Here is a 56,224-nt window from a genome sequence, read left to right as displayed (position 1 = left end):
GGATCGTGCCGCGCGCGATCACCGGGTGGCGCGTCGCCGCCGCAAGGCCGGTGATGACCCCGAGGCTCGCGTCCCGGTCGGCGATGTCCGCATCGATGTCAGTCACCACGATCCCGGCCAGCGGCGCGCGCTCGAAGGCGGTGATGAAGGTCTCGGGCGTGAAGCTGCTGCGCGAGCGCCAGCCATCGGTCATCACCGCGCCGTCGAACACGTCGAGCGCCAGCACGATCTGGTCCGGATAGAACTTGGCGAGCGCGTGCATCTGGTCGGGGTCGAACACCGCCAGCGTGCTCAGCACGATCCGGCCCGCGCCCTTGTCGATCCACCTCTCGACCTGCTCGCGGGTGCGGAACCCGCCGCCGAACTGCACCGGGATCCCGACGGTGCGGATGATCTCCTCGCAGAGTTCGGCGTTCGAATCATCCCCCTTGAGCCCGTCGATATCCGTGAGGTGCATCCATTGGGCGCCCGCGGCGGCGTAGCGGCGGGCCTGTTCGACCGGGTCGACATGCCAGATGACCGGCTCCTCAAGCCGCCCGCGCGTCAGCGAGACGCATTTACCGTCCATAATTTCCAACGTCGGATAGATGATCATGGCAGCCCCCGGAGTCGATATGCTTACGCAGGTCCGCCCCACTCCCCGCGGGGCATGTCCCCTTCATGCATCCTAGCACCCGGGCGCGATATCACCAAATCGGCATTGCCCGGTCCATTCGCGTCCAATCCGCCATGCAACTGACCCCAGACGTGAAAAAGCCCCCGCCGTCAGGCAGGGGCCGATCATGCACACGCTACGGTCTGATCAAAGCGTCAGGACGCGCCCTTGATGAACTTGACGGCGTCGCCGAAGGTCTGGATCGTCTCGGCCGCGTCGTCGGGGATCTCGATACCGAATTCTTCTTCGAACGCCATGACCAACTCGACCGTGTCGAGGCTGTCCGCGCCGAGATCGTCGATGAACGAGGCGTTTTCCGTCACCTTGTCCTCTTCGACGCCCAGGTGCTCAACAACGATCTTGCGTACGCGGTCTTCGATATCGCTCATGATGTAATCCTCATAATCTCTGGGCGCCTTGGCCCGGTGTTGCCCCCGCCCGGGACGGGTAGCGGCCTTGGGTCGCCCCGCGGGGGCGGTTGTCGCGGCCCGGTCCTCTGCATGGGCCGGGTGCGCCGAATCTGCGCCGCCTATAGCATATGGCAGGGCGATCGCAAATCTTTTACCAGATTGGCCCCACGGAAGAAAATTACAAGGGGCGAATATCGCCGCTTGCCATTCCGCGCCCCGTGGGCCGCGCCGGATATGCGTGCGAAATCATGATCTTGCCGGAATTCTTAGATCCTTGCCTCGCGCCCCTGCGGCCGCCCCATGCGTCGGGGCGGCGGCGCGGCGGCGCGGTCCGGATCACCGCCCGCCATTGATTCTCGCCCGCCCGATGCGGCGCGCCTCAGAGCATCGCCATCCCGCCATTGACGTGCAGCGTGGCCCCAGTCACGTAGCCCGCTTCGGGGCTGGCGAGATAGAGCACGGCGGCCGCGATTTCCTCGGGCGCGCCCATGCGCGCGGCGGGAATCTGGCCGTTGATCTTCTCCTTCTGCTCGTCGCTCAGCTTCTCGGTCATCGCGGTGGCGATGAACCCCGGCGCGACGGCGTTCACGGTGATGCCGCGGCTGGCGACCTCGTAGGCGATGGATTTGCCCATGCCGATCATGCCGGCCTTGGAGGCGGCGTAATTCGCCTGCCCCGGGTTGCCGGTCGCGCCCACGATCGAACTGATATTGATGATCCGCCCCCAGCGCGCCTTCATCATCGGGCGCATCACCGCGCGGCAGAGCCGCATGGTGCTGGTCAGGTTCACGTCGAGCACGCGCTGCCAGTCCTCGTCCGACATGCGCATGAAGATCTGGTCGCGGGTGATCCCGGCGTTGTTCACCAGAATGTCGAGCCCGCCCATCGCCTCGATCGCGCGTTTCGGCAGGCCGTCGACCGCCTCGGCGTCGCCAAGGTCGCAGGGCAGCACATGGGCGCGCGCGCCCAATTCACCCGCCAGCGTCTCGAGCGGCTCGACGCGCGTGCCGCTCAGCCCGACGCTTGCGCCAGCGCCGTGCAGCGCGCGGGCGATCTCGCCGCCGATACCCCCCGACGCGCCGGTGACCAGCGCCGTCTTATCTGTCAGATCGAACATCCCGTTTCCTTTCCTATGCCTGCCCCGCACCAGATCTTTCGCGAAAAATCCATCCCTGCGAGGCTACGCTCTCCCGTATCGTCCCCAAGATTCTTCGCACGAAAAATCTCCGCCGCGTCAACCGTTCAGCGCCGCCGCGGCCGCGCGCGCGTCGTCCGGCGCGCCCACGTTGTTCACCGCGATGTCGCGATCGATGCGCCGCACCATGCCCGAAAGCGCCTTGCCCGCGCCGATCTCCCATGTCTCGCTCACGCCCTGCGCCGCCATCCAGGCCACGCTTTCGCGCCAGCGCACCGCGCCGGTGACCTGCTCGACCAGCAATTCGCGGATGCGCGCCGGGTCGCTCACCGCCTCGGCCAGCACGTTGGCGACGAGCGGAACCTTGGGCGCTTTCAGTTCGATCCCGGTCAGCGCGTCGCGCATCGCTTCGGCGGCGGGCTGCATCAGCGCGCAATGAAACGGCGCGCTCACCGGCAGCAGCATCGCGCGCTTCGCGCCGCGCTCCTTGGCCAGCGCGGCCGCGCGCTCCACCGCCGCCGCGTGGCCCGACACCACGACCTGCCCGGGGTCGTTGTCATTGGCCGCCTGGCAGACCTCGCCCTCCGCCGCCGCCTCGGCCACCTCGCGCACCGCGGCGAGGTCAAGACCCAGGATCGCCGCCATCGCGCCGACGCCCACCGGCACCGCCTCCTGCATCGCCGCGCCCCGCGTGCGCAGCAGCCGCGCCGCATCCCCGACGCCCAGCGCCCCGGCCGCGGCCAGCGCCGAATATTCGCCCAGCGAGTGCCCCGCGACAAAGCTCGCGGCGTCGAGCGTCACACCCTCCGCCTCCATCGCGCGCAGCGCGGCGAGCGACGTGGCCATCAGCGCCGGTTGCGCGTTGCGGGTCAGCGTCAGGTCCTCCTGGTCGCCCTCCCAGACCAGCGCCGACAGCTTCTCGCCCAGCGCCTCGTCGACCTCCTCGAAAACGGCGCGCGCCGCCGGATACGTCTCGGCCAGCGCCCGGCCCATGCCGATGGTCTGCGCGCCCTGCCCCGGAAAGATGAATGCTCGGCTCATGCTGCCCCCTGTCGCTGCGTCTGGTCGCAGATACCGCGCCGCGCCGCGCGAGGCAACGGGCAACCCCGTCCGTGCGGTGACGAAGACGCGCTGTGCGCCCGCGCGGCGTTTGCCCGTCCCGCGCGATGCGATAGGATGATTCCCTCACGCAGCGCCGTTCGGGACACGCATCATGCAGCTCACCAATTCCGCCGCCACCTACGGCGCCGTCACCAAGACCTTCCACTGGCTGATCGCGCTGCTGATCCTGGCGCAGTTCGCGCTCGGCTTCACCGCCGTGCAGGTGGCCGAGGCCGCGCGCGCCGCGCAAGGGGACGGCGCGCAGGGGCTGATCGATCGCGCCACGCTGCTCTTCTCCATGCACAAGACGCTTGGCGTCGCCATCTTCTTCACCGCCGTCGCCCGCATCCTCTGGGCGCTGAGCCAGCCGAAGCCGGGGCTTCTGAACGGCGACGCGTGGCTCGAGTCGCGGCTCGCCGAGACGGTGCATTGGCTGCTCTACGGCTCGCTCGTGATGGTGCCGCTCTCGGGCTGGGTCCATCACGCCGCCGACGCCGGCTATGCGCCGATCTGGTGGCCCTTCGGGCAGGGTCTGCCGTTCGTGCCCAAGTCGGAATGGCTCTCCGGCGTCGCGGGAACCCTGCATTACCTCCTGCAATGGGTGCTCGCCGTCGCCATCGGGCTGCACGTCGCGGGGGCGCTCAAACATCACCTGGTCGACCGTGACGCCACGTTGCGCCGGATGCTGCCGGGGCAGACCCCGGCGGAACCGACCGCGCGCCAGCCGGGCCACGCGCTCCCGACGCTGGCGGCGCTCGCGATCTGGGTGGGCGTCCTCGGCCTCGCCTATGAGCGCGGCTGGTTCGCGCAGGCTCCGGGCGGCGCCGCCACGCTCGACGCGGTGGCGAGCGACTGGCAGGTGCAGGAGGGCGCGCTCTCGATCGCGATCACGCAGATGGGCGCGACCGTCGAGGGCCATTTCAACGAGTGGACCGCCGAGATCACATATGACGAAGCCGCCGCGCCGGGCCTGCGCGGGGCGGTCACGGTCACCGTCTCGATCCCCTCGCTCACTTTGGGGAGCGTCACCGAACAGGCGATGGGGCCGGAATATTTCGCCGCCGCGGACTATCCGACCGCGCGTTTCACCGCCGACATCCTGCGCGGCGAGGACGGCGCACTCATCGCCGAGGGCGATCTGCGGATCCGCGATGCGTCCGTGCCCGTGCGCCTGCCCTTCGAGCTGCAGATCGCCGACGGGACCGCCACCGCGCACGGCGCGATGCGCGTGGATCGAGGCGATTTCGGGATCGGCGCCGGCGTCGACGCCGACACGCTCGGCGCCGGGGTGGACATCAGCTTCGAACTGACCGCGACCCGGACCGAGTAACGCGAAAAGCCGCCCGCGAGATTGTCTCGGGCGGCTCCTCGAACGCGCGCGAAAGGCCCGTCACTCGGCCTTGAGCGCCTCGATCGAAATCTCGACGTCCAGCTCGTCAGCCACGTTCGGCGCGAACTTGCCCAGCCCGAAATCCGAGCGCAGGATCGTGGTCTCCGCGTCGAAACCGGCCCAGGCCTTGCCCGCCATCGGGTGCTGTCCGGCCTTGTTCAGCTCCGCCTCGAGCTTCACCTCCTTGGTCACGCCGTTGATGGTCAGATCGCCAGTGATGATCCCCTCGTCGTCATCCGTCACCTCGATGCCGGTGGATTCGAAGGTGATCATGTCGCCCTCGGAGGCGCCGAAGAAATCGTCGGACATGAGATGATCAAAGCGCTTCTGCCAGCCGGTGAAGAGCGACATTACCGGGATCGACACGCTGACCGAGGAATTCGCCGGATCCTCCTGGTCGAACATGATCTCCCCCTCGAACCCCGAAAAGATGTTGTGCGTGGTCGAGGCGCCGAGGTGATCGTAGCTGAACATCACCTGGCTGTGGCTGGGATCGAGAACATATTTCTCCGGCGCGGCCATCGCGCCCGTCGCGGTCAGGGCAAGGGCGGCGGCGATGCTGGTCGTCAATTTCATTGGATCTCTCCGTTGTTGCATATCGGGCGGAGTCTAACCTCCTTCTCGCCCCAGGCAACTACGCAGGGATAAACAGCCCGTGTGAGCGGATGAACACGCATCGCGGGCGGCGCAAAACGCCGTCGCCGCTCAGCGGGTCTCCTGCCCCAGCAGCTGCGCCAGGGCGGCATGCGTCGCCGCGTCGTTCACCGGCAGCGCGATCAGGCTGTTCCCGGACGCGTCGCGCGCGGTCAGCAGGCTGTCGCGCAGCACGATCTCGGACAGGCTGTCGATCGCGTGCTCGGCCCGCACATTCGAGCGCCCGTCCGCATCCACGTCGATGACCGTCAGCGTCCGGCGGCGCGGGTCGATCTCGATCGCGGGACCGGCGGGCTGGCGTTGGGTGATCATCAGGGCCGCAGCCCCGAGCAGCAGGCTCGCCGACAGGAACAGCTTGAATATCTGCATGATCGGATCGACCTGATGGATCGGAACCATCCACAGGCCCAACGCGGCGATGGTCGCGGCCACCGCCGTGCCGCGATAGACGCCGACGCGCAGCGGCGACATCGCATCGTCCGCGTCCTCGATGTAATGGGACGGGATGGGGGTCTCGCGGCGCAGCGGCCCTTCGGGGGTGACGGTATGGGGCAATGCGGTCATGATGGGCCTCACGTTCTGCGATGGGTCATGTGACTTCCCGTCATTTGTGCCGCGCGAACGGGGCGGAATTCGGGCAAGGGCGCGGTCATACGCGGGCGGCTTCGCGGCGCGGGCGCGGCGCGGCGGCGCGGCCCTTGCGGCGCGGCGCGATCCGGCGTATAGCGCCACTTCCTTTCGCAGACTTACCGGAACCCGCGCAGTCTCTCGTGGATGGGCCGCGGAAGGATCAGCGCCCGTCCTATGAAATGCGCCTTGATAGAAGTGGAACCCGCATGCCCCTCTATGAGCATGTCTTCATCTCGCGCCAGGATCTGTCCTCGGCCCAGGCCGAAGGTCTGATCGAACATTTCGGCGCCGTCGTTTCCGACAACGGCGGCAAGCTCGTCGATCAGGAATACTGGGGCGTCAAGACGATGGCCTACAAGATCAACAAGAACCGCAAGGGTCATTACGCCTTCATGCGCACCGACGCGCCCGCGCCGGCCGTGCAGGAAATGGAACGCCTGATGCGCCTGCACGACGACGTGATGCGCGTGCTGACCATCAAGGTCGACGAACACGTCGAGGGCCCGTCGATCCAGATGCAGAAGCGCGACGAACGCGACGACCGTCGCGGCCGCCGCTGATCCAACCTGAGATGAGGAACTAACACATGGCCGCAAAACCGTTTTTCCGCCGCCGCAAGGTCTGCCCCTTCTCGGGCGACAACGCGCCCAAGATCGACTACAAGGACACCCGTCTGCTGCAACGCTACATCAGCGAGCGCGGCAAGATCGTGCCCAGCCGCATCACCGCCGTCTCGGCCAAGAAGCAACGCGAACTCGCCCGCGCGATCAAGCGCGCGCGCTTTCTCGCGCTGCTGCCCTACGCCGTGAAGTAAGGAGTAGAGACATGCAAGTGATCCTTCTCGAACGTGTCGCCAAGCTGGGCCAGATGGGCGACGTCGTCGACGTCAAGCCGGGCTTCGCGCGCAACTTCCTGCTGCCCCAGGGCAAGGCGCTCTCGGCGTCCGAGCAGAACATCGCCGACTTCGAGAGCCGCAAGGCGCAGCTCGAGGCCGACAACCTCGAAACCCGCAAGGAAGCCGAGGCAATGGCCGCCAAGCTCAACGGCGAGACCTTCGTGGTGATTCGCCAGGCCGCCGATTCGGGTGCGCTCTACGGGTCGGTCTCGACCCGCGACGCCGCCGACTCTGCGACCGAGGCCGGCTTCACCATCGACCGCAAGCAGGTCGCGCTCGCCAGCCCGATCAAGGAGCTGGGGCTGCATGACGTCCACATCACGCTGCACCCCGAGGTCGACGCCACCATCGTGCTGAACGTCGCCCGCTCGCCCGAAGAGGCCGAGCTCCAGGCTGCCGGAAAGTCGATCCAGGAACTCGCCGCCGAGGAAGAAGCCGCCGCCGATTACGAGATCGCGGAACTCTTCGACGACATCGGGTCGGCCGCCTCCGAGGACGAAGAACTCGCCGAGACCGTCGAGGAAGCGCAGCCCGAGGAAAGCGAAGAGAACGACGACGAACGCTGATCGCGTTCGGGCGAAAAATCGCGAAAGCCGCGCGGGGCGACCCGCGCGGCTTTTTTGTCGGATATGGAAATCCTGAATCCTTCGTGGCCATCGTGACGCCGCTCAGCGGCTGACCCGCGAAGGGCGGGTTTCGCTTATCTCCGGCACGTCCGGGTCAATCCGTCTTGCGCGTCATATTCACCAGTTCGATCCGCTGGCGCGGGGTGGCGTTGCCGATCTTGCGCAGCGCGTCGTCGATGAGGCTGTAAACCTCGTCCCGGCAGTCGATGTCGCGATCGAAGCGCGACAGCCAGTAGCGCACCGCGTAGGCGATGCCGCCCTCCTCGTAGCCCAGCACGCGCACGTCCGGGGCGGGGTCCTGCTGGATCTGTTTCGCCTCTTTCACCGCGGCCAGCATGGTGTCGCGGGCAAGGTCGATCGGCACCGCATGATCGAGCGTGATCGTGACCTGCGCGCGATACTGTTTCTTGGGCGCGGAATAGTTGGTGATGCGCTGGCGCGCGATCTGGCTGTTGGGCAGGATCAGGTAGGTCGCGTCCCGCGTCAGCACCCGCGTCGTGCGCCAGCCGATCTCGATCACCTTGCCGCGCGCGAGCCCGTCGATATCCACCCAGTCGCCGATGCGGAACGGCCCCTCGATGCCCAGCGCGATCCCCGAAAGCGTGTCGGCCACCACGTTGCGGATGGCGAAACCCAGCATCGCGAGGATGAGGCCCGACCCCGCCAGCGCGCCCACCGCCCCCTGCCCCATGAAGAGCGCGACGGTCGCCGCGAAGGCGATAAAGAACAGCACCGCGGCGATCAGATCCTTCAGCAGTCGCGGATAGGGCCGCCGGCGCGCCGCCGCCTGGTCGAGCGCGAGCCCGAGGATGCGGCTCACCAGCCAGGCGGTCGCGAAGTAGACCGCCGAGGTCACGGCGAGCCGCAGCGTCTCGTCCTCGCCCAGCACCTCGTCGGGCACCGAGTGAAGCAGAAACAGCGTCAACCCCACGCTCAGCACCAAGAGCGCGACGGGCCACAGAAGACGTCTTGCATGCTGTTTCGCGGTCATTCGGGCCACCTTTCCGGCAGGCGTCGCGCCGGGTGCAGGCTGCGCCGCTCGATGGATGTGCAGGGACAGTTCCCGGCATGGGCGCGCGGGATCGGGTTGTTGCAGCGCCGGCAGATGATCTCCGCTCCTTCGGTCTCGCGCTCGATCGGCTTGCGGCAGAAGGGGCAGCGGAAGAACGCCGCGCGCGGCAGGGTCTGGTTGCAGTGCGCGCAAACGGCGCGAACGGTGTGCAGCGTCATCGGAATGGCTCCGTCAACGTAGGGTCTGGGCGGCGTCCTTGCCGCGATAGCGCCGCAGGAGACCCGTCGCCGACGTTCACGTCACGGGCGGCGTCTCCTGCGGGCCGGTGGGACGGGCGGAGTTCGGGGTCCTTGCCCCCCGCACGCTCAGTCGCCCTCGTCGCCGGCGGGCAGCGCCGCCTCGACGCGGACCACGGTCAGAAGGCGGTTCTGGTCGTCGCGGGTGTCCCACTGGAACTCGGCCCCCTCGGCCAGCCCCAGAAGGGCCACGCCGATCGGGGTCATCACCGAAACCCGCTGGCGCGAGATGTCGGCCTTCTCCGGGTAGACCAGCGTCACCGTCTTCTCCTGGCCCGTCCGCTCGTCGCGGTAGGTCACGCGGTTGCCGATCGACACGACATTGCCGGGCATCTTGTCGGCCTTGACGATACGCGCGCGGCCCAGCTCCACCAGCAGGCGGTCGGCCAGCGCGGGGTTGCGCTGCATCGCGCCCTCGGCCAGCGCCTCGATATGGTCGAGATCATCCTCGTTGATCACGATCTTCGGCGCCTTGGCGCCGGGCTTCTTCACGGGGTCGGTCATCGGGATCGTCATTTTGGGGCGTCTCCTCGGGTGGGCATAAGAAATGAAATCGAATACTGGCCGGTTGGGGCGGCCGGGGAATGGCGCGGGGCGTTGCGCGGCGTCAGGTGGGCTGATCGACGTCCAGCACGGTCAGGGTGACGATCGCGCCGTCCTCGCACAGCAGCGGCGCGCTCTGGCCCTTGCGCATGCCGATCAGCGCCGCTCCGAGAAGCGAGCAGACGGGGATCACCCCGCTGGCGGCGCCGGGGCGCGCGCGATGGTTCAGCAGGCCGGTCTGCGCCGGGCCGTCATCGATGGCGTAGGTCACGCAGGATGCGCCCGTCACCACGTCGCGGGGCGTTTCATCCTCGTCCGGGGCCGAGCTCTCGACCTTGTGGCGCAGGACATGGCCCAGGAACGTCCGCCCCGAGGCGTCCACCTGCCGCAGGTGCCGCCTGAGCTGACGACGGTCCTCGTCGGGCAGCGCGACCGAACGCATCGGGCGCATCCGCGGCCCGGCGCTGATGTCCTGGGGTATCGAACGGAAGGGATCGCTGCTGTGCATGGCTGCTCCTCGGGCGCCGCGGCGCCGCTTGTTCATGTCTGCAAGGTGATGGTCGGGACTGGCAGGAAACCCCGGGAAGCGTGACGGGCGCGCTCGCGCCTAGACCGCCCGGGGAAACGGGCGGTTCAGCAGAAGGAACCGGAAATGATCTGCATGCGTCATCATGTCATCAAATCTAGGGTCGCCCCTCATGCCTGTCAATCGTCACGCCCCCGAGCGGCGCCGATCGCGCGCCGCAATGGCATAAAAGGCCCATTCCGGGCGCATTGGCGCCCATGGAGCGCCGGGCCGCGCCGCGCGGATTGAAAGGCCGCCGCGCGAACCCCATATCAAGGGCATGACGACGTTCAGCTTTCACAAGAGGTTCCTGCCCGGCGCAGGAAAGCTACTGAACCGCCTGTAATCCCCGGGCGGCGCCGTCCGTTTCGGCTGCGCCCGCGCCGGGGGTATCAGCGATCTCGTTCCCTTCATCACCACGTTGACGCACGCGCGCCGCCCGCAAGGGGCGCGGCGGCGGTGTGCGCTCGGCACTCTCACATTCGATAACGGGGGTTCACATGCAGTCCACCTTGAAACACCGAAACCACTTCGCACAGCCGGCCAGCCAGGACGCCGGGGGCAGCGGCGCGCTCCGCCGCTGGTTGCGCGCCGCGACCCGGCGCTGGCGGCAGCGCAGGATGACCGCGGCGCTCAACGCGCTGGACGACAGGATGCTGCGCGATATCGGGCTGATCCGCGCGGATATCCCCCGCGCGGTCAGGACCTTCGACGAGCGCGAGCTTCGGATGACCCCGCTGGCGCCGCCCAGGGCGGATCGAACGCCCGCTTGCCAGCCGGCTTCCGCCTGAAGCCTGGGCCGCGCCCGCCCGCAGGCGCGGCGCGGCCCATTGCCCCGCGACATCACACCAGGAGGACAAACAAGATGATGATCTGCACCGCCGATTTCCAAGAGCTGTTTCCCGAAACCTTTGCGCCCGGCAGGCGCGACGATGCCCACATCGCGCGCTGGGAGGACGATGGCGGCGCCACGCCCCCCGCCCCGGCCCCGCACGATGACCATGTCGGACGTCCGGCGCCCGCGGCCTACGGCTTCGCCGATCCGGCGCGCGTGGGTCTCGCCATGGCGGCCCTGCCGATGATGTCGGCCGGGACGATGCTCTCGGCGTTCGGGTTCCAGGGCGCGCGCGATTGACGCGCGACCGCCGCGTTCGGGGCTTGACCCCGGCGCCGCGATCCCGAGGATGAAGGCATGACGATCACCAGGATCCTCGCCGCGGTGGACCGTTTCCCCCAGGACGAAACGGTGCTTGCGCGCGCCGCCCGGATCGCCGCCGCGCATGGCGCGGCGCTGCGCGTCGCTCATGTGGTCGACCTTCCCGGCGATGAATCGGACCTCGAGCGCGCGGACACGCTGATCGGGCAGGCCGCCATCGCCGCGCGCGACCGCATCAACGATGCGCTGAGGCGGCTCGGCGCGAGCGCGGAGATCTGCATCGAAACCGGATCGCCCGCGCTGCGCCTGATCGGGATGTGCGAGGAAACCCGCCCCGACCTCGTCGTCATGCGCGCGCATCAGCGCGAGCGGATCACCGACCGCATCCTTGGCTCCACCACGGATCGGGTGGTCGCGGCGGCGGGCGCGCCGGTGCTGATCACCAGGCGCCCGGTGGTGCGCGGCTACGTGCGCGCGCTGCTTGCGACCGACGGAAGCGACGCCGCCGCCGCCGCGCTGTCGTTTACCGCCGCGCTGCTGCCCGACACCGACATTCACATCATCCAGGCGGTGCAGATCACCCCGCAACTGAGCGAGGCGATGCTGCGGATCGGCGCCAGCCAGGCGACGCTGGACGCGCATCGCGACGCGCTCGCCCGCGCGGCCGCGGAGCATCTCGGCGCGCTTGTCGCCGAGGCGCCGCGCACGGTCACGACGCGGGTGCTGCACGGCGACCCGGCCTTGGCGCTGGCGCGCGCGACACGCAGTTCGCGGGCCGATCTCATCGTGCTTGGCCCCGGGCGCGCGGGGCTCATCCGGCGCGCCTTCATCGGCAGCGTGACGCGGCGGCTGCTGCGCGACGCGGCCTGCGACGTGCTGATCTTCCGGCACTGAGCGCCGGGCGCGCCTTCAGAGGCTCAGCACCAGCGTCGCGATCGAGAAGTAGACGATCACCCCCACCGCGTCCGATATCGTCGTGACCAACGGCCCGCTCGCCGTTGCGGGGTCAAGCCGCAGACGGCTCAGCAGGAATGGCAGCGACATGCCCACGAGGCTGCCCACGATCACCACCAGGAACATCGTAAGCCCGACCACCCAGGCCACATCCGCTCCGCCGCGCGCGATCCCGACCGGCAGGACAACGATCGCCATCGTCGCCCCCAATAACGCCGCGACCAGCAGTTCGCGCCCGATGAGGGCGCCCCAGTCCTTCAGCACCACGTCCCCCGTCGCCAGCGCGCGCACCATCAGCGTCGCCGACTGCGACCCGGCGTTGCCGCTGCTGTCGATCAAGAGCGGCAGGAAGAACACCAGCGACACGTAGGCGAGGATCGTTTCCTCGAAATAGGCGATGCCTGCCCCGGAGAAGAGATTGCCAAAGACCAACAGCGCCAGCCAGACGATCCGCCGCGAATAAAGCACGCCGATCCCCGCCTCGCGCATGTTGTGCTTGAAGGGCAGAACGGTCGAGATGCGCTGGAAATCCTCGGTCGTCTCGGCATCCATCGCGTCGGCGGCGTCATCATGGGTGACGATCCCGACCAGCCGCCCGCCGGCGTCCACCACCGGCAGCGCCAGCAGGTCGTAATGCGCGATCATTCGCGCGGTTTCCTCCTGGTCGGTATCGACGCTGACCGAGACCGGGTGGCGGTCCATGATCGCGGCGACCGGCGTCGCCTCGTCCGCGAGGATCAGCTCGTGCAGCCGGATCGACCCGATCAGCCGCGCGGCGTCGTCAAGGATGTATGAGCGATAGATCGTCTCGCTTGCCGGCGCCGCGACCCGCAGGGCGGCGATGGCCTCGCGCACGGTCATCTCCGCGCCAAGCGTGGCGTAACCCGAGGTCATGATCGCGCCGGCCGTGCCCTCGGCATGCGCGGCGAGCCGGCTGATGTCGGCGCGGTCCTCGGCGGGCAGATCCCGCAGCAATTGCGCCTGCTCCTCGGGCGTCAGCCGGTTGTAGAGGTCGACGCGATCGTCGCCCCCCATCCCCGAGACCAACGCGGCAAGATCGGCGGGCGCCATGTCGCGCGCCAGCTCGGCCTGGCTGTCGAGATCCATGTTCGTGAACACCCGCACGCGCCGCTCGGGCCCGAGCCCGGCAAGATGTCGCCATACCTGCGTGCGCGGCAGATCCTTGAGCCAGCGCGCCAGGTCGGCGTGATGCGCGGTCTCGATGAAATCGGCCACGTCCCGCGGCGGGGCGTCGGGCGCCGGACCAGCCCGGTTGGGAAGCGTATCGGTCTCTGTCATGGCGAATTCCTTGCGTCGAACGCCCCGGACCGCCGATGTCGGGCGGGGCCGCCAACGGGCTTTCGTTTCGGTTCAGGGCCTGGCGCGGTCCTTAGGCGGGCGCGTGCTCATGGCATAGCTGGTCCGTCTCGTCGCTGTCCAGCGCAACATCCATGAGCGCGCAGTACCCCCCGGCCCCGCGCCGCCGGAAATGCCGGCAGGTCTGGCAGACGCCGAAGGGTTTTGCGCCGTTCCTGCGGATGGCCGCGCCCAGCAGGCCGCGCATGGCGGCCGCGATGAGCGCGAGATCGGCCTCGGGCAGGTCCGCCAGCGCGTCGGACAACAGCGATCGGGCGCCGACGATTTCCCGACCCGCCTCCGTCACCCGGTAGCTGATCGAGCGGCGATCGGTCGCCAGGCGTTGTTCGTCCACGAACCCCTTGCGCATCAGCGCCTTCAGCGTCTGTGACGTCGTGCCCCGCGTGGCGCCGAGATAATCCGCGACATGGGAGGGCGAGCGGGAAAAACGGTTGGCCCGCGCGAGGTACTCGAGTGCGGCGCGCTGCGCCGGGTTGAGCGCCCCGCCCCAGTTCCCCGCCGCGTCCAGCCGCGCCAGCCGGTTGATGAGAGAGCGTATCTGTTCGGCGTCCTGCATGACGCATCTTATAGCGACTCGAAATCATTGTTGCAATAATATCGACTCGCTACTATAAGCGAGTTCACAACCAAAAGGGAGCCCATTATGTCTAGACATATTCTTTCGATCCTCGCGCTGTCGGGCCTCGCCCCGGCCGCGCTCGCCGATGGCGATCACGCGATCCACCAGGACGGGGCGGTGCTGTCGTCCGAGAGCGGCGCGGTCGCCGCCTCCTTCGACATCCTCGCCGCCCACGCGCACCGCGCGGCCAACCGTGTGACCTTCCACATGACGATGCGCGGCGCAGCCGGGGCGGATACGCCCGAGCCGGCCGGCGCCCTCGGCGGCGCGCCGGTCCATTCCTACGTGTGGCCGACATCGCTCGACCCCGCCGCGGTGGGGTTCGAGGGCGAAAGCGGCATCCTCGCGCTTGCGGCCACCAGCCACCCGGACTTCGACGACACGCCGCTGGTCGACGAGAACCTCGACGGCGATCCGGCCAATGACGGGCTGATCTGGCACAGTCACTAAGTCGTGCTGACCCCGACCGAGGCCTGCGGGGAAGGCGCGCTCGCCGTGCGCGACATCCCCGAGGGCGAGACGCCGAAACTGCCCGCGACCTGGCCGGGTTTCCCGGTGTTCCTCGACAGTCCGGGTTTCACGCCGCTGTTCGACGGGCCGGAAATCAGCGTGACGGTCGGGTTCGCCAGCGACGTGGACCTGGCGGGCGCGGCCTATGACGGGGTGACGGCGGCGCTGCGGGTGAACGCCAACATTCACGCGCCGTTGCTTTGCGTGACGGATGTGTTTGATGTAGCCTCGGGCGACCTTTCGCTGCCGGGGGTCGTGAGATGAACCCGGCGGGCCGCGCCGTCTGGCGCGGCTTCGGCGCGGCAAAAGGAGGACAGCAGGTGACGCAGGCCCCCGAACTCAGCGTCTCGCAATGGTTCAACACCGAACGCGACCTCAAACTTGCGGATCTGCGCGGTAAGGTGGTCGTGATCGAGGCGTTCCAGATGCTCTGCCCGGGCTGCATCCTGCATGGCGTCCCCCTCGCGCAAGCGGTCCAGAAGACGTTTTCGCGCGAACAGGTGGCGGTCGTCGGCCTGCACACGGTGTTCGAGCATCACGATGCGATGACGCCGGTGTCGCTTGCCGCGTTCCTGCACGAATTCCGCATCAGCTTTCCCGTGGGCGTTGACGCGCCGGGGGACAATGGCATGCCGGCGACGATGGCCGCCTACCGGATGCGCGGCACGCCGAGCCTGCTGCTCATCGATCAGGCCGGCAGGCTGCGCGCGCATCACTTCGGACAGGTGTCCGAAATGCAGTTGGGCGCCGAGATCGCCACGCTCTGCGCCGCCGAATAGAGCCGCGCGTTCCTAGCCGAAGACGAAGTCGAGATCGTCCACCATCCCCGCGTGAATGTCGTGGAGCAGGATCAGCCCGCCTTCATACCCGATCATCGTGGCGCTGGCGTAGCTGCCGATATCGAGATCCGCGCGCGTCAGGCCGCCGGTGAAGCGAAGCGAATCCTGCGAGACGTCGAAATCAAAGACATGATCCGCGCCGTCCCCGACGCGGAACTCGAACGTGTCGGCGCCGTAGCCGGCCATCAGCATGTCGCCGCCGCGCCCGCCGATCAGCGTGTCCGCGCCGCCCTCGGCGAAGATCTGGTCGAAACCGTCATTGCCCTCAAGCAGATCGTCACCCGTTCCCCCGACGATGATGTCGTCACCGCCACCGCCCCGGATGGTGTCGTCGCCACTGTCGCCGATCAGGATATCCGCACCCGTCCCGCCGTCGATGACATCGGCGCCCTCGCCGCCATATACCCAGTCCGAACCCGCGCCGCCGTCGATCGTGTCGGCGCCTTCCCGCCCGACGATGGCGTCGTCGCCCGCGTGCCCTTCGATAACGTCGACGCCTTCGCCGCCGGTCAGCCGGTCGGCCGCGTCGGTGCCGATCAGGCGGTCGATCACGTCGGTCACCTCGAGCGTGAGCTCCATTCTGCTCACCGTGCCGTCGGTCGAGCGCGCCGTCGCCTCGAGCGTGATGCTGGCTTCGGTCTCGAAGTCGAGTTTCGCGCCCTCGGCGACGGTCAGGCGCGCGCCGTCCGTCACCTCGAACCGCTCGTCGTCGACGGTATACGTCACGCTGTCCAGCGCGTCCGGGTCCGGGGCGAACAGCGTCACGCCGGTATACGCCCCCGCCTCGGCGTCCTCGGCCAGCACGTTGCGGTCCGCGTCGCTGTCGGTGAGCGCGCCGAGCGCGGTGTTCAAATTCCCCGAGCGCGCCATGTCCGCCACCGTGAGGATATCCTGCCAGATCGGGTTCGCGGCATGGTCAATCAGGCTCGGCCCCCACCAGAAGACCGAATCGACCTCCTGCACCGCGATCAGCATCTCGCGCAGCTCCATCATCGTCGGGGCGCGCGACGCGCCGGCCATGTGCTCGTCGAACCATGCGGCCGCCGCATCCCCGTAGATATCGGCGAGCTCGAACCCCTGCATCACCATCGTATGCCGCTTGTCCGGGAATTCGGCCTGAAGCCAGTCCACGTAATCGCCAAGCGCCTCGGCCGGGGCGAGCAGCCGGTCGGGCGTATAGGGCGTGCGCGCGCCCGATACCGCATCGCCGATGGGGTAGATGTTGAAGCCCACCGAATCCGCGAACGCGGCATGGGCGCGCACGGCGTCGAGATAGGCGGCCGGATCGCCATCGCCGACGCTGGCGTGGAGCTGCATCACCGGGATGTCGGCCGGCAGCGACTTCACGTAGTCATAGACCTGCTGCGACCAGGACGGGTCGATCCCGCGCATCGCGGCCTCGTCGTAATTGGCGATCGAATGGATCACGTCGCCGCCGCCGGCGTCGATGATCGCCTTGAGCGGATTGTCGTCGGGATCGATCCGCTGGCCCAGCGGGAACAGCAGGTCGGCGCTGAACGCGATTTTGATCCCATGTTCGCGGGCGAGGTCATAGATGTCCGAGCTGGCCGACCCATAGGGCGGCGGCACGAAGTCCGCCTCGTATCCCAGCCCCTTTTTCACGGGGAATTCCTGGTAGACGCTGGTGGGAAAGAAGGTGTCGATCCCGGCCGCGGCCAGGGTCGAGAAAATATGGCCGTAGTCCCGTGTCGACGCGAGGTCTATGGGCAGACCGGCAGTTCCGATATCCATCGAGTGTCCCGTTCAGGTGCAAGAGCAGATCGTCACCGAAGCAGGACCACATGATTGCGGCCTTTCCCGCGCCGCATGATGGCGGCGGCGGGGCATCTTCGGGATTTTCGCGCCATACATGCGCTCCATCTCCGGGGTCAACCTTGACGCGAGGGCGCCCGCCCAACAGATGCCGCTAGGGAAAGAGGCGCCTTTCATGATATGGTCGCGTACTGTTTTCTTTATAATGCATTCTTGGGACGCTCATGATGACGATGTACGAGACTGGGGACTACCTGGAAACCAACCCCGACTGGCATGACGAGGACGGGGCGTGGAAGGCCGAGCAGATCGCCGGAATGCTGCAAGACCACGACATTCCGCTGGCGACGGTCGCGGATGTCGGCTGCGGCGCCGGGCGCGTGCTCAAGACGCTGGCGCCGCATCTTCCGCCCGAGGCGCGGATGTTCGGCTTTGACGTGGCGCCCGCCGCCATCGCGCTCGCCAAGAGCCACGAATCGCCGCAACTGCACTTCGAGACGGCGGATTTCCTGGCCGACGCGCATGAGACCTTTGACCTCGTGCTGCTGATGGACGTGTTCGAGCATGTCCCCGACTATCTCGGCTTTCTCGAATCCCTGCGCGGCCACGGACGGCATTTCATGTTCCACATCCCGCTCGACATGAACATGCTGCACGTGATGATGGATCACCAGACCAAGAGCCGCGCGCAGGCGGGACACCTGCACTACTTCTCGAAATCAAGCGCGCTGTTGACGCTGGAACATGCCGGCTACGAGGTGGTCGATTGGCGCTATACGCCGGTCTACAAGACCGCGAAGGCGCGCCGTTCGGTTCTCAAGCGGCTGATCGAGGGGCCGCGCGCCATCGGCGGCGCGCTGTTCCCCGATTTCGCGGTGCGGCTGCTGGGCGGGTGCTCGGTGCTGGCGCTGGCGCGGCCGAGATCCGCCGAGCCCTCACTCGTCGCCTGACATTTCGCGGTTGTAGCGATCGTAGCGGTCGGTCCGGGTCAGCACCAGGGTCACGCTGGCGACGTAGCGTCCGAGCCACGACACAAGGCCATGGCGAACTCCGCCGGCGCCCTCCACCCGGTAGCGCGGCGCGCCGCCCCGCATCAGGCGCAGCTTTTCAACGAAGTAGGCCGCCGTGTATTTGAACGTGCCGTGCAGGCGATGCGCCTTGGCGGCGTCGAGATAGGCGGTCTGAAACCGGAAATTGGTGTAGCGGATCAGGAAATCGGCGTGCGCGGCTGCGAACTCGTCGGGGGTGAGGCGCGGGTTCTTCCGCTTGTGTTCCCGGAACTTGCCCCTGTTCAGCGACGACCAGAGCCGGATCATCCGGCGCATGCCGTGGGCGTCGCGGAAACGGTGCGCGAAGGGTATCCGCAGATGCGGCTCGATCAGCGTATGGCGCGAGGGAAACACATGCACGGCCACGCCGCCGCAGGCCAGCACCCGCGCGTTCTGCGCGAAGAAGAGGTCGTGATCGTGGACATGCTCCAGCACCTGGTTCGACACCGCCGCCGCAAAGAATCCGTCCTCGTAGGGCCAGGCCTCGCGCTCCGAGATCAGCTTGAGCCGCGCCGGCCAGTCGGCGCCGGGCAGCGATTGCTCGAGATGCGCGATGGTGGCGGCGAAATAGCCCTGCGGCTGCACGCCGTGGTCGCTGACGTCGAAGCCGTGGATCTCGACCTCAAGGTTCGGGAAGAGGATGGGAAGCGCATGGCCCAGATAATCGATAAGAAGCCCGTCCCCGCATCCGATATCGAGGATGCGGAACGGCGTCGGCGGCGTCTCCATCAACGCGATCTCGGTCGCGAGAACGGAGAGAATCTGAAGGTGCGTACCGCTCAGGACCGGCGGCATGTCGGGGCCGCCGCGCGGGTCGATGTCAGGTGGATGCATCCGGGCCAAATGTTTGTGACTATGCAAGGCGCAAGAAAATATGAAAAGATAGTGAACGGCTGCGGGTCGTTTTGCAATGCGCCGTTGCCGGAAACTGGCCCGATTAGGCCAGGTTTGACAGAAATTATGGATCAAAGCGGATTTCATGGGAAGAATTCTCGTTACCGGCGGGGCCGGCTATATCGGCAGTCACATGGTCCTGCGCCTGCGCGACGCGGGTGAGGCGGTGGTCGTGCTCGACGACCTGTCCACCGGCGACGCGCGGCTTCTGCCCGGGGATGTTCCGCTCATCCGGGGGGACGTGGGGGACACCGCCTGCGTCGCGGCCTGCCTAAAGGAGCACGACGTGAGCGAGGCGCTGCATTTCGCCGGCTCGATCATCGTGCCTGAATCGGTGGCCGACCCGCTGAAATACTACCGCAACAACACCTGCGCGTCGCGCAACCTGATCGAGGCCTGCATCGCCCACGGAGTCGAACGGTTCATCTTTTCCTCCACCGCCGCCGTCTATGGCGTGGAGGGCGACGCCCCGGTGAGCGAGGACGCCCCGCTCGCGCCGCCATCGCCCTACGGCGCCTCCAAGCTGATGACCGAGCGGATGCTGGCCGACGTCGCGGCCAGCGCCGGCCTCAGGGCGGGCGTGTTGCGTTACTTCAACGTGGCCGGCGCCGACCCCGACCTGCGCACCGGCCATTGCAAGCCCGACGCCACGCACCTGATCAAGGTCGCCTGCCAGGCCGCGCTGGGGCAGCGGGACCGCGTCGAGATATTCGGCGCCGACTACCCCACCCCTGACGGCACCGGGGTGCGCGACTACGTTCATGTGTCGGACCTCGTGGATGCGCATGCGCTGCTGCTCGATCATTTCCGCGCGGGCGGCGAGAGCGTGACGCTCAACTGCGGCTACGGGCGCGGCGCGTCGGTGCGCGAGGTGATCGCTGAAACCAAGCGGCTGAGCGGAATCGATTTCAAGGTGACCCAAGCGCCGCGGCGGCCGGGCGACGCGGCCTCGGTCGTGGCCGACAGCAGGCGGCTGCGCGAACTGCTGGATTGGCAGCCCAGGCATGACGACCTGGCCGTGATGATCGGCAGCGCCTATCGTTGGGAATGCCGGCTGCGCGACGGTTTGCCGGGTCCGGAAGCCGCCCCGGCGGGTTGAAGCCGGACTGCCCGCCGCAGCCTGCCCTGGTGGACGGGATTCGGCCTCAGCGTCTGCGCGCGGCGCGCAGGATATCCGGCCAAGGCGCGGCATTGGTGGATTTCAGCGCGGCCTGCCCCCACCAGATGATGTAGTCCACCCCCGAAGAGACCGCCTGCCCCACCATCATGTCGATCTGCGACCGCGACGGCGCCGGGATCATCGCGCGCATAGCCGCCGGCACGTTGGCCTCGAGAAAGCCGCGTTCGTAGAGATCGGTATAGGCAAAGCCCTGCAACACGAGAAGCGTGTCCTTCTGCGGGAAGTTGGCCTTGAGAAAGCCCGCATAGCCCGCGATCGCCTGCTCGGGCGACACGACCGCGCGCTTGCTGCCGGGCGTTGCGATCTTGGCGATCGGCGACGGGACCGGATAGACGTCAAAGCCCACCGCGTCCGCATGGCGCGAATAGCGCACGACCTTTTGCAGATAGCCCTGCACCTTTGCGTCGCTTGAGAATTGCGGCTTGTCGATGACGATCGGGCCGTGGACCATCAGCACGGGCAAGGACGGGTCGATCTGCTTGACCCGGTTGTAAAGCGCCTGCGCCGCGGATTCCGGAATGCCATGCATGGCCGCCTCGTCGTAGTTGGTGACGGCGCCGATGTTGGCGCGCCCCGCGCAGGCGATCAGCTGCGTCAGCGGATCGGCGGCGACGCTTACGCGGTTGATGCGGCCCGGATCGGGATAGAGCAGCTCCGCGGGCATGACCAGCCGCACGCCGGAGGCGCGCAGCGCGGCGAAGGCGGGGGCGTTGCCGCTGCAGGGCGGGGTGAAATCGCTTTCGAACCCGAAGGAACGCGGCGCGGGCACCTCCTGGTACTGGAAGGTCGGAAAGAACATGTCGATCCCGTTGTCGCGCAGATGCCGGAAGATCGCGCCGTAATCGCGCGACGCCGCGATGTTCTTCGGCACGCCCGCCGCGACGAAGTCCGCGGCGCGGGCCGGTCCGGGCGCTGCGAGCGCCACGGCAAGGCCAAGCAGCAGGGCGGCAAGGCGCGTTCGGATCATGCAGTTCGTCCCTCCTTCGGAATGGGCCGGCCAGCGATGGCCGCTGGCGACCGCCCGCTCATGGCTGTCGCCATCACTCCGCCGCATCCGCCAATGGCGCGGCGTCCTGCCTGCGGCCGGGCTTGACATCGGCGGGTTCGCCGAAGGCCTCCACCATCGGCGCCCAGCGAAACGCCTTCAGTATATCGCAAAACTTGCGCGGCACGCCGGGAATGTTCACGTGGTGGCGAAACCGCGCCGCCACGCCGACAGCCGCGCGCGGCTGATCGGGGTCGAATTCCCACGGGTGCAGATAGAAGATCGCCGGCTTTCCCCTCGCGTTGAGGCGGCGCAGGCTGTGGTGAAAGAACGACCGGGGCAGCAAACGGAAGAACCCTCCGCCGGTCGGCACATGCCGGCCGAAGAACCGCCCCGTGGTGATCGGGTATTCGACCAGCCGCCCCGAGCCGGGCCGGAACGGCCCGGACCCGACGTCCAGCCCCGCCCCGTCACGGTGCCCCGCGCTCAGCGAGGAACTGTAGGAATATCCCGCCTCCTCCAGCGCGTCGAAGGCCCACCAGTTCCGGAACCCGATCGAGAACGACGCCGCCCGGTAGCCATGCACCTCGACCCCGGCGGCGTCCTCGAGCGCGCGCTTGGCGGTCGTCACGTCGGCGAGGAAGGCCGCGGGCGTCTGCTCGGACGCGCGGTAATGCTCGAGCCCGTGACTGGCCAGTTCATGCCCGCGCTGCACGATCTCGCGGACAAGGTCCGGCGCCTCGATCGCGACGGAGCCGAGGGTGAAGAAGGTGGCGCGCGTCTCGTGTTCGTCCAGCAGGTCGAGAATCACGGCCGTATTGCGCCGCACCCGCCGTTCGAGCGCGGGCCAGCCGTCGCGGGTGTAGAAGGATTCGAGCGCGTGCGCGTGGTAGTAATCCTCAACGTCGATCGACATGGCGTTGACGACCTGCGTCGGGGCGCGCTCAGTTGACGCGGTCATGGACCTTGTTCCGGATGACGACCAGCGTGTCGCCCGGCCGGACCTCCGCGGTCATCGTCACGGTCCCATCGACCCGTTCGCCATCGCGGTAAATCTCGAAGGAGTAGCTGTCGTCCTCGGCCGACCGCCCGCCCGTGTCCGACCCGTCGAGAAGGGCGTATTCACCGTCGAGCCGCGCCTCGAGCCGGGTAATCGTCTCGGCCATGTTCTGGACCTGGCTGGCGAGCGCCACCTTCCGATCCTCGACAAGGGCGACCAGCTCCTGTTCGTTCTGACGTTCGTCCACCGCCGCCTGGCGTTGCAGGCTTTTGGTCTGGAGCACCTGGCTGCGGGTGATGATCCGCGTGCGCGCCAGCGTGTTCAGACGGTTGACCGGCACGATGCCGCGCTCATGGAGGTCGCGCACCTCTTCGAGCTCCGCGGTGATCGTCTTGAGCAGTTCGTTCTGCGACTCGATCTGTTTCGCGTAGCTTTCGGTTTCCGTGCGCCGCGCCTCGAGCGTGGCCTGCATCTGCGACAGCTTGCGCGCGAAGGCCTGCTTTGCCGTCTCGAACAGCGCCTCTTCGCCGGCAATGATCCGGTCGATGTCGGGGGGTAGCGGATAGCGGCCCGGCTCGGGCGTGTAGGCGAAACTGTCGGCCTCGGCGGCCTCGGCCCGAAGGCGCGCAAGGCGCACGCGCGCGCCGGCGAGTTCGACGATCCCCTCCTCGATCGCCTGCTCTGCGCGCAGGTTGACGACGTTGCGGGTAAAGGCGTCCCCGGTCATCGGCCGGCCCAGCCCGCGCGCCAGCGCCACGGCCTGCATGACGGTCAGCCCCGGCGCAAAGGCGTATTTGTCCGGTTCGCGCACGTCGCCCAGGACGTAGACGGGGCGGTATTCCAGCATCTGGACCGCGACCGAGGGCGACACCACGACCTCGGCGGCCAGCGCGGTCAGCTTCTCCTCGAACGACCGCGGCGTTTCTCCGGCGGCGCGCAGCGCGCCGATCCCAGGCACCGAGATCATCCCGTCGACGCCCACCTTGTAGGCGCCGTTGGCCTCTTCGCGTTCGAGGATGGTTATCTGCAAAACGTCCTCGGGCGCGAGCGCGTAATCCTGCGCAGCCGTAGCTTGCGCGGCGGTCGGGCCGACGCGCCCAAGAAGGCAGATCCAGACCAGGACAGCCAGCGCGAACGAACGCGCCGGGCGATGCCCCGCACCGGGAGGGAAAGAACGATCGATCAAATTGTTTGTCCTTGATAATCAAGTAACAAATTGCAAAACTGAAGTTAGCACATTAGGATTTCTTGCACAACAAGCAATCCAGCCGTAATTTTCTTTCGAATCCGGACATTATTCGCCCGCAGAGTCTCTGAACGCCGCAGTTTTTCGCCCCCCGGGTTCGATGCATTTTCTTCTTGGGAGACACAGTATGGACTTCAACGAGTTGATCGTTCGCTTTGCGTCGACAATCGCGCGGCGCAAGGCGCTTTTCTTCCTGATCTTCATCGTTGTCTTCCTCGGCGCGGTCGGCGGCGCCTATGTCAAGCCGCAGAAGTTCGAATCAAACGCGAAGCTGTTCATCACGCTCCAGACGCCGCGCATCAACAGCACGCATTCCGAAGAGCGCCAGGTCGCCGCGATCCTGCAACCCGAAGAGGTGCTCTCATCGCAGGTCGAATTCATGCAGACCCGCGAGATCACCGAGGAACTGGTGGACACCCTGCCCGAATGGGTCTTCGTCTCCGAGCCCTCGAACAAGTGGTACGTGCGGCTCATCGTCAAGCCGCTGATGGGCGCGTGGGAATTTGTCAAGGGCATGCTGCGCAAGGCCCGGCTGATCGAACCCGAGAATGAGCGCTTCAACCGCATCTCGATGATCGAGAAGAACCTCGACATTTTCCCGGTCCGCAAGGCGATGGTGATCGAGATCGGCTTTACCTCGAAGAATCCCGAAGTTCCGCCGGTGGTCATCAACGAGCTTGTCGCGCTCTACCAGAAACGGGTCGAGGCGCTGCGCGAGAACATCGAGGGCGCGATGCTCTACAGCGCCCGGGCGGAGGAGCTCAGCGCCGAACTCAGGGCCGCCGAACAGGCGCGCACGGACTTCCTGCGCCAGCATGATATCGCGGATTTCGAAACGGAACGGCAGACCCTTCTGGGGCGCATCTCGGTCCAGCGGCTGCGCGCCGACGAGGAGCGGCTGGAGGAACTGATGGCGCTGGAACCCGAATACAACGCCCTCAGCCGCCAGGTGGCGCTGCTGTCGGAATCCTTCCGCATCTATCGCCAGGTCGCCGCCGACCGGCAGACCTTCTTCGAGCGCGACACCAGCGTGATCGCGCAGCTGATCGACCCGCCCAGCGCGATCTACCACCCGCTCAAGCCGGGTCGGCTCGCGCTGGTGCTGATCGGGTTCTTCTTCTCGCTGTTCCTCGCCACGATCGTGGTGCTTGTGACCGAATGGATCGCGCAGGTGCGAGGCCTCTACGGCCGGAAGGAGGTCAAGCCATACCCGCTGACCGAACGGGTCCGGGCGGCCGAATAGCGGAACCGGAGGCGGATGAGCCGGGAAGCGACAACGCGGAGGAGCGGCGATGACTGACGGCGGCGCCTCCTTGGCCGGGCGCGGCGGCAACCCGATCCTGGGGCCGGGATTCGCCGGCCTCTCAGGCTGGGTGCTCGCCGCTTTGCTGCTCGGGGTTTCGGGGCTCTTGGGGATGGCCCTGACCCTTGTCGATCCGGTCAAGATCGGCATTCTCGTCGTCGCGCTGGTCGGCTGCGTGTTTTTCATGCGCATGAGCCTGCACCATCCCGTCGGCACGCTCTGCGCGATCATCTTCGCGCAGGTGACCGTGCCGGTCTATATCCGGCTGCCGATACCGGGCCTGCCCAGCCTGCCGCCGCCCCTGCTGCTGATCGCGGGGCTGAGCGGCGTCCTGCTGTTCCGGCAATTCCTGCACCCGACCCGGGTTCGCACGGGGCGCTACGAACGGTTTCTCTCCACCGCGCTGCTGCTTTATGGCGCGGCGCTTGTCCTGACGCTGCCCGGCAACGAGCATGTCTACGGCGGCTCGGTCAGCATGCTGGTCAAGACCTGGGTGATTCCGACATTCCTGTTCTTCATCCTGCTCTCGACCATCCGGACGCCCGGCCAGCTCGAGCGCGTCCATACCGCCATCCTGATCGCGGCGGTCCTGTCCGGCATGCTGGGCGTCCACGAATTCATCACGCGTGACAATTTCATCGCCACCGCCCTGGCGCCGCGGGTCACCATCGAGGAGGATTTCTTTCTCTGGCTGCTGGCCAACAGCGACAAGTCGCCCCCCTATATCGGCGGCGCGATCTACCGGGTTTACAGCTTCTTCACCCAGCCGCTGGAATACTCCGCCTTCATGGTGATGGCGATGCCCTACCCGGTGCTGAAATTCGTCACCGCCACCACGCCGGGGCAGAGGTTGATCTACGGCGTCGCGGGGCTGATCATCATGGCGGGCTTCGTCGTCTCCTTCTCGCGCGGTCCGACGCTGGCGCTCGTGCTCGTGCTGCTGTTCCTCGCCATCCACGAGCGGCGGGTGCGGCCGTGGCTGCTGGTCGGGTTGGGACTGGCGGTGCTGGCGCTGATCGTCGCGTGGCCCTTCATCGCCGATCAACTGACCGAGCGCGTCTCGGGCAGCAGGAACGTGACGCTGCGCTTTCGGCTGTGGGAGAACGGCATCATCACCTTCCTCGAGAATCCGATCCGGGGCATCGGTTACGGTTCGTACCCCAATTACCACGCGCAATCCATCCACGACCATCAGATCGGGCCGATGTATGAATATCCCTGGCGACACATCGAGAGCGTGACCACGGTCGAGAACATCTACGTCTCGCTCGCCGCGGAAACCGGGCTTCTGGGTCTCGGCGCGTTCTTCCTGCTGCTCGGGGTCTACGCTTACATTTTCCGCAAGGTCATGCGGCTTGGCGATCCGCGCATCCGGCTTCTGGCGCTGACCTCGGCGGGAGCGACGCTTGCGTTCCTGCTGAGCGGCATGACGGTGGCCAACATCATCGGCTACACCATCTCGATCCTGTTCTTCGGCGTCTATATCGCGTCGATCGGCGTGCTGTCGCGGCGCCTGCCGGATCACCCGCACCCATCGCCGGCGGTCCTTGCGCCCTTTGTCAGCACCCGCAGTCCGCGATACCCGCGACCCCGCCCGGCAGACGGGACCGGCTGAATGCTCTTCAATTCCTACAGCTTCTTCTTCCTGTTCCTGCCGGTCGTCTGGATCGCGTATTGCTGGCTGCGACCGCTGGCTAAGGACGCCGGGCCGCTGGTGCTGGTGACGGCCTCGCTGTTCTTCTACGGCTACTGGGACATCCGCTTTGTGCCGCTTTTGCTGCTGTCGATCGGGGTCAACCACCTCATCGCCGGGCGCATGCACGCGAGCGCCCCGGACGCCGCGCAGCGGGCGTGGCTCTGGGCCGGGGTCGTCTTCAACCTCGGGCTGCTGGGGTTCTTCAAATACATGAACTTCTTTTCGGCAATCGCGGAAAGCGTGAGCGGCACGGCGCTGATCGGGTATCACGTCCTGCTGCCGATCGGCATTTCCTTCTTCACCTTCCAGCAGATCACCTATCTCGTGGACATCCGCACACGGGAGGCGCCGCGCTATTCGCTGCTGCACTACACGCTGTTCGTGTCCTTCTTTCCCCAGCTCATCGCCGGCCCCATCGTCCACCACTCCGAGATGATGCCGCAGTTCGACCGCGCGCGCGGCACGGTCTGGACGAGCGTGGCGGCAGGGCTCAGCCTGTTCATCGCGGGGCTGTTCAAGAAGCTGGTGATCGCCGACAACATCGCGCCCTATGTCAGCGCCGTCTTCGCCGCCGCAGACGCCGGCCAGAGCGTGACCTTCGTCGAGACCTGGGCGGCGCTGACCGGTTTCAGCGTGCAGCTCTACTTCGACTTCTCGGGTTATTGCGACATGGCGATCGGGCTGGGGCTGATGTTCGGCATCCGGCTGCCGATCAATTTCGACAGCCCCTACCGGTCGCGCTCCGTGATCGAGTTCTGGCGGCGCTGGCACATCACGCTGGGCCGCTTCATGCGCGCCTATGTCTACAAGCCGCTCGGCGCGAATTCGGGCGGGCTGACGCGGACGCTGGCGAACCTGATGGCGGTGATGCTGATCAGCGGGCTCTGGCACGGCGCGGGCTGGGGCTTCGTGCTCTGGGGGGGGATGATGGGCGTATTCATGTGCTGGAACTACGTCACCGCGCGGTTGCGCCTGGCGCTCGGGCGGGAGGGGCGCGACTGGCTGCCCGCGCCGGTCGCGATCTTCCTGACGTTTGCGGCGCTCACCTTTTCGTGGACGCTGTTCCGGCCGGTGTCGCTTGAGGGCATGGGCGTGATGATGGCGGGCGCGCTCGGGTTCGACGGGCTGAGCCTGCCAGCCGCCTGGGCCGCGTATATGGGCGGGATGGCCGACTTGCTGCGCGCGGCGGGCGCCGATTTCCACGGGCCGGCGCATGTGCCGATCGGCGACTGGGCGCGCGTCGGCGCGCCGATGACGGTGGCGGGCCTCCTCATCATCTTCACCATGCCGAACACCAACCGGATCTTCCTCGTGGCCGCCTCGCCCATGCCGGGCGATCCGCCCGCCGCGCGCATCCCGTGGCGTCCCGGCGCCGCCGCCTTTGCCGCCAGCGCCGCGACCTTCTGTCTTGCGCTGGTCTTCGCCAGCACGATCAGCGAATTCCTCTACTTCCAGTTCTGATGCAGGAGCCGCCCACCCCATACCGTCCGACCCCGCGACAGGAGCGCAACGCCCGGCGCTACCTGGCCGCGCTGGCGCTGTTCATGGCGGTGGCCGGGGTTGTCGTCGCGGCGACCGGCTGGCGGCTCGGGCCGCCGGTGGGGGATCTCACACGGATCAGTGGCCTGTCCGAGCGCGATCACGGCTGGCGCGGCGAGGCGACGGGCTATGTCGAGAACCAATTCACCCCGCTGGGACAGGACGCGCTCATGTCCAACGGGGGCGGGCCGGGCATCGTGGTTTTCGGCGATTCCTTCTCGGCGCCGCAGCCGGGCAACATCAGCTGGCTCAACATCCTGCATGAGCGGACCGGCCACCCCGTGACGCTGGTCGATATCGTCGGCCTGGCGGAAATCCGCGCGTATTTCCAGTCCGAGCAGTTTGCCCAGAATCCGCCCGTCGCCGTCATCATCGAGATGGGCGAGCGCACGGTGTTTCGCCGCGCCAAGCCGCTGTTCGGCGACCCGGACTGCGCCCCGCTCGCGCCGGCGGAGACGATCCCGATGGCGCCGGTAAAGGCGGCGCACCGGAAATGGCGGCAGCGCGACCGCTTCGACAATTTCGACGAACTGATGTCCTGGGGCGCGCTGGCGATCCGGCTGCGTCTCGTCGCCGGGGCGAAGACGCTCGACCTGCCGCTGACGCGCGACGATCTGTTTTCCAGCCGCCGCGCCGACCGCCTGCTGATCTACCGCAGCGACGCCACCCGCCACACCGCCGACGCCATCGCGCCCTGGACCGGCGAGAGCGCCGCCGAGGCCACGATCTGCGCCCTGCGGGAAACGATTCGCGCGGCGCGGGGGCGCGCGCAGGTCTTCGTCACCGTCGCGCCGGACAAGCGCACGATCTATGCCGACTGGACCGCCGCCACGCTGCCTGCGAAGGCCACGGATTTCCTCGGGGCGCTGCCGGGCACGCTGTCCGGGCGCTACATCGACCTTTACACGCCGCTCCACGCCGCCGTGCAAGAGGGGGTGCGCGACGTCTACCTGCCCAACGACACCCATTGGAGCGCGACGGGCCAGGAGATCGTGGCGGGGACGATTCTCGATCGGCTCGCCGGGCGTTGAAAACAGTCTGTTTCCAATGTCTCGGCTCGAATCATTGAGTGTTTTCAAGCAGCCGCGCCTGAACCGCACGACGTTTTAAGTTGACCGAAGGCTGGTTTTTCTGTTAAAAACGTATCTGTTTTTCACTTGTCGTCTTTGTCTTTTGATCGGTTCGCGTCCCGACAATTTCTCGCTTTGTCAGGTCTGATTTATAAATTCTGTCGAGGAAACTGCTTTGAATATCGCCTCTGTCTACATCCCTCGGGGAGCGAGGATCCTTTTCGTTTCCGATGCAACGCTTGCGCTCTGCTACTCGAGTTTGCTGCTGATCGCCGCAGAGACCGGCCGCCGTGCCGCCGGGCCGTGGGCGCCCACGCTTGTCGGCCATGTCGGGACGATGCTGTTCCACGTCGCGCTGATCATGCTCTGCCTCTTCGCGATGGGGCTATACCAGCGGCGCTACATGCGTGGTCGCGCGCTGATCCAGAACATCACCATCGCGGCGGGCATGTCGCTGGTGTTGTGGCTGGTGCTCGACAACCTGATCATGGGGAACCGCACCAGTTTCGTGCGCATCTCCGCGGCGCATTTCGGGCTGTTCGCCCTGATGGGGCTGACGCGGCCGATCGTGTGTTTCTACTGCCGGAACTTCGCGTCCAAACGCCGGCTGGCGCTGGTGGGATCGCCGGCGCTGGCCCAGCATGTCCAGCAGATTACCGACAGCATCACCCCAAGCGAGTTCGTCGTCGTAGCGCATCACCCGATGGATTGCGCCGCGGGGCGCGACGAGATGCCGAAGATGCTGCAATCGCTCCGCGATTCGGCCGAGTATGACGAGATCTACGTCGAGATGGGTTCGGCCGATCTCGATCTGCTGGTCGAAAAGCTGCCCGGCTGCAAGCTGGGCCGCATCTCCCCGCAGACCGCGCCGAGCATCGCGCTCTTCGAGCGTTATGGCAGGTGGATCGAACAGGAGACGGGCGGCCCGCCCGCCCTGCCCTCGCTCAGCGGGACCAACTATCGATTTTTCTGGGTCAAGCGCGTGCTGGAGACGCTGATCGCGGGGTTCGGCGTGTTGCTGGTGCTGCCGGTGATCGTGCTGACGATGATCGCGATCAAGCTCGACGACGGCGGATCGGTCTTCTACCGCCAGACCCGCGTGGGCAAGAACGGGCGGCATTTCTCGGTGCTGAAGTTCCGCTCGATGATCGAGAACGCAGAGACCGACGGCGCGCGATGGGCCAGCGTCGGCGACTGCCGCGTCACCCGGATCGGAGAGTTCCTGCGCAAGTCGCGGATCGATGAGATCCCGCAACTTTTCAACGTGCTCAAGGGCGACATGGCGCTGGTCGGTCCGCGTCCGGAACGCCCCGAATTCGTCGAGCAACTGGCGCGCGACATCCCCGGCTACGAGGGGCGCCACGTGGTGCGCCCCGGCCTGACCGGCTGGGCGCAGATCAGCTATTCCTACGGCTCCTCGCTGGAGGATGCGCGCTGGAAGACGCGCTTTGACTTCTACTACATCAAGAACTGGACGATCTGGCTCGACCTCGCCATCGTTGCCCAGACCGTCCGGGTCGTGCTGCTGGCCGAAGGCTCGCGCTAGGATCGCCGGATGACCGCACAAGCTCTTCTGGTCTCGCGCGCCCGCATTGCGCTCAAGGTGGGGCTGAAACACCTGCTTGCGCCGGTGGGGCTGGTGTTGCGCCACCCGCCGGGGCTGCGGGTGCTGTTCTACCACCGCGTCAACCGCCATCCGTTCCGCGCGCTCGGCCTCGTTTCGCGCGAGATCAGCGTGCCCACACCCGCGTTCGAACGCCAGATGGCGTGGCTGGCGCGCAAGGGCTGGCGCAGCCTGAAACTGGCCGAGGCCGAGGCCATGCTGCGGGGCGACGCGCCGCTCGATCGGAAGGCCGTGCTGATAACCTTCGATGACGGCTATGCAGACAACCTGACAGAAGCCGCGCCGATCCTCGCGCGGCACGGCTTTACCGCCGTGGTCTTTCCGGTGCTGGACATGATCGGCGCCGACAATCGCCGCTGGCCGATGGCCGACCCCGAGGGGCTCGGCGATTTCATGGACGAGTCGCAGCTGCGCGACTGGCTGGCGCGCGGGCACGAGATCGGCTCGCACAGTTGCACTCACCCGATGCTGACCGACCTCGACGACGGCGCCCTGACGCGCGAGCTGCACGAATCGCGGCAAGGGCTGGAGGCTCGGTTCGGGACGGGCGGGGATGCGATCGCCTATCCGGGCGGCGACGTCGATGGGCGCGTGGCCGCCGCCGCGGCCAGGAGCGGCTACGCCCTCGGCTTCACGACGCGCTCGGGACGCAACCCGCCCGGCGCGCCGCTGAACTCGCTTTGCCGCACCGAGGTGTCGGTCTCTGACACCGACCTGATCTTTCGCCTGAAGCTGGCCGGCATGTTCGACTGGCTGGGCGTGCGCGACACGCCCATCTACCGCCGCCTGATGCGCATCGGGCATGACGCGGCCAGCGCGCTTGCCGGTCAACGCCGGGCGACGCAGCGATGACCCCGGCCGCCCGCCCCCGCATCCGTGTCGCGATGCTTGTCACGCGGATGGATATCGGGGGCGTGCCCGATCACGTGATGTCGCTGATCGACGGCTTTTCCGACGATATCCACGTGACGCTGATCTGCGATCACATCCACCCCGCGCATGACGCCGAGGCCCGCGCGCGGGGCGCCGACGTGATCCTGCTTTCGATGCGCCGGATGCCGGGGCTCTTCTCGGACATCCGCACGTTCCTCGCGCTGCGCCGCCTGCTGCGCGGGAGCGATTTCGACATCCTGCACACGCATATGTCCAAGGCGGCGCTGCTCGGCGCGCTGATCGGCGTGTCGACGCCGGGGTTGCGGGTGGTGAACACCGCGCACAACCTCGGCTTCATCGCCATGCCCGCGCGCTGGAAGAAGCTGGTCTTCTGGGTCTATGATCGCATCATCGCCACCATCGGCATCGACGCCACCGTGACGGTGTCGCAAACCGTGGCCGACATCGCCGCGCGCGCGCGGCTGATCCCGCGGGCGCGCCTGCACGTGATCCGCAACGGCATCCGTCTCGCCCCGTTCGACGAGAGGCTGGCCGCGGCCGCGCCCGAGGCCGCCGACCTGCCCGCCGGCGCACCGCTGATCCTGTCGGTCGCGCGGCTGGTCTGGTTCAAGGGGCTCGATACCGCGATCGACGCGATGGCCCTGCTGCGCGAACGCTGCCCCGAGGCGCGGCTGATGCTCGTCGGCGACGGCGAACTGCGCGGGCCGCTTGCCGCGCAGGCGGCGGCGCGCGGGGTCGCCGACCGGGTGATCTTCGCGGGTGAGCGCACCGACGTGCCGGCCCTGCTGAAGGCGGCTGACATCTTCGTACTGCCCTCGGTGTCCGAGGGGCTGCCGATCTCGCTGCTCGAGGCGATGGCCGCGCGCCTGCCCATCGTGGCCACGCGGGTCGGCGGCATCCCCGAACTCGTGCGCGACGGCGTGACCGGCGCACTCGTCGCGCCGGGGGATTCCGCCGGCTTCGCCGCGGCGATTGCCGCCTATCTCGACGATCCCGAGGCAATGCGCGCCGCGGGAAAGGCCGGCCGCGCGCGGCTGATCGCGCAATTCTCGCAGGCCGCGATGGTGGAGCGAACCGAGGCGCTCTACGCCAGCCTGCTTTCGCCCCGCGCCGCACAGGAGCTGCAACATGGCTGACCGCGTCTTCGTGCCCGGTGAGGACGACGCCGCCGTGCTCGGGCTGCGCGCGCGCGTCTGGGGGGCGGATCACCCGCATACCGACCCCGCCTATTTCAAGTGGCTGTTCCGCGACAGCCCCGCCGGAACCGGGACGGGCGTCATCTATGAAAAGGACGGCGCGACGATCGGTTTCGCCGGCATCTGCGCGCGCGAGGCCGTGATGGACGGGCGCAGGTTCCGCATCGCGCACGGGCTGGATTTCATGGTCGACCCCGATGTGTCGGGCGTGCTTTCAGGGCGGGCCGGCGTCAGGATCCTCCAGCGACACGTCCAGGAAGCAGAGAAACAGGGGTTTGACGCCAATCTGAACTATCCCAACGACAACTCGCACCGGATGCTGGTTTCCAAGCGGGTCCGCTACGAACCGGTCCTCGCGCCCGCGCTCTACATACGGCCGATTTCGCCATGGCGCGGGACGGCGGACGGCGCCCCCTCCCTGGCCCGCCGCGTGGCGCTGACGGCGGCGGCGGGCTATGGCCGCCTGCGCGGCATCGGCATTTCGCGCGAGGCGGGGATCGCGGAGATCGACCGGTGCGACGAGCGGTTCGACGCGCTGTGGTCCCGGCTCTGCGCGGACGGACGGCTGCGGTTCTGCCGCGACGCCCGCACGCTTGACTGGCGCTACCGGCAGAACCCGGTCTACCGCTACCGCATCCTGGCGGCCGAGCGCGACGGGGCGCTTGACGGGTATATCGTGACCAGCAAGCGCGAGATCATGGACACCTCCGCCGAACTGGTCTGCGACCTCGCCGTCGCCCATGACGCGCCGGGGACCGCGGCCCGTCTCCTGCGCGCAGCCGCCGGGCGCGCGCGGCGCGACGGGGTTGCGCTTCTCGCCACGCAGGCGCTCTCCGCGGGCCCGACCGCGGCCGCGCTGCGGCGAACGGGGTTCCTGCGCGTGCCCGAGCGGCTCAACCCCAAGCCGTTCCGCATGATCGCAACCGCCTACACCGACGCCGGCAAAGACGCCCTGATCGGCGGCAACTGGTCCTTCGCCTGGGGGGACATGGATGTCGTCTGACCCCGTGGGCCTCACCAATCTTGATTTCCTGCCGCGCTACCGGGAAATCCTGGAAGCCAACCTTCCCGAAGGTTTCACCGAATTCGCGCAGTTCTTCTCGGGGCCGCAGCGGTTGGCGACGCTGGCGGCGATGCTTGCGGCGCATGCCCAGGGGCCGCGGCGGCGGCGCGTGCTGAACGTGGGCAGCGGCCCCTTCGCCACCGAGATATTCGTCGCCGCCCTGCAGGATCAGGATATCCTCGCGCTGGATTACACCCCGGAATTCGCGCCGTTCCATTCGCTCCTCGCGCAAGAGGGGCGCTTGGCGACGACCAGCTTTCGGCAGGCCGACATCCTCACCGCCGATTTCGACGGGCCGCCCTTCGATCTCGTGATCCTCCACGACATCCTTTACGAACCCGCCCTCGATCTCGAGGCGGTGGTGACGAAACTGGCCCCGGTGATAGCGCCCGGCGGGCTGCTCTATATCGATTTCGTCAATGCGCGGACGCGCTGGCTGTGGCGCGCCCTGGGCAAATCCGACCGGTTCCGCCGCTACGATCCCCGCCGGGTGCGCCGGTTCATGCAGGAAGGCGGCTTTGACATAATCGACTGGCGGCCCACCCACCACGCCGGCAGCAGGGCGGTGCAGACCTTTCATCGCACGCTCTGGGCGCTGTTCCGCGCCTCCAACAACTACGCCTTCCTGGCCCGCGCCAAGGGCGGCGAACGATGAGCGAGCATGTCTCGGTCGTCATCCCGAACTGGAACGGGGAACGCTGGTTGCCGACCTGCCTGAACAGCCTCCGGCGGCAGAGCTACGGGGATTTCCGCGTTTACGTGGTCGACAACGGTTCGACGGACGGATCGGTCGCGCTGATGCGGCGCGACTACCCCGAGGTCGAGATCGTGGAGAGCGCGGAGAATCTCGGCTTCGCCGGCGGCATGAATCTCGGCTTCGAAGCGGCGCGCGGCGATCTGCTGGTGGCGCTCAACAACGATGTCGAGACGGATCCCGAATGGCTCGCGACGCTGGTCGCCGCGATGGAGGCCGCGCCCGGCATCGGGCTTGCCGCGTCGCAACTGATGGACTTCGCGGATCGCGAGGTGATCGACTCGCTGGGGGACTGGTTCAACCCCCTGGGCCTGTCGCGCAAGGTCGGCGCGGGGCAGAGGGCGGGCGAACTCGGCGAGCGTCCGGTTCCGATCCAGACGCCCTGTGGCGCCGCCTCGGTCTATCGCCGCGAGCTGCTGGACGAGATCGGCGCCTTCGATGAGGATTTCTTCGCCTACATGGAGGATGTCGATCTCGGGCTGCGCGCGCTCTTTGCGGGCCATGACTGCGTCTTCGTTCCGGGCGCGCGGGTGTATCACATCGGTAGCGCCACCTCGGGTGGGAGCGCGTCGGCCTTCACGATCCGCCAGACCGTGTGCAACACCTACCAGGTGACGTTGAAAAACCTGCCGCTGCCGCTGCTGCCGGTCTGGATCGTGACGACCCTCGGGGTGCATGTCGGCGCGCTGCTGCTGTCCTTCCTGCCGATTGCGCCCCGCTGGCTGTCGCGGAACCGCGCGGCCGTGCTGCGGGGGCTGGGAGCGGCGCTGCGACAGGCGCCCGAAAGCCTGCGAAAACGGCGCGATATGCGCAATTTGCGCCGCCGCGGCTCTGGCGCGTTTCTGCGCAGCATCCAGCAAAGCATGGCGTTCAATCGCAACATCCGCGGGGACCGAGGGCAAACTGCTCTGGCGAAAAACCGGAACCCGGTGTAGTCTGTCCGCATTAAGATTGCATCAAGCAATCGGTGAAATAACAAGAATACGAAGGCACGAGGTAGAGCGCAGTGGCGAATTTGGAAGTTTCCAGTAAGCGAACCCTGAGTTGCCGAGAAGGCAACCGGCTGAAATCAGGCGAAGTTCCGGCATATGGCAGGGAAACGGCTCGCGACGGGAAATGGAGCCGGCGCAGGAGCCTGGCGTTCATCGTCACCGTCAGCGTCGCCTTTTGGGCCGCTCTCGCCTATTTCATCTGGGGCTGAGCGGCTGATCAGTTGCCGAGGTCTATCCGGGTCGTATGGCCCGGAAGGTATTTTTGCGCGCCGAGATAAGCCGCGCCGAAGATTGCAAGCGCGACGATAAGGCGAACGCTGTCCGGCCACCCCGACGACAGCAGATAGAACAGCGCCGCCAGCAGGGATGCGCCCAGCGGGGCCATCACGCTCCGGCGAAGGCCCCTCATGCCGATATAGACCGCCATGATAAATCCGGTCGACAGCACCGCCGCCAGCGCCATGAAGACCGTGAAGCTCAGCGCCGCCCCGGTCAGCCCATAGCGCGACTGCAAGACGCCGTTGAGCCCCAGTTGCAGCACCGCCAGCGCAACCAGCAGCGCCAGCGGTCCGCGCTGGCGCGACGCGCCGAACAGGAAGAACGTGTTGAAAACGAAGATGCAGGCCACCGGGTAGCCGAAGAACAGCAACCGCAGCACGCGGTCGATGCCGACAAACCCCGGTTCGGGCAGGATCAACGGCACGACCGGAGTCAGCAGGAACGCCACGATCGCCGACCCGATGGCCAGCGCCGCGAGGACCTCGAACGCCGAGAAATAGAGCCTTCCCAGCGTTTCGCGGCCCTGCGCGTGCGCCTTGGCGAAACGCGGCGCCATCACCCCGCCCAGGGCCAAAGGCAGCAGCATCCCGGCCTCGACGATCTTGACCGCCATGCCGAAAAGCCCGAGTTCGACCGGCGTGCCGAAATAGCCGAAGACCAGGAATTCCGTCTTGATCGCCAGCAGGATGATCAGTGCGGAGATGAGGTAGGGCAGCGACGCCGGCAGGCTGCGCAGGATTGCGCGCGGGGCCGGCGCGGGGCGAAAGCGCAGCCCGAGCCGGCGCAGCTCCGCCGCGAGGATCGCGCCGTAAAGCAGGTAGGTAAATGCAAAGATCAGCGAGATCGCAACCGCCCCCCCGCCCGCCAGCAGGATCACCCCGCCAAGCGCGAACTGCGCCACCGCCAGCGCGACATGCGCCGTCGAGATCACCGTGAACCGGTGATACGCCTGCACCACGTTCTCAAGCAGCATCGCGGGCGAGGTGAAGAACAGCCCGAGCGCCGAGAATACCGCGATCAGCGTGTACACCAACGGCTGCTCCAACGTCAGCACCCACAGGCAATAAAGCGCGTAGACCAGCGCCGCCGCCGCCATCTTGTAGGGCAAGAGCCGCGCGAGGAACTCCTGCGCCCTGCCGGGATCGCGTGAAATCTCGCGCATGGCGTGGCGCGACAGTCCGAGGTCGATGACGATATCGAGCGTGACGATGATCGTCAGGACGTAGTTCAGCACCCCGAACTCGTCTGTTGGCAGGCTCCGGGCGAGCACCAGGAAATAGATGAAATTGAGCGCCCGCGCCCCCAGTTGCGCCGAGAAGTACACCGCGCTGTCGCGCAACACGAGCCGGTTGGCGCCGCCGCTCCGCCCCTGCTCAGACATGCCTGGCCGCCGCCCTGTCGCGGGTCTCGCGCAGGATGCGCAGCATCTCGGGCGCGGTGTGTTGCAGCGAATATCGCGCCACGGCGCGGTCGCGCCCGCCCGCCGCGAGGCGCGCGCGCAGAGCGTCGTCCCCGATCAGCCGGTCCAGCGCGCCGAACCAGTCATCGGGGCTGTCGGCGAAAAGCCCCGACTCGCCCTCCTCGATGATCTCCCTATTGGCGCCGACCGGGCTGCCGACCGCCGCGACGCCGCTGCTCATGTACTGGATCAGCTTGAAGCCGCATTTGCCGCGGGTTTCCTCGTCGTCGGTCAGCGGCATGATCCCGATGTCGAACTCCGCGATGTCCTGCGGTTCGCGGTCGAGCGACCAGTCGCGGAACTCGATCGGCAATCCCTCCGCGTCAAACGGCGCGCAGCCAATGAAGACCATGCGCAAACGCGGATGCGCGCCGGCCAGCCTGCGGAAGACCGGCATCAAATCGGCCACGTAATGCGACCCGCGCGGCGTGCCGATCCAGCCCAGCGTCACCGCGCCCCCCTTGCGGGGGCGGGGCGCATAGACCTCGTGGTTCACCACCGTGGGCAGGACCTCGATCACGCCGCTTGCGGTGCGCGCCGCGTAATCGGCGAGGTAGCGGCTCCCTGCGATCACGGTGTCCGCGCGGCCGATCACCTTGCCGGTCTTCGTCCAGTCGCGCAGCCGGTCGATGGGGTTGCTGTATGCCAGCGAGGGCGTGTAGATCGCGTCGTCGAAATCAAAGACCAGCGCCCGCCCCCGGCGCGCCAGCGCGTTCTCGACAAAGGGCGGCCCCAGCGCAAAGGCTTCGCGCAGCACGAAAACCACGTCATGCGCCCCAGCCTGCCACACGTCGCGCAGCCGCCGCCCGAGCCCGCCCAGCGTCAGCGCCATCTTCCGCGCCAGGTTGCCGTCGCGGTAAAGCTCGTTCACCTGCGCCGAACTGACGAAGGGGCGGATCGTGCATTCCACGCCGGCGGCCTCGAGATAGGGAATGTACTGGTAGACGCGGAATCGGCTCGACGGTCCCTCGACGGGATGGGGAATCACGAAAAGAACACGCATCTCTGATCCGTTCTCAAATCCCGGGTCACGATCTACGCGGCTCGGTTCGGGTGCGGCGACAATGCTCCACCCTAGCCTATCCGCCTGACAAACCCCAAATGTTTTCGCGATCCGGGATCCAACGCCTGCGCAAAAAAAGACCCCCGGCCGCTTGCGCAGCCGGGGGCCGTCATATTTCGCCACGGGGCTTGACCCGGGGCCATGCAGGGCGAAGGTCACCCCACCAACCGATCAGAGACCGGTGCTCACGTCGATCGTGTTGCCCTCTTCGAGCGTGACATAGGCCTTCTTCACATCGTTGCGCCGGCCGGGGCGACCGCGGAAACGCTTGACCTTGCCCTTGGTGATGGTGGTGTTGACCGCCTTCACCTTCACGCCGAAGAGCGCCTCGACCGCCTCCTTGATCTGCGGCTTGTTGCTGCCGATCGCGACCTCGAAGACGACCGCGCCGTGCTCGGACGACATGGTGGCTTTTTCGGTGACGACCGGCTTGCGGATCACGTCGTAATGTTCTGCTTTCGCGCTCATTTCAACCGAGCCTCCAGTGCTTCGACACCCGCCTTGGTCAGCACGAGCGTGTCGCGCTTGAGGATGTCGTATACGTTCGCGCCCATGCTGGGCAGGACGTCCAGGCCGTCGATATTGGCCGCGGCGCGGGCGAAATCGGCGTTGACCTCGGTCCCGTCGATCACCAGCGCGCGCTTCCAGCCCAGGTCGCGGACCTGGCGCGCCAGCGCGGCGGTCTTGCCGTCGGATGCAGTGCTGTCGATCACCACCAATTCGCCGGCCTTGGCCTTGGCGCTCAGCGCCAGCTTCAGGCCCAGCTTGCGCACCTTCTTGGGCAGGTCATGCGCATGGCTGCGCGGGACCGGCCCCTTGTAGATGCCGCCCTTGCGGAAGATCGGGGCCGAGCGCGCGCCGTGGCGTGCGCCGCCGGTGCCCTTCTGGCGGTAGATCTTCTTGGTCGAGTAGCTGACCTCCGAGCGGGTCTTGACCTTGTGCGTGCCGGCCTGCGCCTTGTTGCGCTGCCAGCGGACGACGCGGTGCAGGATGTCCGCGCGCGGTTCCAGGTCGAAGATGTCCTCGCCCAGGTCGACCGAGCCGGCCTTGCTGCCGTCCAGTTTGATAACGTCGAGTTTCATGTCACTCGCTGTCCTTCTTGTCTTCGCCATCCTCATCGGCCTGGTCGGATTCGATGTCGGCTTCGGCGGCTTTCAGCTGTTCGGCCTCTTGTGCGGCCTGTTCCTCGGCCAGACGCTGCGCCTCGGCCTCAGCTTCCGCGGCGGCCGCGGCTGCGGCTTCCTCGGCGGCCTTTTCGGCGGCGGCGGCGGCGGATTTCAGCGCCGCGGGCAGGATCGCGCTCTCGGGAAACGGCTTCTTGACCGCGTCCTTCACCGTGACCCAGCCGCCCTTGGAGCCGGGAACCGCGCCCTTGACCATGATCAGGCCGCGGGCCGCGTCGGTCTTCACCACCTGCAGGTTCTGCGTGGTGATCCGGGCGGCGCCCATGTGACCGGCCATCTTCTTGCCCTTGAACACCTTGCCCGGGTCCTGGCACTGGCCGGTGGAACCGTGCGAGCGGTGCGAGATCGAAACGCCGTGGGTCATTTCCAGACCCTTGAAGTTGTGACGCTTCATCGCACCGGCAAAGCCCTTGCCGATCGAGGTGCCGCACACGTCGACGAACTGCCCCTCGAAGTAATGGTTGGCGGTGATCTCCTCGCCGACGTCGATCATCGCCTCGGGCGCGACGCGGAATTCCGCGATCTTGCGCTTGGGCTCGACCTTGGCGGCGGCGAAATGGCCGCGCATCGCCTTCGACGTGCGCTTCGCCTTGGCCGTCCCGGCGCCGAGCTGCACGGCCGAATAGCCATGCGTGTCCGGCGTGCGCTGGGCCACGACCTGGAGCTTGTCCAGTTGCAGCACCGTCACGGGCACCTGCTTGCCATCTTCCATGAACAGCCGGGTCATCCCGACCTTCTTTGCGATAATACCAGAGCGCAACATGTGATATGCCCTCCTTATACCGAAATCTGCACGTCGACGCCCGCGGCGAGGTCGAGCTTCATCAGCGCGTCCACGGTCTGCGGCGTCGGGTCGACGATGTCGAGCAGACGCTTGTGGGTGCGGATTTCCCACTGGTCGCGCGACTTCTTGTTCACGTGGGGACCACGCAGAACGGTGAATTTCTCGATCTTGTTGGGCAGCGGAATCGGCCCGCGCACATCGGCGCCGGTGCGTTTCGCGGTGTTGACGATCTCCTGGGTGGAGGCGTCAAGCACGCGGTAGTCGAACGCCTTGAGGCGGATGCGGATGTTCTGGCTGGCTATGGCCATTTGTCAAATCCCTTGTCAGGGTTGAAGCGGAGAGGAAGAGCGGCGGAATTGCCGCCCTTCGTCGCGCCCGAATCTCGTCATGCAGGGCGGGTTTCAAACCCACCTTACCCTTGTCGGCGCCCGGCATGGCTACCGGGCGCTGCGCGGGCGTTTGGCGCCGCGGACGGCGCCAAGCCACCCTTTACTCGATGATCTTCGCGACCACGCCGGCGCCGACGGTGCGGCCGCCTTCGCGGATGGCGAAGCGAAGGCCGTCTTCCATCGCGATCGGCGCGATCAGTTCGACCTCGAACTTCAGGTTGTCGCCCGGCATCACCATCTCCGTGCCCTCGGGCAGCGTCACCGTCCCGGTCACGTCCGTCGTGCGGAAGTAGAACTGCGGACGGTAGTTGGCGAAGAACGGCGTGTGACGGCCGCCCTCGTCCTTGGTCAGGATGTAGGCTTCGGCCTCGAACTTCGTGTGCGGCGTCACCGAGCCCGGCTTGCAGAGAACCTGCCCGCGCTCAACGCCGTCGCGGTCGATGCCGCGCAGCAGCGCGCCGATGTTGTCGCCCGCTTCACCACGGTCCAGCAGCTTGCGGAACATCTCCACACCCGTGCAGGTCGTCTTCTTGGTGTCGCGGATGCCCACGATCTCGATCTCGTCGCCCACGTTGATCACGCCGCGCTCCACACGACCGGTCACCACGGTGCCGCGGCCCGAGATCGAGAACACGTCCTCGACCGGCATCAGGAACGGCTGATCCACGGCGCGCGCCGGGGTCGGGATGTATTCGTCCACCGCTTCCATCAGCGCGCGGATCGAGTTCTCGCCGATCTCGGGGGTCTCGCCGTTCATCGCCGCCAGAGCCGAGCCGCGGATCACCGGCACGTCGTCGCCGGGGAACTCGTAGGAGCTGAGCAGCTCGCGGATCTCCATCTCGACCAGTTCGAGCAGTTCCTCGTCATCCACCTGGTCGACCTTGTTCATGTAGACCACGATGTAGGGGATGCCCACCTGGCGGCCGAGCAGGATGTGCTCGCGCGTCTGCGGCATCGGGCCGTCGGCGGCGTTCACCACCAGGATCGCGCCGTCCATCTGCGCCGCGCCGGTGATCATGTTCTTCACGTAGTCGGCGTGGCCGGGGCAGTCCACATGCGCGTAGTGGCGGTTGTCGGTCTCGTATTCGACATGCGCGGTGCTGATCGTGATCCCGCGGGCCTTCTCCTCGGGCGCGCCGTCGATCTGGTCATAGGCGCGGAAGTCGCCGAAATACTTGGTGATCGCCGCCGTCAGCGTCGTCTTGCCGTGGTCAACGTGACCGATCGTGCCGATGTTCACGTGCGGCTTGCTGCGGTCGAACTTTTCCTTTGCCATGATGGCCTCCTGTCTTCTTCTCTGGGTGGCGGGCTCGCGCCCACCCTACGGGTTGTGGGTAGGGTGGGCATGAGCCCACCACCCGGGTTAGGCGTACTTGGCCTGGATCTCTTCGGAGATGTTCTGCGGCACCGGTTCGTAATGCGAGAACTGCATCGTGAACTGGGCGCGCCCCGAAGACATGGACCGCAACGTGTTGATATAACCGAACATGTTGGCCAGCGGCACGTTGCAGTCGATCGCGATGGCGTTGCCGCGCGGCTCCTGCCCCGAAACCTGGCCCCGGCGCGACGTCAGATCGCCGATGATGCCGCCGGTATATTCCTCCGGCGTGATCACCTCGACCTTCATGATCGGCTCGAGGAGCTTGGCGCCGGCCTTGCGCAGACCTTCGCGCATCCCCATCCGCGCGGCGATTTCGAAGGCCATGACGCTGGAGTCCACATCGTGGAACTTGCCGTCGACCAGCGCCACCTTGAAGTCGATCACCGGGAAGCCGGCCAGCGGACCGGAGTCCATGACTGAACGAATCCCCTTCTCGACGCCCGGAATGTATTCCTTGGGCACCGCGCCGCCGACGATGCGGCTCTCGAAGGAGAAGCCTTCGCCCGGCTCGGTCGGCGAGATGATCATCTTCACCTCGGCAAACTGACCCGACCCACCCGACTGTTTCTTGTGGGTGTAGGTGTGCTCGATCTCGTGGCTGATGGTTTCGCGGTAGGCCACCTGCGGCGCGCCGATATTGGCGTCGACCTTGAATTCGCGTTTCAGGCGATCGACGAGTATGTCGAGGTGAAGCTCGCCCATGCCCTTCATGATCGTCTGACCCGATTCCTGGTCGGTTTCCACGCGGAAGGACGGGTCCTCGGCGGCGAGCCGCGCGAGACCGGCCGACATCTTCTCCTGGTCGCCCTTGGTCTTGGGCTCGACCGCGATCTCGATCACCGGATCCGGGAAGGTCATCGTTTCCAGCACCACCTGGTCCTTCACGTCCGAGAGCGTGTCGCCCGTGGTCGTGTCCTTGAGACCGGCAAGCGCGATGATGTCGCCGGCGAAGGCCTCTTCGATCTCTTCGCGCTGGATCGAGTGCATCATCATCATGCGGCCGATGCGCTCTTTCTTGCCCTTGGTCGTGTTCTGGACCGTGTCGCCCTTCTTGAGCACGCCGGAATAGATCCGCGTGAAGGTGAGCGAGCCGACGAACGGGTCGTTCATGATCTTGAACGCCAGGCCCGAGAAGGGCAGCGAATCGTCCGCGCGGCGCGCGATGTTGCGCGTTTCGGTCTCGTCATCGGGGGCGAAGCCCATGTAGTCGACGACGTCCTTGGGGCTGGGCAGGTAGTCGACAACCGCGTTCAGAAGCGGCTGCACGCCCTTGTTCTTGAACGCGGAACCGCAGAGGATCGGAACGAAGCTGAGCGACAGCGTGCCCTTGCGGATCAGGTCGTGAAGCGTGTCGACGTCGGGCTCTTCGCCTTCGAGATAGGCCTCCATCGCGGCGTCGTCCATCTCGACCGCGTTCTCGATCAGCTTCGCGCGCCACTCCTCGGCGGTCGCCTTCAGGCTGTCACGGATCGGGCCGCGGGTCCAGTTGGCGCCGAGATCCTCGCCCTTCCAGACCCATTCCTCCATCGTGACGAGATCGACGATGCCCTCGAGCTCGTTCTCGGAGCCGATCGGGATCTGGATCGGCGCGGGCGTCGCGCCCGTGCGGTCCTTGATCATCTTCACGCAGTTGAAGAAATCGGCGCCGATCTTGTCCATCTTGTTGACGAAGACGATGCGCGGCACCTTGTAGCGGTCGGCCTGACGCCAGACCGTTTCGGTCTGCGGCTCGACACCGGCGTTGGCGTCCAGCACGGCGACGGCGCCGTCGAGCACGGCGAGGCTACGCTCGACCTCGATGGTGAAGTCGACGTGGCCGGGCGTGTCGATGATGTTCATGCGGAACTTGGTTTCCGACGTGCCATCCTTGGTCGGGTCTTCCTGGCGCTGCCAGAAGGTGGTGGTCGCAGCCGAGGTGATCGTGATGCCACGCTCCTGCTCCTGCTCCATCCAATCCATTGTCGAGGCGCCTTCGTGGGTCTCGCCCATGGCGTGGTTCTTGCCCGTGTAGAACAGGATCCGTTCGCTGCAGGTGGTCTTGCCTGCATCGATATGGGCCATGATGCCGAAGTTGCGGTAGCGTTCGAGAGCGTAGTCGCGTGCCATGGGGCTGCTTCCTCAGAGTATCTGTTTTACCAACGGTAATGGCTGAAGGCTTTGTTAGCCTCGGCCATCTTGTGCGTGTCCTCGCGCTTCTTCACGGCGCTGCCGCGGCTGTTGACCGCATCCAGAAGCTCACCGGCGAGGCGCTCTTCCATCGTGTGTTCGTTGCGCGCGCGGCTGGCGGAGATCAGCCAGCGGATCGCCAGCGCTTCGCGGCGCTCGGGGCGGACCTCGACGGGCACCTGGTAGGTGGCGCCGCCGACCCGGCGCGAGCGGACCTCGACCGAGGGCTTGATGAGGTCGAGCGCCTCGTGGAAGATCTCCACTGGGGCGCGCTTGACCTTGTCCTCGACGCGGGTGAGCGCGTTGTAGACGATGCGCTCGGCGGCGGATTTCTTGCCGTCGATCATCAGGTTGTTCATGAATTTCGTCAGAACCCGGTCGCCATACTTGGCGTCGGGCAGGACTTCGCGTTTTTCGGCTGCGTGACGGCGGGACATCTCTTAAATCCTCTTACTTCGGGCGCTTGGCGCCATATTTCGAACGGCGCTGCTTGCGGTCTTTCACGCCCTGGGTGTCCAGAACGCCGCGCAGGATGTGATAGCGCACGCCGGGAAGGTCCTTGACCCGCCCACCGCGGATCAGCACGACCGAGTGCTCTTGCAGGTTGTGGCTCTCGCCGGGGATGTAGCTGATGACCTCGTAACCGTTGGTCAGGCGCACCTTGGCGACTTTCCGCATGGCCGAGTTCGGCTTCTTCGGCGTGGTGGTGTAGACGCGCGTGCAGACGCCGCGTTTCTGCGGGCACCCCTGGAGGTGCTGCGACTTCTGGGCTCGTACTTTCGGCTGCCGCGGCTTGCGGATCAGCTGTTGGATCGTTGGCATTCCGGTTATTCCCCGTCTCTCAACACATGTGTCTGCACGGGTCGGCCCCATGCGGGTTAATCTCTCAGCGCCGCCGCGCGTCCGCAAAAGCGCAATGACCGCAATCGTTCCCATTCCGAGGTGAACGACGCGGCTGGTTTCCAGAGGATCGGGGCGCCTCAAATTGCCCGGATCTTGACCACTTCAGTTTTGATTTCGACTGTCGGGAGAAGCCCCCTCGGCCGGATGGGGCGCGTATAGGCGGAGTCGGATGGCTTGTCAACAGCCCCGCCGCTGCGGTTTGCGCCCATGCGCGGCCTTGTCCGCGCCATGCGCGGCTGGCATGCTGCGCCGGGGCATCACGCGGGAAGATGGGCGCGATCATGGACGATTCCAAGATGCAGGTGATCGGCCTGTGCCGGTTTTCCTACCCCGCGATCGGCGGCTTCCAGGTCGAGCACGACTCCCCGCGCGACCGCGCCGCGTTCCTGTACGACCCGGTGCGGATGGAGGAACGCTTCGCCACCTTCGAGACGCTGACCCTGCCCTCCCTGCGCGCGCAGACGGACCCCGATTTCACCCTGCTGATCGTCGTCGGCGACGCCATGCCCGAGCCGCTGCTCGCCCGGCTGCTCGACCTGGTCGAGGACATGCCGCAGGCGGTGGTGGCGCCGCGCGCGCCGGGCCGGCACCGCGCCGTGATGCGAGAGGTGATCAACGAGGCGCGCATCGACACCGGCCTGCCCAGCCTGCAATTCCGCATGGATGACGACGACGCCGTGGCCCGCAATTTCGTCGCCGCGTTGCGGCAGGCGGCGCGGGACGTCGCGCCGCTGATCGCGCGGAACCGCCATGTCGGGCTCGATTTCAATCAGGGCCATATCGCGCGGATAACGCCCGAAGGCATTTGCGCGCGCGCCACGGTGGAAACGCTCTGGACCCCCGCGCTCGGCATGGCGGTGGCGCCCGGGGCGTCGCGCGGGATCATGAATTTCAGCCATGCCAAGCTCTCGCGCGTCATGCCGGTGGTCAGCCTGCCGGGACAGGACATGTTCATCCGCGGCCATAACGGTTTCAACGACTCGCGTCAGAAGGACGGGATCAGGCCAGTGCGGCTGCCGCCGCTCGACGCCGCCGGCGAGGCGCAGTTTCGCGACACCTACGCCGTCGACGCGGACCACGTCCGCGCGGTGATGGCCCGCGCCTGAGCCGCGCCGCGCCTCAGCGTGGATGAAGCGGCGGCACGCCGGGTTTCTTCACCAGCCCCAGCCGCGCCTCGCGGTAGAGCGTGAAAACCCCGCTGCCCACCACGATCCCCGCCCCCAGAAGCGTGAGCGGCAGCGGCCAGTCGCCGAACACCGCCCAGCCCAGCAGCAGCGCCCAGATCAGCGAGGCGTAGCGGAACGGCGAGACGAACGCGATCTCGCCCACCCGCATGACCATGATCGCGCTGAGGTAGCCGCCCACCACGAACAGCGCGGCGGCGGCGATCAGCCCGGTCTGGCGCGCGGTCGGCGTCACCCATTCCTCGCCGAGGCTCGCGAGGCCGAAGAAGGTCATGATCACCACCGAGGTCACCAGCGAGACCAGCACCGAGGGCACGTCACGGCCAAGCCGGCGCGTGCACAGATCGCGCACCGTGACGCAACCGACCGAGGCCAGCGCATAAAGCGAGTACACGGTGAAGCCCTCCGCCCCGGGCCGCACGATCAGCATGACGCCGGCGAACCCCGCCATGATCGCCGTCAGCCGCCGCCAGCCCAGCGGTTCGCGATACACCAGCGCCGCGGCGAGGGTGATGGAAAGCGGCGCCACCTGGAGGATCGCGATCACGTTGGCCAGCGGCATGCGGAAGAGCGCGTTGAAAAAGAAGTAGGACGCCCCGATCTCGGCCAGGCAGCGCAGCGCGATCCGCCATTTGTCCGCGCGCGGCACCGCCCGGCGCAGCACGCCCGCGCGCTGCGCGATAACCAGCAGCGCGATACTGGTGAGAACCCCGCGCAGGAACAGGATCTCGTAGATCGGCAGCTCGCCCGCGATCAGCTTGAGGAAGGTGTCGCTGGTGGCGAAGGCCATAACCGACCCGGCCATCAACAGCGCGCCGGTCAGGTTCTCGGAACGTGTCATGCAGGCATTAAAGCCGAACCGGGGAAAGCTGCAATCCGCCGCGGCCGGAAAACGCGAAAGGCCCCGCCGGAGCGGGGCCTTCTGCAACGTGTGTCCGAAGGGGCCGCGACCTATTCGTCGCGGCTCTCGGGGGTGTCGACCAGATTGCCGAACGCATCGTCGCCGACCACGTCGTCCTCGATCGGCGCGGCAAGCGCCGCAGCCGCCTCGGCCTCTTCGCGGCGCGCCTCGATCACGACGTTGTCGCGGCTTTGCGCGATCTTGCGCATCTGCTGCGTGGCGCCGCCCGTGCCCGCCGGGATCAGCCGTCCGACGATCACGTTCTCCTTGAGACCGACCAGCTTGTCGCGCTTGCCCTGCACCGATGCCTCGGTGAGCACGCGGGTCGTCTCCTGGAAGGACGCGGCCGAGATGAAGCTGCGGGTCTGCAACGACGCCTTGGTGATCCCCAGCAGGATCGGTTCGCCCTGCGCGGGGCGCACGCCCTTTTTCAACGCCTTTTCGTTTACGGCGTCGAACTCGGCCTTGTCGACATGTTCGCCTTTGAGCAAGGTCGTCTCACCGCTGTCCTGGATCTCCCATTTCTGGAGCATCTGGCGCACGATGACCTCGATGTGCTTGTCGTTGATCTTCACGCCCTGGAGGCGATAGACGTCCTGCACCTCGTCGATCATGTATTCAGCCAGCGCCTCGACCCCCATGATGGCGAGGATGTCATGCGGCGCCGGGTTGCCGTCCATGATGTAGTCGCCCTTCTGCACGAAGTCGCCTTCCTGCACCGGGATGTGCTTGCCCTTGGGCACCATGTACTCGACCTTGTCCAGGGTCTCGTCGGTGGGTTCGATGCTGACGCGGCGCTTGTTCTTGTAGTCCTTGCCGTAGTGAACATAGCCGTCGATTTCCGCGATGATGGCGTGATCCTTCGGGCGGCGCGCCTCGAAGAGTTCCGCCACCCGCGGCAGACCGCCGGTGATGTCCTTGGTCTTGGCGCCTTCGCGCGGGATGCGCGCGACCACGTCGCCGGCGGTGATGTCGTCGCCGTCCTCGACCGACAGGATCGCGTCCACCGACATCGGGTAGGTCACGGGATTGCCCGCGTCGTTGCGCACCGGCTCTCCGTCCTCTCCGACGATGATGATCTCGGGCTTGAGCTCGTTGCCCTTGGGGGCCGCGCGCCAGTCCATCACGATCTTCTGGGTCATGCCGGTGGCGTCGTCCGTCTCGTCGCGCACGGCCACGCCGGTCACGAGGTCGACGAATTTCGCCTTGCCGGCCTTCTCGGCGATGATCGGCAGCGTGTAGGGATCCCACTCAAAGAGCTTTTCGCCCCGCTCCACCTTCGCGCCTTCCGCGACATGCAGCTTGGTGCCGTAGCCGAGCTTGTGGCTGGCCAGCTCCTGCCCGTTGTCCGACAGGATCTTCAGCTTCATGTTGCGGCCCATGACGAGCGTCTCGCCGCGGGAATTCTCGAGCGTCTGCGCGCTCTCGAACGCGATCTCGCCGCTCTGGCTCGCCTCGAGGAAGGACTGCTGCCCGCCCTGCGCGACGCCGCCGATGTGGAAGGTCCGCATCGTGAGCTGCGTGCCCGGCTCCCCGATCGACTGCGCGGCGATGATGCCCACCGCCTCGCCGGTGTTGACCATCGTGCCGCGGGCAAGGTCGCGCCCGTAGCACATGGCGCAAACGCCATCCTCGGCCTCGCAGGTGAGCGGGCTGCGGATGCGCGCCGAGACGACCAGGGCCTCCTCAAGCGCGTCGGCCATGCGTTCGTCGATCAGTTGCCCCGCCTCGACGATCACCTCGTCGCCGCCCGGGCGCAGGATGTCCTCGGCCGCGACACGGCCCAGCACGCGCTCACCCAGGCTCGAGACGACCTCGCCGTCATTGACGGCCGGCTCCGCGGTGATCGCGCGATCGGTCCCGCAGTCATGCTCGCGCACGATGCAGTCCTGCGCGACGTCCACCAGGCGCCGCGTCAGGTAGCCCGAGTTCGCCGTCTTGAGCGCGGTGTCGGAAAGACCCTTCCGCGCCCCGTGGGTCGAGTTGAAGTATTCAAGAACGGTCAGACCTTCCTTGAAGTTCGAGATGATCGGCGTCTCGATGATGTCGCCGTTGGGCTTGGCCATCAGGCCGCGCATGCCGCCCAGCTGCTTCATCTGCGTGACGGAGCCCCGCGCGCCCGAATGCGCCATCATGTAAACGGAGTTTGGTTCCGCCTCGGCGCCGCCCTCGTCCTGCTTGGCCGCCGAGATCGTGCCCATCATCGCCTCGGTGACCTCGTCGTTGCATTTCGACCAGGCGTCGACAACCTTGTTGTACTTTTCGCCCTGGGTGATCAGGCCGTCCATGTACTGCTGCTCGAACCCTTTGACCTGCTCGCGCGTCTTGCCGACGATGTCCCATTTCTGGTCGGGGATCACCATGTCGTCCTTGCCGAAGGAAATGCCGGCGCGGAACGCCTCGCGGAAGCCCATGGTCATGATCTGGTCGCAGAAGATGACCGATTCCTTCTGACCGCAATAGCGATAGACGGTGTCGATGACCTGCTGCACCTCCTTCTTGCGCAGCAGGCGGTTCACCAGGCTGAAGGGCGCCTTGGCGTTCTTCGGCAGAAGCGCGCCGAGGCGCACGCGGCCCGGCGTGGTCTCGACCCTCTCGAACACCTCGTTGCCCTCGGAATCGATCTGCGGAATCCGCGCGGAGATGCGCGCGTGCAGGTGCACCTCGCCCGCGTCGAGCGCGTGCTGCACCTCGTCGATCGACGCGAACGCCATGCCCTCGCCCTTCATGCCGGTGCGTTCCAGCGTGGTGTAGTAGAGGCCAAGGACCATGTCCTGGGACGGCACGATGATCGGCGCGCCGTTGGCGGGGCTGAGCACGTTGTTGGTGGACATCATCAGCACCCGCGCCTCAAGCTGCGCCTCAAGGCTCAGCGGCACGTGAACGGCCATCTGGTCGCCGTCGAAGTCGGCGTTGAAGGCCGAGCAGACCAGCGGATGAAGCTGGATCGCCTTGCCTTCGATCAGGGTCGGCTCGAACGCCTGGATGCCGAGGCGGTGCAGCGTCGGCGCGCGGTTGAGCATGACGGGATGTTCGCGGATCACCTCGTCGAGGATGTCCCAAACCTCGGGGCGTTCCTTCTCGACCAGCTTCTTGGCCTGCTTGACGGTCGAACTGTAGCCCTTGGCCTCGAGCCGCGAATAGATGAACGGCTTGAACAGTTCGAGCGCCATCTTCTTCGGCAGGCCACACTGGTGCAGCTTCAGTTCCGGCCCGGTCACGATGACCGACCGGCCCGAGAAGTCGACCCGTTTCCCCAGCAGGTTCTGACGGAAGCGGCCCTGCTTGCCCTTGAGCATGTCCGAAAGCGATTTCAGCGGGCGCTTGTTGGCGCCGGTGATGACGCGGCCGCGACGACCGTTGTCGAAAAGCGCGTCGACCGATTCCTGCAGCATCCGCTTTTCGTTGCGCACGATGATGTCGGGCGCGCGCAGCTCGATCAGCCGCTTGAGGCGGTTGTTGCGGTTGATGACCCGGCGATAGAGATCGTTGAGATCCGAGGTCGCGAACCGGCCGCCGTCCAGCGGCACCAGCGGGCGCAGCTCGGGCGGGATCACCGGGATCACGGTCATCACCATCCATTCCGGGCGGTTGCCGGACTCGAGGAAGGATTCCACGACCTTGAGGCGCTTGATGATCTTCTTGGGCTTCAGTTCGCCCGTCGCCTCGGCCAGGTCGGCGCGCAGGTTCTCGGCCTCGGATTCAAGGTCGATCTGGGCGAGCATGTCGCGGATCGCCTCGGCGCCGATATTGGCGGTGAAGGCGTCGATGCCATAGGCATCCTGCGCGTCCATGAATTCCTCTTCCGAGAGCATCTGACCATAGGTCAGGTCCGTCAGCCCCGGCTCGATCACCACGTAGTTCTCGAAGTAAAGCACGCGTTCCAGATCGCGCAGCGTCATGTCGAGCATCAGACCGATGCGCGAGGGCAGCGACTTCAGGAACCAGATATGCGCGCAGGGCGCCGCCAGTTCGATATGGCCCATGCGTTCGCGGCGCACCTTCTGCAGGGTCACCTCGACGCCGCATTTCTCACAGACGACGCCGCGGTATTTCATGCGCTTGTACTTGCCGCAAAGGCATTCATAGTCCTTGACCGGCCCGAAGATGCGCGCGCAGAAAAGGCCGTCACGCTCGGGCTTGAACGTGCGGTAGTTGATCGTCTCGGGCTTCTTGATCTCGCCGTAGGACCAGCTGAGGATGCGCTCGGGGCTGGCCAGGGAAACCTTGATTTCGTCGAACACCTGCGTCGGCGTGACGGGGTTGAACGGGTTGTTTGTCAGTTCCTGGTTCATCTCGTGACCTTTCAGTTAAGGCAATGCGTTGGGGGCGGACCGGGAGTCCTCGCGAAAGCTCCCGGTCCGGAAAATTCGGCGAATTTTCCTATTCTTCCCCCTCCGCATCCAGGAGTTCCATGTTGAGGCCCAGACCGCGGACCTCCTTGACCAGCACGTTGAACGATTCCGGCACGCCGGCCTCGAAGCTGTCCTCGCCCTTGACGATGCTCTCGTAGACCTTGGTGCGGCCGGCCACGTCGTCCGACTTCACGGTCAGCATCTCCTGCAAGGTGTAGGCCGCGCCGTAGGCTTCCAGCGCCCAGACCTCCATCTCGCCGAAGCGCTGGCCGCCGAACTGCGCCTTGCCGCCCAGCGGCTGCTGGGTGACGAGGCTGTAAGGCCCGGTCGAGCGCGCGTGGATCTTGTCGTCGACAAGGTGGTGCAGCTTCAGCAGGTACTTCATACCCACCGTGACGGGGCGCGCGAACTGTTCGCCCGTGCGGCCGTCATAGAGGATCGACTGCCCCGAGGTGTCGAAGCCCGCGCGTTCCAGCGCGTCGTTGACATCCGCCTCCTTGGCGCCGTCAAAGACCGGCGTCGCGATCGGCACGCCCTTCGTCACGTTGCCCGCGGCCTCGATCAGCTGGTCCTCGCCCATGTCCTCGATGCCCTCTTCGTAGACATCATCGCCATAGGCCAGGCGCATCGCCTCCTTCACCGGGGTGAGATCGCCGTTGCGGCGATAGTCCTGCAAGGCTTCGTCGATCTTGATGCCGAAGCCGCGCGCGGCCCAGCCCATGTGCGTCTCGAGGATCTGACCGACGTTCATGCGCGACGGCACGCCCAGCGGGTTGAGGCAGAAGTCGACCGGCGTGCCGTCGGCGAGGAACGGCATGTCCTCCATCGGCACCACCTTGGAGATCACGCCCTTGTTGCCGTGACGGCCGGCCATCTTGTCGCCCGGCTGCAGCTTGCGCTTCACCGCGATGAAGACCTTGACCATCTTCATGACGCCCGGCGGCAGGTCGTCGCCGCGGCGGACCTTCTCGACCTTGTCCTCGAACCGCGCGTCGAGTGCGCGTTTCTGCGCTTCGTATTGCGCGTTCAGCGCCTCCACGATCTGTGCGTCGGCCTCGTCCTTGAGCGCCAGTTGCCACCACTGGCCCTTGGAGAGCGATTCAAGCAGGTCCTCGGTGATTTCCGAGTTCGCCTTGACGCCCTTCGGCCCCTTCACGGCGGTCTTGCCGAGGATCATCGAGCGCAGCCGCGCGTAGATGTTGCGATCCAGGATCGCCAGCTCGTCGTCGCGGTCACGCGCAAGGCGTTCGACCTCTTCGCGCTCGATCTGGAGCGCGCGCTCGTCCTTCTCGACGCCGTGGCGGTTGAACACGCGGACCTCGACCACCGTGCCGAAATCGCCCGGCTTGACGCGCAAGCTGGTGTCGCGCACGTCGCTGGCCTTCTCGCCGAAGATGGCGCGGAGGAGCTTTTCCTCCGGCGTCATCGGGCTTTCACCCTTGGGCGTGATCTTGCCCACCAGGATATCGCCCGGCTCCACGTCGGCGCCGATATAGACGATGCCCGCTTCGTCGAGGTTGCGAAGCGCCTCTTCGCCCACGTTGGGAATGTCGCGGGTGATTTCCTCGGGGCCGAGCTTCGTGTCGCGCGCGGCGACCTCGAATTCCTCGATATGCACGGAGGTGAACACGTCGTCGCGCGACATGCGTTCCGAGATCAGGATCGAGTCCTCGAAGTTGTAGCCGTTCCACGGCATGAAGGCGACGGTGACGTTCCGGCCCACGGCCAGTTCGCCCATGTCGGTGGCGGGGCCGTCGGCGATCACCTCGCCCTTGCCCACGGTGTCGCCCACCTTGACCAGAGGCCGCTGGTTGATGCAGCTGTTCTGGTTGCTTCGCTGGAACTTGCGCAGGCGGTAGATATCCACGCCCGGATCGCCCGGCTCCATGTCCTCGGTCGCGCGCACGACGATCCGCTGGGCGTCGACCTGGTCGATGACGCCGGCGCGTTTCGCCATGATCGCCGCGCCCGAATCGCGGGCGACGACGCCCTCGATGCCGGTGCCCACGAGCGGCGCCTCGGCCTGCAGGAGCGGCAGCGCCTGGCGCATCATGTTCGAGCCCATCAGCGCGCGGTTCGCGTCGTCGTTTTCCAGGAACGGAATGAGCGACGCGGCGACCGAAACGAGCTGTTTCGGGCTGACGTCGATCAGGTCCACGGCCTCGACCGGCGCGAGCGTGTATTCGCCCGACTGGCGGGTGTTCACCATCTCGTTGGTGAACTTGCCCGCATCGTCCAGCGTCGCGTTGGCCTGCGCGACGACGTGGCGCTGTTCCTCGGTCGCGGACATGTATTGCACTTCGTCCGTCACCTGCGCGTCCACCACCTTGCGGTAGGGCGTTTCGATGAAGCCGTACTTGTTCACCCGCGCGAATGTGGCGAGCGAGTTGATGAGACCGATATTCGGCCCTTCCGGCGTCTCGATCGGGCACATGCGGCCGTAATGCGTCGGGTGCACGTCGCGCACCTCGAAGCCGGCGCGTTCGCGGGTCAGACCGCCCGGCCCGAGCGCCGAGAGGCGGCGCTTGTGCGTCACTTCCGAAAGCGGGTTGGTCTGGTCCATGAACTGCGAAAGCTGGCTCGAGCCGAAGAATTCGCGCACGGCGGCGGCGGCCGGTTTCGCGTTGATGAGGTCCTGCGGCATGACCGTGTCGATCTCGACGCTGGACATGCGCTCCTTGATCGCGCGCTCCATCCGCAGAAGGCCGACGCGGTACTGGTTCTCCATCAGCTCGCCGACCGAGCGCACCCGGCGGTTGCCGAGGTGGTCGATATCGTCGATGTCGCCCTTGCCGTCGCGCAGCTCAACCAGCGCCTTGACGCAGGCGACGATGTCCTCGCGGTCCAGCGTGCGCTGCGTGTCCGGCTTGTCGAGCGCGAGACGCATGTTCATCTTGACCCGGCCGACGGCCGAGAGGTCGTAACGTTCGGAATCGAAGAACAGCGTGTCGAACAGCGCCGATGCGGCCTCTTCTGTGGGCGGCTCGCCGGGGCGCATGACGCGGTAGATGTCCATGAGCGCGGTTTCGCGGTTCATGTTCTTGTCCATCGCCATCGTGTTGCGCATGTAGGGGCCGACATTGATGTTATCGATGTCGAGCACCGGGATCTCGGTGATGCCCGCGTCCAGCAGCTCTTGCAGAGAGCCGCCGGTCACCTCGCCGTCCTTGTCGAATTCAAGCGTCAGTTCGTCGCCCGCTTCGACATAGATCGCGCCGGTTTCCTCGTTGATGATATCCTTGGCGGCGAACTTGCCCAGGATATGCTCGTAGGGCACGAGCAGGTCGGTCACCTTGCCCTCGTCGATCAGCTTCTTGACCGCGCGCGGCGTGACCTTCTTGCCGGCCTCGGCGATCACCTCGCCGGTATCGGCGTCCACGAGGTCATAGGTCGGGCGCGTGCCGCGCACCCGCTCGGGAAAGAACTTGGTGACCCAGCCGAGATTGGTCTTGCCCTTTTTCTTGAGCGTGTAAGTGACCGTATCGTAATAGGCATCCATGATGCCTTCCTGGTCCATCCCCAGCGCATAGAGAAGCGTCGTCACCGGCAGCTTGCGGCGGCGGTCGATGCGCGCAAAGACGATGTCCTTGGCGTCGAATTCGAAATCGAGCCACGACCCGCGATAGGGGATGATCCGGCAGGCGAAGAGCAGCTTGCCTGAGCTGTGCGTCTTGCCTTTGTCATGGTCGAAGAACACGCCGGGAGAGCGGTGCATCTGCGAGACGATCACGCGCTCGGTGCCGTTCACGATGAACGTGCCGTTGGGCGTCATCAACGGCATGTCGCCCATGAAGACGTCCTGCTCCTTGATGTCCTTCACCGATTTCGCGCCGGTATCCTCGTCGATATCGAACACGATCAGGCGCAGCGTGACCTTCAGCGGGGCACTGTAGGTCATGTCGCGCTGCATGCATTCCTCGACGTCGTATTTCGGCTTTTCCAGCTCGTAATCGACGAATTCGATGACGGAGGTCTCGTTGAAATCCGAGATCGGAAAGACCGACTGGAAGACACCCTTGATGCCCTCGCCGTCCATCGGCGTATCCTGGTCGCCGGAGTTCAGGAACAGATCGTAAGAGGATTTCTGAACCTCGATGAGGTTCGGCATTTCAAGGACTTCGCGGATTTTGCCGAAATACTTGCGCAAGCGCTTCTGGCCAAGGAAGGTCTGAGCCATGTGACATGTCACCTTTCGTTTCTCACCGGTCGCGCGCGCTGTCGGGCCCCAGCCGCGCGGCCATTTGAGACGGCGTGTTCCGATCCATTCATGGCCCGTGTCCCACCACGGGCCTCCCGATCGCGAACCTCGCCTGGGAAAAACCCCGCCCATGCCGGGGGTCTCTCCAAGACGGGTTCGGCAGGACCCGGAAAATGCCGGGTCCTGCCACCTTCGTGTCGCGGACGGGCCGCGATTACTTCAGTTCGACTTCGGCGCCGGCTGCTTCCAGCTTGCCCTTGATCTCTTCGGCTTCGTCCTTGGAGACCTGCTCCTTGACGGCCTTGCCGCCGGCTTCGACCAGGTCCTTGGCTTCCTTGAGGCCAAGACCCGTG

The 56,224-nt window shown here is 66.5% G+C and carries 54 protein-coding genes (2 of these 54 only partly in view); 23 read left to right on the top strand and 31 right to left on the bottom strand.

What is annotated here, in order from left to right:
• The 4 genes from D6850_RS07825 to fabD all read right to left on the bottom strand — a co-directional run.
• A protein-coding gene (locus D6850_RS07825) for a 1-(5-phosphoribosyl)-5-[(5-phosphoribosylamino)methylideneamino] imidazole-4-carboxamide isomerase (protein WP_121165591.1) crosses the window boundary here: on the bottom strand, positions 1-595 show its 5' portion. 149 nt of this gene lie to the left of the window's left edge; the window shows 595 of its 744 coding nt (coding positions 1-595); it begins with the start codon at positions 593-595; the stop codon falls past the left edge of the window.
• 215 nt (positions 596-810) lie between these two features.
• Complete coding sequence (locus D6850_RS07820) at positions 811-1,044, bottom strand: acyl carrier protein (protein ID WP_121165589.1); 234 nt, start codon at positions 1,042-1,044, stop codon at positions 811-813.
• 400 nt (positions 1,045-1,444) lie between these two features.
• Positions 1,445-2,182, bottom strand: a complete 738-nt coding sequence (fabG, locus tag D6850_RS07815; protein ID WP_121165587.1) for a 3-oxoacyl-[acyl-carrier-protein] reductase — start codon at positions 2,180-2,182, stop codon at positions 1,445-1,447.
• A 117-nt stretch (positions 2,183-2,299) separates the two neighbouring features.
• Positions 2,300-3,241 (bottom strand): ACP S-malonyltransferase, encoded by a 942-nt coding sequence (gene fabD / locus D6850_RS07810; RefSeq protein ID WP_121165585.1) that lies wholly within the window; start codon positions 3,239-3,241, stop codon positions 2,300-2,302.
• Positions 3,242-3,413: 172 nt separating this feature from the next.
• On the opposite strand from fabD, the gene D6850_RS07805 reads away from it, so the two are divergent.
• Positions 3,414-4,631: a cytochrome b/b6 domain-containing protein gene (locus D6850_RS07805; RefSeq protein ID WP_121165583.1), complete on the top strand. Its 1,218-nt coding sequence runs from the start codon at positions 3,414-3,416 to the stop codon at positions 4,629-4,631.
• A gap of 60 nt (positions 4,632-4,691) precedes the next feature.
• Here D6850_RS07805 and D6850_RS07800 read toward each other — a convergent pair whose 3' ends face one another.
• Both D6850_RS07800 and D6850_RS07795 read right to left on the bottom strand, forming a co-directional pair.
• Complete coding sequence (locus D6850_RS07800) at positions 4,692-5,267, bottom strand: YceI family protein (protein ID WP_121165581.1); 576 nt, start codon at positions 5,265-5,267, stop codon at positions 4,692-4,694.
• Positions 5,268-5,396: 129 nt separating this feature from the next.
• Positions 5,397-5,909 (bottom strand): hypothetical protein, encoded by a 513-nt coding sequence (locus tag D6850_RS07795; RefSeq protein ID WP_121165579.1) that lies wholly within the window; start codon positions 5,907-5,909, stop codon positions 5,397-5,399.
• A gap of 272 nt (positions 5,910-6,181) precedes the next feature.
• Here D6850_RS07795 and rpsF point away from each other — a divergent pair, with 272 nt between their 5' ends.
• The 3 genes from rpsF to rplI are packed head-to-tail and all read left to right on the top strand — an operon-like array spanning position 6,182 to position 7,436.
• Positions 6,182-6,535 (top strand): 30S ribosomal protein S6, encoded by a 354-nt coding sequence (rpsF, locus tag D6850_RS07790; RefSeq protein WP_121165577.1) that lies wholly within the window; start codon positions 6,182-6,184, stop codon positions 6,533-6,535.
• A 26-nt stretch (positions 6,536-6,561) separates the two neighbouring features.
• Positions 6,562-6,789 carry a 30S ribosomal protein S18 gene (gene rpsR / locus D6850_RS07785; protein WP_005982441.1) on the top strand — a complete coding sequence of 76 codons (228 nt, stop codon included), beginning with the start codon at positions 6,562-6,564 and terminating at the stop codon, positions 6,787-6,789.
• Between the two features lie 11 nt (positions 6,790-6,800).
• Positions 6,801-7,436 carry a 50S ribosomal protein L9 gene (gene rplI / locus D6850_RS07780; protein ID WP_121165575.1) on the top strand — a complete coding sequence of 212 codons (636 nt, stop codon included), beginning with the start codon at positions 6,801-6,803 and terminating at the stop codon, positions 7,434-7,436.
• Positions 7,437-7,590: 154 nt separating this feature from the next.
• On the opposite strand, the gene D6850_RS07775 is transcribed toward rplI, so the two are convergent.
• From D6850_RS07775 to D6850_RS07760, 4 genes are all read right to left on the bottom strand, one after another.
• Entirely contained in the window at positions 7,591-8,487 is an 897-nt protein-coding gene (locus D6850_RS07775) for a mechanosensitive ion channel family protein (protein ID WP_121165573.1), read from the bottom strand.
• Entirely contained in the window at positions 8,484-8,726 is a 243-nt protein-coding gene (locus tag D6850_RS07770) for an Rcat domain-containing protein (RefSeq protein ID WP_121165571.1), read from the bottom strand. The genes D6850_RS07775 and D6850_RS07770 overlap by 4 nt, the downstream gene beginning before the upstream one ends.
• A 147-nt stretch (positions 8,727-8,873) precedes the next feature.
• Positions 8,874-9,320, bottom strand: coding sequence for a nucleoside diphosphate kinase regulator (gene rnk / locus D6850_RS07765; protein WP_121165569.1), 447 nt, complete (start codon positions 9,318-9,320; stop codon positions 8,874-8,876).
• Positions 9,321-9,411: 91 nt separating this feature from the next.
• Positions 9,412-9,855, bottom strand: a complete 444-nt coding sequence (locus D6850_RS07760) for a GreA/GreB family elongation factor (protein ID WP_121165567.1) — start codon at positions 9,853-9,855, stop codon at positions 9,412-9,414.
• Positions 9,856-10,412: 557 nt separating this feature from the next.
• Between D6850_RS07760 and D6850_RS07755 the strand changes: the two genes are divergently transcribed.
• The 3 genes from D6850_RS07755 (at position 10,413) to D6850_RS07745 (ending at position 11,962) form a co-directional block, all read left to right on the top strand.
• Complete coding sequence (locus tag D6850_RS07755; RefSeq protein WP_121165565.1) at positions 10,413-10,703, top strand: DUF1127 domain-containing protein; 291 nt, start codon at positions 10,413-10,415, stop codon at positions 10,701-10,703.
• Between the two features lie 74 nt (positions 10,704-10,777).
• Positions 10,778-11,047: a hypothetical protein gene (locus D6850_RS07750; RefSeq protein ID WP_121165563.1), complete on the top strand. Its 270-nt coding sequence runs from the start codon at positions 10,778-10,780 to the stop codon at positions 11,045-11,047.
• A gap of 57 nt (positions 11,048-11,104) precedes the next feature.
• Positions 11,105-11,962, top strand: coding sequence for a universal stress protein (locus D6850_RS07745; RefSeq protein ID WP_121165561.1), 858 nt, complete (start codon positions 11,105-11,107; stop codon positions 11,960-11,962).
• A gap of 15 nt (positions 11,963-11,977) precedes the next feature.
• Here D6850_RS07745 and mgtE read toward each other — a convergent pair whose 3' ends face one another.
• A complete protein-coding gene (mgtE, locus tag D6850_RS07740; protein ID WP_121165559.1) occupies positions 11,978-13,321 on the bottom strand; it encodes a magnesium transporter in 1,344 nt (447 codons plus the stop codon).
• A gap of 91 nt (positions 13,322-13,412) precedes the next feature.
• Complete coding sequence (locus D6850_RS07735) at positions 13,413-13,955, bottom strand: MarR family winged helix-turn-helix transcriptional regulator (RefSeq protein WP_121165557.1); 543 nt, start codon at positions 13,953-13,955, stop codon at positions 13,413-13,415.
• 87 nt (positions 13,956-14,042) lie between these two features.
• Here D6850_RS07735 and D6850_RS19895 point away from each other — a divergent pair, with 87 nt between their 5' ends.
• The 3 genes from D6850_RS19895 to D6850_RS07725 are packed head-to-tail and all read left to right on the top strand — an operon-like array spanning position 14,043 to position 15,307.
• Positions 14,043-14,468: a hypothetical protein gene (locus D6850_RS19895; RefSeq protein ID WP_342769530.1), complete on the top strand. Its 426-nt coding sequence runs from the start codon at positions 14,043-14,045 to the stop codon at positions 14,466-14,468.
• 3 nt (positions 14,469-14,471) lie between these two features.
• On the top strand, positions 14,472-14,792 hold the full coding sequence (locus D6850_RS19890) for a hypothetical protein (RefSeq protein WP_342769529.1): 321 nt from the start codon (positions 14,472-14,474) through the stop codon (positions 14,790-14,792).
• 56 nt (positions 14,793-14,848) lie between these two features.
• Positions 14,849-15,307 carry a redoxin domain-containing protein gene (locus D6850_RS07725; RefSeq protein WP_245964131.1) on the top strand — a complete coding sequence of 153 codons (459 nt, stop codon included), beginning with the start codon at positions 14,849-14,851 and terminating at the stop codon, positions 15,305-15,307.
• A 12-nt stretch (positions 15,308-15,319) separates the two neighbouring features.
• Here the strand turns inward: D6850_RS07725 and D6850_RS07720 are convergent, their stop codons facing one another.
• A complete protein-coding gene (locus D6850_RS07720) occupies positions 15,320-17,119 on the bottom strand; it encodes a calcium-binding protein (RefSeq protein ID WP_121165553.1) in 1,800 nt (599 codons plus the stop codon).
• A 248-nt stretch (positions 17,120-17,367) separates the two neighbouring features.
• On the opposite strand from D6850_RS07720, the gene D6850_RS07715 reads away from it, so the two are divergent.
• Positions 17,368-18,090 (top strand): class I SAM-dependent methyltransferase, encoded by a 723-nt coding sequence (locus tag D6850_RS07715; RefSeq protein ID WP_166434020.1) that lies wholly within the window; start codon positions 17,368-17,370, stop codon positions 18,088-18,090.
• Here the strand turns inward: D6850_RS07715 and D6850_RS07710 are convergent.
• Entirely contained in the window at positions 18,076-19,023 is a 948-nt protein-coding gene (locus tag D6850_RS07710; protein WP_166434019.1) for a class I SAM-dependent methyltransferase, read from the bottom strand. The genes D6850_RS07715 and D6850_RS07710 overlap by 15 nt on opposite strands.
• Positions 19,024-19,168: 145 nt before the next feature.
• Here D6850_RS07710 and galE point away from each other — a divergent pair, with 145 nt between their 5' ends.
• Positions 19,169-20,182: a UDP-glucose 4-epimerase GalE gene (gene galE / locus D6850_RS07705; RefSeq protein WP_121165547.1), complete on the top strand. Its 1,014-nt coding sequence runs from the start codon at positions 19,169-19,171 to the stop codon at positions 20,180-20,182.
• A 46-nt stretch (positions 20,183-20,228) separates the two neighbouring features.
• On the opposite strand, the gene D6850_RS07700 is transcribed toward galE, so the two are convergent.
• The 3 genes from D6850_RS07700 to D6850_RS07690 all read right to left on the bottom strand — a co-directional run bounded on the left by D6850_RS07700 (position 20,229) and on the right by D6850_RS07690 (position 23,434).
• Positions 20,229-21,230: a hypothetical protein gene (locus tag D6850_RS07700; RefSeq protein ID WP_121165545.1), complete on the bottom strand. Its 1,002-nt coding sequence runs from the start codon at positions 21,228-21,230 to the stop codon at positions 20,229-20,231.
• Positions 21,231-21,303: 73 nt separating this feature from the next.
• Positions 21,304-22,209, bottom strand: coding sequence for an XrtA system polysaccharide deacetylase (locus tag D6850_RS07695; RefSeq protein WP_121165543.1), 906 nt, complete (start codon positions 22,207-22,209; stop codon positions 21,304-21,306).
• Complete coding sequence (locus D6850_RS07690; RefSeq protein WP_121165541.1) at positions 22,193-23,434, bottom strand: polysaccharide biosynthesis/export family protein; 1,242 nt, start codon at positions 23,432-23,434, stop codon at positions 22,193-22,195. Before D6850_RS07690 ends, D6850_RS07695 begins: the two co-directional genes overlap by 17 nt.
• Positions 23,435-23,621: 187 nt before the next feature.
• On the opposite strand from D6850_RS07690, the gene D6850_RS07685 reads away from it, so the two are divergent.
• The 10 genes from D6850_RS07685 to D6850_RS07640 all read left to right on the top strand — a co-directional run bounded on the left by D6850_RS07685 (position 23,622) and on the right by D6850_RS07640 (position 35,568).
• Positions 23,622-24,737 carry a GumC domain-containing protein gene (locus D6850_RS07685; protein WP_166434018.1) on the top strand — a complete coding sequence of 372 codons (1,116 nt, stop codon included), beginning with the start codon at positions 23,622-23,624 and terminating at the stop codon, positions 24,735-24,737.
• Positions 24,738-24,786: 49 nt separating this feature from the next.
• The gene (locus tag D6850_RS07680; RefSeq protein WP_121165537.1) at positions 24,787-26,412 is read left to right on the top strand and encodes an O-antigen ligase family protein; all 1,626 of its coding nucleotides are present in this window, start codon (positions 24,787-24,789) and stop codon (positions 26,410-26,412) included.
• The gene (locus D6850_RS07675; RefSeq protein ID WP_121165535.1) at positions 26,413-27,954 is read left to right on the top strand and encodes an MBOAT family O-acyltransferase; all 1,542 of its coding nucleotides are present in this window, start codon (positions 26,413-26,415) and stop codon (positions 27,952-27,954) included. It begins immediately after the preceding gene.
• Complete coding sequence (locus D6850_RS07670; RefSeq protein WP_121165533.1) at positions 27,954-29,063, top strand: alginate O-acetyltransferase AlgX-related protein; 1,110 nt, start codon at positions 27,954-27,956, stop codon at positions 29,061-29,063. The genes D6850_RS07675 and D6850_RS07670 overlap by 1 nt, the downstream gene beginning before the upstream one ends.
• Positions 29,064-29,277: 214 nt before the next feature.
• Complete coding sequence (locus tag D6850_RS07665) at positions 29,278-30,648, top strand: exopolysaccharide biosynthesis polyprenyl glycosylphosphotransferase (RefSeq protein ID WP_147438875.1); 1,371 nt, start codon at positions 29,278-29,280, stop codon at positions 30,646-30,648.
• A gap of 9 nt (positions 30,649-30,657) precedes the next feature.
• A complete protein-coding gene (locus D6850_RS07660) occupies positions 30,658-31,578 on the top strand; it encodes a polysaccharide deacetylase family protein (RefSeq protein ID WP_121165529.1) in 921 nt (306 codons plus the stop codon).
• A complete protein-coding gene (locus D6850_RS07655; protein WP_121165527.1) occupies positions 31,575-32,756 on the top strand; it encodes a glycosyltransferase in 1,182 nt (393 codons plus the stop codon). The genes D6850_RS07660 and D6850_RS07655 overlap by 4 nt, the downstream gene beginning before the upstream one ends.
• Positions 32,749-33,819, top strand: coding sequence for a hypothetical protein (locus D6850_RS07650; RefSeq protein ID WP_121165525.1), 1,071 nt, complete (start codon positions 32,749-32,751; stop codon positions 33,817-33,819). The genes D6850_RS07655 and D6850_RS07650 overlap by 8 nt, the downstream gene beginning before the upstream one ends.
• Positions 33,809-34,534, top strand: coding sequence for a class I SAM-dependent methyltransferase (locus D6850_RS07645; RefSeq protein WP_121165523.1), 726 nt, complete (start codon positions 33,809-33,811; stop codon positions 34,532-34,534). The genes D6850_RS07650 and D6850_RS07645 overlap by 11 nt, the downstream gene beginning before the upstream one ends.
• Positions 34,531-35,568 (top strand): glycosyltransferase family 2 protein, encoded by a 1,038-nt coding sequence (locus D6850_RS07640; RefSeq protein WP_121165521.1) that lies wholly within the window; start codon positions 34,531-34,533, stop codon positions 35,566-35,568. The genes D6850_RS07645 and D6850_RS07640 overlap by 4 nt, the downstream gene beginning before the upstream one ends.
• Before the next feature lie 274 nt (positions 35,569-35,842).
• Here the strand turns inward: D6850_RS07640 and D6850_RS07635 are convergent, their stop codons facing one another.
• From D6850_RS07635 to rpsL, 10 genes are all read right to left on the bottom strand, one after another.
• Complete coding sequence (locus tag D6850_RS07635; protein WP_121165519.1) at positions 35,843-37,285, bottom strand: oligosaccharide flippase family protein; 1,443 nt, start codon at positions 37,283-37,285, stop codon at positions 35,843-35,845.
• Entirely contained in the window at positions 37,278-38,366 is a 1,089-nt protein-coding gene (locus D6850_RS07630; RefSeq protein ID WP_121165517.1) for a glycosyltransferase family 4 protein, read from the bottom strand. The genes D6850_RS07635 and D6850_RS07630 overlap by 8 nt, the downstream gene beginning before the upstream one ends.
• 231 nt (positions 38,367-38,597) lie before the next feature.
• Positions 38,598-38,894, bottom strand: a complete 297-nt coding sequence (locus tag D6850_RS07625) for a 50S ribosomal protein L23 (RefSeq protein WP_121165515.1) — start codon at positions 38,892-38,894, stop codon at positions 38,598-38,600.
• The gene (gene rplD / locus D6850_RS07620; protein ID WP_121165513.1) at positions 38,891-39,508 is read right to left on the bottom strand and encodes a 50S ribosomal protein L4; all 618 of its coding nucleotides are present in this window, start codon (positions 39,506-39,508) and stop codon (positions 38,891-38,893) included. The genes D6850_RS07625 and rplD overlap by 4 nt, the downstream gene beginning before the upstream one ends.
• 1 nt (position 39,509) lies before the next feature.
• Complete coding sequence (rplC, locus tag D6850_RS07615) at positions 39,510-40,373, bottom strand: 50S ribosomal protein L3 (protein ID WP_121165511.1); 864 nt, start codon at positions 40,371-40,373, stop codon at positions 39,510-39,512.
• Between the two features lie 14 nt (positions 40,374-40,387).
• Positions 40,388-40,696, bottom strand: a complete 309-nt coding sequence (gene rpsJ / locus D6850_RS07610) for a 30S ribosomal protein S10 (RefSeq protein ID WP_121166834.1) — start codon at positions 40,694-40,696, stop codon at positions 40,388-40,390.
• 187 nt (positions 40,697-40,883) lie between these two features.
• Positions 40,884-42,059 carry an elongation factor Tu gene (tuf, locus tag D6850_RS07605; protein ID WP_121165485.1) on the bottom strand — a complete coding sequence of 392 codons (1,176 nt, stop codon included), beginning with the start codon at positions 42,057-42,059 and terminating at the stop codon, positions 40,884-40,886.
• Positions 42,060-42,146: 87 nt separating this feature from the next.
• Positions 42,147-44,270: an elongation factor G gene (fusA, locus tag D6850_RS07600; RefSeq protein ID WP_121165509.1), complete on the bottom strand. Its 2,124-nt coding sequence runs from the start codon at positions 44,268-44,270 to the stop codon at positions 42,147-42,149.
• Between the two features lie 26 nt (positions 44,271-44,296).
• A complete protein-coding gene (gene rpsG, locus D6850_RS07595; protein WP_121165507.1) occupies positions 44,297-44,767 on the bottom strand; it encodes a 30S ribosomal protein S7 in 471 nt (156 codons plus the stop codon).
• Positions 44,768-44,780: 13 nt separating this feature from the next.
• Positions 44,781-45,152, bottom strand: a complete 372-nt coding sequence (gene rpsL, locus D6850_RS07590) for a 30S ribosomal protein S12 (protein ID WP_121165505.1) — start codon at positions 45,150-45,152, stop codon at positions 44,781-44,783.
• 350 nt (positions 45,153-45,502) lie between these two features.
• Between rpsL and D6850_RS07585 the strand changes: the two genes are divergently transcribed.
• A complete protein-coding gene (locus D6850_RS07585) occupies positions 45,503-46,339 on the top strand; it encodes a putative rhamnosyl transferase (RefSeq protein WP_342769528.1) in 837 nt (278 codons plus the stop codon).
• Positions 46,340-46,352: 13 nt separating this feature from the next.
• Here D6850_RS07585 and D6850_RS07580 read toward each other — a convergent pair whose 3' ends face one another.
• From D6850_RS07580 to rplL, 4 genes are all read right to left on the bottom strand, one after another.
• The gene (locus tag D6850_RS07580; protein WP_121166830.1) at positions 46,353-47,258 is read right to left on the bottom strand and encodes a DMT family transporter; all 906 of its coding nucleotides are present in this window, start codon (positions 47,256-47,258) and stop codon (positions 46,353-46,355) included.
• A 110-nt stretch (positions 47,259-47,368) separates the two neighbouring features.
• The gene (gene rpoC / locus D6850_RS07575) at positions 47,369-51,613 is read right to left on the bottom strand and encodes a DNA-directed RNA polymerase subunit beta' (RefSeq protein WP_121165503.1); all 4,245 of its coding nucleotides are present in this window, start codon (positions 51,611-51,613) and stop codon (positions 47,369-47,371) included.
• Between the two features lie 88 nt (positions 51,614-51,701).
• On the bottom strand, positions 51,702-55,850 hold the full coding sequence (rpoB, locus tag D6850_RS07570) for a DNA-directed RNA polymerase subunit beta (protein ID WP_121165501.1): 4,149 nt from the start codon (positions 55,848-55,850) through the stop codon (positions 51,702-51,704).
• Between the two features lie 235 nt (positions 55,851-56,085).
• On the bottom strand, positions 56,086-56,224 hold the end of the coding sequence (gene rplL / locus D6850_RS07565) for a 50S ribosomal protein L7/L12 (protein WP_121165499.1). 242 nt of this gene lie beyond the right edge of the window; 139 of the gene's 381 nt are visible here — the last part of the coding sequence; its start codon lies beyond the right edge, outside the window; the stop codon is at positions 56,086-56,088.

Origin of the sequence: Roseovarius spongiae (assembly GCF_003651245.1) — a bacterium.
Taxonomy (GTDB): Bacteria; Pseudomonadota; Alphaproteobacteria; order Rhodobacterales; family Rhodobacteraceae; genus Roseovarius; species Roseovarius spongiae.
The sequence above is the reverse complement of the archived record's forward strand: the minus strand, read 5'-3'. Positions and strand labels throughout refer to the sequence as shown.

Excerpts from the sequence above, each read along its gene's own strand:
- D6850_RS07820 (WP_121165589.1), bottom strand. The coding sequence starts at position 1,044 with ATGAGCGATATCGAAGACCGCGTACGCAAGATCGTTGTTGAGCACCTG.
- fabG (WP_121165587.1), bottom strand. The coding sequence starts at position 2,182 with ATGTTCGATCTGACAGATAAGACGGCGCTGGTCACCGGCGCGTCGGGG.
- fabD (WP_121165585.1), bottom strand. The coding sequence starts at position 3,241 with ATGAGCCGAGCATTCATCTTTCCGGGGCAGGGCGCGCAGACCATCGGC.
- D6850_RS07805 (WP_121165583.1), top strand. The coding sequence starts at position 3,414 with ATGCAGCTCACCAATTCCGCCGCCACCTACGGCGCCGTCACCAAGACC.
- D6850_RS07800 (WP_121165581.1), bottom strand. The coding sequence starts at position 5,267 with ATGAAATTGACGACCAGCATCGCCGCCGCCCTTGCCCTGACCGCGACG.
- D6850_RS07795 (WP_121165579.1), bottom strand. The coding sequence starts at position 5,909 with ATGACCGCATTGCCCCATACCGTCACCCCCGAAGGGCCGCTGCGCCGC.
- rpsF (WP_121165577.1), top strand. The coding sequence starts at position 6,182 with ATGCCCCTCTATGAGCATGTCTTCATCTCGCGCCAGGATCTGTCCTCG.
- rpsR (WP_005982441.1), top strand. The coding sequence starts at position 6,562 with ATGGCCGCAAAACCGTTTTTCCGCCGCCGCAAGGTCTGCCCCTTCTCG.
- rplI (WP_121165575.1), top strand. The coding sequence starts at position 6,801 with ATGCAAGTGATCCTTCTCGAACGTGTCGCCAAGCTGGGCCAGATGGGC.
- D6850_RS07775 (WP_121165573.1), bottom strand. The coding sequence starts at position 8,487 with ATGACCGCGAAACAGCATGCAAGACGTCTTCTGTGGCCCGTCGCGCTC.
- D6850_RS07770 (WP_121165571.1), bottom strand. The coding sequence starts at position 8,726 with ATGACGCTGCACACCGTTCGCGCCGTTTGCGCGCACTGCAACCAGACC.
- rnk (WP_121165569.1), bottom strand. The coding sequence starts at position 9,320 with ATGACGATCCCGATGACCGACCCCGTGAAGAAGCCCGGCGCCAAGGCG.
- D6850_RS07760 (WP_121165567.1), bottom strand. The coding sequence starts at position 9,855 with ATGCACAGCAGCGATCCCTTCCGTTCGATACCCCAGGACATCAGCGCC.
- D6850_RS07755 (WP_121165565.1), top strand. The coding sequence starts at position 10,413 with ATGCAGTCCACCTTGAAACACCGAAACCACTTCGCACAGCCGGCCAGC.
- D6850_RS07750 (WP_121165563.1), top strand. The coding sequence starts at position 10,778 with ATGATGATCTGCACCGCCGATTTCCAAGAGCTGTTTCCCGAAACCTTT.
- D6850_RS07745 (WP_121165561.1), top strand. The coding sequence starts at position 11,105 with ATGACGATCACCAGGATCCTCGCCGCGGTGGACCGTTTCCCCCAGGAC.
- mgtE (WP_121165559.1), bottom strand. The coding sequence starts at position 13,321 with ATGACAGAGACCGATACGCTTCCCAACCGGGCTGGTCCGGCGCCCGAC.
- D6850_RS07735 (WP_121165557.1), bottom strand. The coding sequence starts at position 13,955 with ATGCAGGACGCCGAACAGATACGCTCTCTCATCAACCGGCTGGCGCGG.
- D6850_RS19895 (WP_342769530.1), top strand. The coding sequence starts at position 14,043 with ATGTCTAGACATATTCTTTCGATCCTCGCGCTGTCGGGCCTCGCCCCG.
- D6850_RS07720 (WP_121165553.1), bottom strand. The coding sequence starts at position 17,119 with ATGGATATCGGAACTGCCGGTCTGCCCATAGACCTCGCGTCGACACGG.
- D6850_RS07715 (WP_166434020.1), top strand. The coding sequence starts at position 17,368 with ATGACGATGTACGAGACTGGGGACTACCTGGAAACCAACCCCGACTGG.
- D6850_RS07710 (WP_166434019.1), bottom strand. The coding sequence starts at position 19,023 with ATGCATCCACCTGACATCGACCCGCGCGGCGGCCCCGACATGCCGCCG.
- galE (WP_121165547.1), top strand. The coding sequence starts at position 19,169 with ATGGGAAGAATTCTCGTTACCGGCGGGGCCGGCTATATCGGCAGTCAC.
- D6850_RS07700 (WP_121165545.1), bottom strand. The coding sequence starts at position 21,230 with ATGATCCGAACGCGCCTTGCCGCCCTGCTGCTTGGCCTTGCCGTGGCG.
- D6850_RS07695 (WP_121165543.1), bottom strand. The coding sequence starts at position 22,209 with ATGACCGCGTCAACTGAGCGCGCCCCGACGCAGGTCGTCAACGCCATG.
- D6850_RS07685 (WP_166434018.1), top strand. The coding sequence starts at position 23,622 with ATGGACTTCAACGAGTTGATCGTTCGCTTTGCGTCGACAATCGCGCGG.
- D6850_RS07680 (WP_121165537.1), top strand. The coding sequence starts at position 24,787 with ATGACTGACGGCGGCGCCTCCTTGGCCGGGCGCGGCGGCAACCCGATC.
- D6850_RS07675 (WP_121165535.1), top strand. The coding sequence starts at position 26,413 with ATGCTCTTCAATTCCTACAGCTTCTTCTTCCTGTTCCTGCCGGTCGTC.
- D6850_RS07670 (WP_121165533.1), top strand. The coding sequence starts at position 27,954 with ATGCAGGAGCCGCCCACCCCATACCGTCCGACCCCGCGACAGGAGCGC.
- D6850_RS07660 (WP_121165529.1), top strand. The coding sequence starts at position 30,658 with ATGACCGCACAAGCTCTTCTGGTCTCGCGCGCCCGCATTGCGCTCAAG.
- D6850_RS07655 (WP_121165527.1), top strand. The coding sequence starts at position 31,575 with ATGACCCCGGCCGCCCGCCCCCGCATCCGTGTCGCGATGCTTGTCACG.
- D6850_RS07650 (WP_121165525.1), top strand. The coding sequence starts at position 32,749 with ATGGCTGACCGCGTCTTCGTGCCCGGTGAGGACGACGCCGCCGTGCTC.
- D6850_RS07645 (WP_121165523.1), top strand. The coding sequence starts at position 33,809 with ATGTCGTCTGACCCCGTGGGCCTCACCAATCTTGATTTCCTGCCGCGC.
- D6850_RS07640 (WP_121165521.1), top strand. The coding sequence starts at position 34,531 with ATGAGCGAGCATGTCTCGGTCGTCATCCCGAACTGGAACGGGGAACGC.
- D6850_RS07635 (WP_121165519.1), bottom strand. The coding sequence starts at position 37,285 with ATGTCTGAGCAGGGGCGGAGCGGCGGCGCCAACCGGCTCGTGTTGCGC.
- D6850_RS07630 (WP_121165517.1), bottom strand. The coding sequence starts at position 38,366 with ATGCGTGTTCTTTTCGTGATTCCCCATCCCGTCGAGGGACCGTCGAGC.
- D6850_RS07625 (WP_121165515.1), bottom strand. The coding sequence starts at position 38,894 with ATGAGCGCGAAAGCAGAACATTACGACGTGATCCGCAAGCCGGTCGTC.
- rplD (WP_121165513.1), bottom strand. The coding sequence starts at position 39,508 with ATGAAACTCGACGTTATCAAACTGGACGGCAGCAAGGCCGGCTCGGTC.
- rplC (WP_121165511.1), bottom strand. The coding sequence starts at position 40,373 with ATGTTGCGCTCTGGTATTATCGCAAAGAAGGTCGGGATGACCCGGCTG.
- tuf (WP_121165485.1), bottom strand. The coding sequence starts at position 42,059 with ATGGCAAAGGAAAAGTTCGACCGCAGCAAGCCGCACGTGAACATCGGC.
- fusA (WP_121165509.1), bottom strand. The coding sequence starts at position 44,270 with ATGGCACGCGACTACGCTCTCGAACGCTACCGCAACTTCGGCATCATG.
- rpsG (WP_121165507.1), bottom strand. The coding sequence starts at position 44,767 with ATGTCCCGCCGTCACGCAGCCGAAAAACGCGAAGTCCTGCCCGACGCC.
- rpsL (WP_121165505.1), bottom strand. The coding sequence starts at position 45,152 with ATGCCAACGATCCAACAGCTGATCCGCAAGCCGCGGCAGCCGAAAGTA.
- D6850_RS07585 (WP_342769528.1), top strand. The coding sequence starts at position 45,503 with ATGGGCGCGATCATGGACGATTCCAAGATGCAGGTGATCGGCCTGTGC.
- D6850_RS07580 (WP_121166830.1), bottom strand. The coding sequence starts at position 47,258 with ATGACACGTTCCGAGAACCTGACCGGCGCGCTGTTGATGGCCGGGTCG.
- rpoC (WP_121165503.1), bottom strand. The coding sequence starts at position 51,613 with ATGAACCAGGAACTGACAAACAACCCGTTCAACCCCGTCACGCCGACG.
- rpoB (WP_121165501.1), bottom strand. The coding sequence starts at position 55,850 with ATGGCTCAGACCTTCCTTGGCCAGAAGCGCTTGCGCAAGTATTTCGGC.